46 protein-coding genes and 1 pseudogene are annotated in these 57,671 nt (G+C 73.1%); 15 read left to right on the top strand and 32 right to left on the bottom strand.

The features are described from left to right. Positions 1-274: 274 nt before the first annotated feature. On the bottom strand, positions 275-1,198 hold the full coding sequence (locus Q0817_RS10895; RefSeq protein WP_298587138.1) for a hypothetical protein: 924 nt from the start codon (positions 1,196-1,198) through the stop codon (positions 275-277). A gap of 205 nt (positions 1,199-1,403) precedes the next feature. Between Q0817_RS10895 and Q0817_RS10890 the strand changes: the two genes are divergently transcribed. Beyond that, a complete protein-coding gene (locus Q0817_RS10890) occupies positions 1,404-2,333 on the top strand; it encodes a LysR family transcriptional regulator (protein ID WP_298587135.1) in 930 nt (309 codons plus the stop codon). 171 nt (positions 2,334-2,504) lie between these two features. On the opposite strand, the gene Q0817_RS10885 is transcribed toward Q0817_RS10890, so the two are convergent. The 9 genes from Q0817_RS10885 to Q0817_RS10845 form a co-directional block, all read right to left on the bottom strand. After that, positions 2,505-3,740, bottom strand: coding sequence for an acyl-CoA dehydrogenase family protein (locus Q0817_RS10885; protein WP_298587132.1), 1,236 nt, complete (start codon positions 3,738-3,740; stop codon positions 2,505-2,507). Beyond that, on the bottom strand, positions 3,737-5,194 hold the full coding sequence (locus Q0817_RS10880; protein WP_298587128.1) for an MFS transporter: 1,458 nt from the start codon (positions 5,192-5,194) through the stop codon (positions 3,737-3,739). The genes Q0817_RS10885 and Q0817_RS10880 overlap by 4 nt, the downstream gene beginning before the upstream one ends. Further along, a complete protein-coding gene (locus Q0817_RS10875) occupies positions 5,191-5,643 on the bottom strand; it encodes a thioesterase family protein (RefSeq protein WP_298587125.1) in 453 nt (150 codons plus the stop codon). Before Q0817_RS10875 ends, Q0817_RS10880 begins: the two co-directional genes overlap by 4 nt. After that, the gene (locus tag Q0817_RS10870) at positions 5,640-6,854 is read right to left on the bottom strand and encodes a CaiB/BaiF CoA-transferase family protein (protein WP_298587122.1); all 1,215 of its coding nucleotides are present in this window, start codon (positions 6,852-6,854) and stop codon (positions 5,640-5,642) included. Before Q0817_RS10870 ends, Q0817_RS10875 begins: the two co-directional genes overlap by 4 nt. A gap of 83 nt (positions 6,855-6,937) precedes the next feature. Next, complete coding sequence (locus Q0817_RS10865) at positions 6,938-7,819, bottom strand: 3-hydroxyacyl-CoA dehydrogenase family protein (protein WP_298587119.1); 882 nt, start codon at positions 7,817-7,819, stop codon at positions 6,938-6,940. Positions 7,820-7,955: 136 nt separating this feature from the next. Continuing rightward, positions 7,956-8,804 carry an enoyl-CoA hydratase/isomerase family protein gene (locus Q0817_RS10860; protein WP_298587116.1) on the bottom strand — a complete coding sequence of 283 codons (849 nt, stop codon included), beginning with the start codon at positions 8,802-8,804 and terminating at the stop codon, positions 7,956-7,958. Between the two features lie 15 nt (positions 8,805-8,819). After that, the gene (locus Q0817_RS10855) at positions 8,820-10,838 is read right to left on the bottom strand and encodes a TRAP transporter permease (protein WP_298587113.1); all 2,019 of its coding nucleotides are present in this window, start codon (positions 10,836-10,838) and stop codon (positions 8,820-8,822) included. Then, entirely contained in the window at positions 10,828-11,991 is a 1,164-nt protein-coding gene (locus Q0817_RS10850; protein WP_298587110.1) for a TAXI family TRAP transporter solute-binding subunit, read from the bottom strand. Before Q0817_RS10850 ends, Q0817_RS10855 begins: the two co-directional genes overlap by 11 nt. 29 nt (positions 11,992-12,020) lie before the next feature. Beyond that, positions 12,021-12,824, bottom strand: coding sequence for an enoyl-CoA hydratase/isomerase family protein (locus tag Q0817_RS10845; protein ID WP_298587107.1), 804 nt, complete (start codon positions 12,822-12,824; stop codon positions 12,021-12,023). Positions 12,825-13,012: 188 nt separating this feature from the next. Between Q0817_RS10845 and Q0817_RS10840 the strand changes: the two genes are divergently transcribed. After that, a complete protein-coding gene (locus Q0817_RS10840; protein WP_298587104.1) occupies positions 13,013-14,191 on the top strand; it encodes an acyl-CoA dehydrogenase family protein in 1,179 nt (392 codons plus the stop codon). Positions 14,192-14,441: 250 nt separating this feature from the next. Next, complete coding sequence (locus Q0817_RS10835; RefSeq protein WP_298587101.1) at positions 14,442-15,659, top strand: MFS transporter; 1,218 nt, start codon at positions 14,442-14,444, stop codon at positions 15,657-15,659. A 92-nt stretch (positions 15,660-15,751) separates the two neighbouring features. Here Q0817_RS10835 and Q0817_RS10830 read toward each other — a convergent pair whose 3' ends face one another. Together Q0817_RS10830 and Q0817_RS10825 are read right to left on the bottom strand one after the other, a co-directional pair. Then, positions 15,752-17,041, bottom strand: coding sequence for a heparan-alpha-glucosaminide N-acetyltransferase domain-containing protein (locus Q0817_RS10830; RefSeq protein ID WP_298587098.1), 1,290 nt, complete (start codon positions 17,039-17,041; stop codon positions 15,752-15,754). A gap of 164 nt (positions 17,042-17,205) precedes the next feature. Beyond that, a complete protein-coding gene (locus Q0817_RS10825) occupies positions 17,206-17,376 on the bottom strand; it encodes a hypothetical protein (RefSeq protein ID WP_298587095.1) in 171 nt (56 codons plus the stop codon). A gap of 208 nt (positions 17,377-17,584) precedes the next feature. On the opposite strand from Q0817_RS10825, the gene Q0817_RS10820 reads away from it, so the two are divergent. Together Q0817_RS10820 and Q0817_RS10815 are read left to right on the top strand one after the other, a co-directional pair. Then, entirely contained in the window at positions 17,585-18,334 is a 750-nt protein-coding gene (locus Q0817_RS10820; RefSeq protein WP_298587090.1) for a response regulator transcription factor, read from the top strand. After that, the gene (locus Q0817_RS10815) at positions 18,334-19,884 is read left to right on the top strand and encodes a cell wall metabolism sensor histidine kinase WalK (protein WP_298587086.1); all 1,551 of its coding nucleotides are present in this window, start codon (positions 18,334-18,336) and stop codon (positions 19,882-19,884) included. Before Q0817_RS10820 ends, Q0817_RS10815 begins: the two co-directional genes overlap by 1 nt. An 18-nt stretch (positions 19,885-19,902) precedes the next feature. Here Q0817_RS10815 and mptB read toward each other — a convergent pair whose 3' ends face one another. Continuing rightward, the gene (gene mptB, locus Q0817_RS10810; protein WP_298587082.1) at positions 19,903-21,492 is read right to left on the bottom strand and encodes a polyprenol phosphomannose-dependent alpha 1,6 mannosyltransferase MptB; all 1,590 of its coding nucleotides are present in this window, start codon (positions 21,490-21,492) and stop codon (positions 19,903-19,905) included. Between the two features lie 259 nt (positions 21,493-21,751). On the opposite strand from mptB, the gene Q0817_RS10805 reads away from it, so the two are divergent. Next, a complete protein-coding gene (locus tag Q0817_RS10805) occupies positions 21,752-23,059 on the top strand; it encodes a glycosyltransferase family 87 protein (RefSeq protein WP_298587079.1) in 1,308 nt (435 codons plus the stop codon). Between the two features lie 64 nt (positions 23,060-23,123). Continuing rightward, entirely contained in the window at positions 23,124-24,347 is a 1,224-nt protein-coding gene (locus tag Q0817_RS10800; RefSeq protein ID WP_298587076.1) for a glycosyltransferase 87 family protein, read from the top strand. A 55-nt stretch (positions 24,348-24,402) separates the two neighbouring features. On the opposite strand, the gene Q0817_RS10795 is transcribed toward Q0817_RS10800, so the two are convergent. The 5 genes and pseudogenes from Q0817_RS10795 to Q0817_RS10775 form a co-directional block, all read right to left on the bottom strand. Further along, a complete protein-coding gene (locus Q0817_RS10795; RefSeq protein ID WP_298587073.1) occupies positions 24,403-26,484 on the bottom strand; it encodes an acyltransferase family protein in 2,082 nt (693 codons plus the stop codon). Between the two features lie 107 nt (positions 26,485-26,591). Then, a pseudogene (locus Q0817_RS10790) lies at positions 26,592-26,999 on the bottom strand (STAS domain-containing protein); the annotation flags it as partial. Between the two features lie 81 nt (positions 27,000-27,080). After that, positions 27,081-28,334: a heparan-alpha-glucosaminide N-acetyltransferase domain-containing protein gene (locus tag Q0817_RS10785; RefSeq protein ID WP_298587070.1), complete on the bottom strand. Its 1,254-nt coding sequence runs from the start codon at positions 28,332-28,334 to the stop codon at positions 27,081-27,083. Positions 28,335-28,478: 144 nt separating this feature from the next. Next, positions 28,479-29,747 (bottom strand): MFS transporter, encoded by a 1,269-nt coding sequence (locus Q0817_RS10780; protein WP_298587068.1) that lies wholly within the window; start codon positions 29,745-29,747, stop codon positions 28,479-28,481. Between the two features lie 3 nt (positions 29,748-29,750). Then, complete coding sequence (locus tag Q0817_RS10775) at positions 29,751-30,110, bottom strand: universal stress protein (protein WP_298587064.1); 360 nt, start codon at positions 30,108-30,110, stop codon at positions 29,751-29,753. A 258-nt stretch (positions 30,111-30,368) separates the two neighbouring features. On the opposite strand from Q0817_RS10775, the gene Q0817_RS10770 reads away from it, so the two are divergent. The 6 genes from Q0817_RS10770 to Q0817_RS10745 all read left to right on the top strand — a co-directional run bounded on the left by Q0817_RS10770 (position 30,369) and on the right by Q0817_RS10745 (position 36,584). Then, positions 30,369-31,382, top strand: a complete 1,014-nt coding sequence (locus Q0817_RS10770) for a tripartite tricarboxylate transporter substrate-binding protein (protein WP_366139871.1) — start codon at positions 30,369-30,371, stop codon at positions 31,380-31,382. Then, entirely contained in the window at positions 31,382-31,954 is a 573-nt protein-coding gene (locus Q0817_RS10765; RefSeq protein WP_298587061.1) for a tripartite tricarboxylate transporter TctB family protein, read from the top strand. Before Q0817_RS10770 ends, Q0817_RS10765 begins: the two co-directional genes overlap by 1 nt. A gap of 1 nt (position 31,955) precedes the next feature. Beyond that, entirely contained in the window at positions 31,956-33,461 is a 1,506-nt protein-coding gene (locus tag Q0817_RS10760) for a tripartite tricarboxylate transporter permease (protein WP_298587058.1), read from the top strand. Positions 33,462-33,635: 174 nt separating this feature from the next. Then, positions 33,636-35,198: a sodium:solute symporter family protein gene (locus tag Q0817_RS10755; RefSeq protein WP_298587055.1), complete on the top strand. Its 1,563-nt coding sequence runs from the start codon at positions 33,636-33,638 to the stop codon at positions 35,196-35,198. 139 nt (positions 35,199-35,337) lie between these two features. After that, complete coding sequence (locus tag Q0817_RS10750; RefSeq protein WP_298587053.1) at positions 35,338-35,958, top strand: RNA polymerase sigma factor; 621 nt, start codon at positions 35,338-35,340, stop codon at positions 35,956-35,958. Next, on the top strand, positions 35,955-36,584 hold the full coding sequence (locus tag Q0817_RS10745) for a methylated-DNA--[protein]-cysteine S-methyltransferase (RefSeq protein WP_298587050.1): 630 nt from the start codon (positions 35,955-35,957) through the stop codon (positions 36,582-36,584). Before Q0817_RS10750 ends, Q0817_RS10745 begins: the two co-directional genes overlap by 4 nt. A 117-nt stretch (positions 36,585-36,701) precedes the next feature. Here the strand turns inward: Q0817_RS10745 and Q0817_RS10740 are convergent, their stop codons facing one another. The 10 genes from Q0817_RS10740 to Q0817_RS10695 form a co-directional block, all read right to left on the bottom strand. Further along, entirely contained in the window at positions 36,702-38,159 is a 1,458-nt protein-coding gene (locus tag Q0817_RS10740; protein ID WP_298587047.1) for an amidase, read from the bottom strand. Then, positions 38,156-39,382, bottom strand: a complete 1,227-nt coding sequence (locus Q0817_RS10735; protein WP_298587044.1) for an amidohydrolase — start codon at positions 39,380-39,382, stop codon at positions 38,156-38,158. Before Q0817_RS10735 ends, Q0817_RS10740 begins: the two co-directional genes overlap by 4 nt. 70 nt (positions 39,383-39,452) lie before the next feature. Beyond that, positions 39,453-40,184, bottom strand: coding sequence for a hypothetical protein (locus Q0817_RS10730; RefSeq protein WP_298587041.1), 732 nt, complete (start codon positions 40,182-40,184; stop codon positions 39,453-39,455). A 26-nt stretch (positions 40,185-40,210) separates the two neighbouring features. Beyond that, the gene (locus Q0817_RS10725) at positions 40,211-40,936 is read right to left on the bottom strand and encodes a DUF5058 family protein (protein WP_298587038.1); all 726 of its coding nucleotides are present in this window, start codon (positions 40,934-40,936) and stop codon (positions 40,211-40,213) included. A 66-nt stretch (positions 40,937-41,002) separates the two neighbouring features. Next, positions 41,003-42,256, bottom strand: coding sequence for a M20 family metallo-hydrolase (locus tag Q0817_RS10720; RefSeq protein WP_298587035.1), 1,254 nt, complete (start codon positions 42,254-42,256; stop codon positions 41,003-41,005). A gap of 85 nt (positions 42,257-42,341) precedes the next feature. Further along, positions 42,342-42,893, bottom strand: a complete 552-nt coding sequence (locus tag Q0817_RS10715; protein WP_298587032.1) for a hypothetical protein — start codon at positions 42,891-42,893, stop codon at positions 42,342-42,344. Next, positions 42,883-44,223, bottom strand: a complete 1,341-nt coding sequence (atzF, locus tag Q0817_RS10710; protein ID WP_298587029.1) for an allophanate hydrolase — start codon at positions 44,221-44,223, stop codon at positions 42,883-42,885. Before atzF ends, Q0817_RS10715 begins: the two co-directional genes overlap by 11 nt. 38 nt (positions 44,224-44,261) lie before the next feature. After that, entirely contained in the window at positions 44,262-47,921 is a 3,660-nt protein-coding gene (uca, locus tag Q0817_RS10705; protein WP_298587026.1) for an urea carboxylase, read from the bottom strand. Further along, positions 47,918-48,625: an urea amidolyase associated protein UAAP2 gene (locus tag Q0817_RS10700; RefSeq protein WP_298587023.1), complete on the bottom strand. Its 708-nt coding sequence runs from the start codon at positions 48,623-48,625 to the stop codon at positions 47,918-47,920. The genes uca and Q0817_RS10700 overlap by 4 nt, the downstream gene beginning before the upstream one ends. A 67-nt stretch (positions 48,626-48,692) precedes the next feature. Then, complete coding sequence (locus Q0817_RS10695) at positions 48,693-49,544, bottom strand: urea amidolyase associated protein UAAP1 (RefSeq protein WP_298587020.1); 852 nt, start codon at positions 49,542-49,544, stop codon at positions 48,693-48,695. A gap of 143 nt (positions 49,545-49,687) precedes the next feature. Between Q0817_RS10695 and Q0817_RS10690 the strand changes: the two genes are divergently transcribed. Next, positions 49,688-50,353: a TetR/AcrR family transcriptional regulator gene (locus Q0817_RS10690; protein ID WP_298587017.1), complete on the top strand. Its 666-nt coding sequence runs from the start codon at positions 49,688-49,690 to the stop codon at positions 50,351-50,353. Positions 50,354-50,467: 114 nt separating this feature from the next. Beyond that, a complete protein-coding gene (locus Q0817_RS10685) occupies positions 50,468-52,243 on the top strand; it encodes an N-acetylglutaminylglutamine amidotransferase (protein WP_298587014.1) in 1,776 nt (591 codons plus the stop codon). A 97-nt stretch (positions 52,244-52,340) separates the two neighbouring features. On the opposite strand, the gene Q0817_RS10680 is transcribed toward Q0817_RS10685, so the two are convergent. The 4 genes from Q0817_RS10680 to Q0817_RS10665 form a co-directional block, all read right to left on the bottom strand. Continuing rightward, positions 52,341-54,899, bottom strand: coding sequence for an MMPL family transporter (locus Q0817_RS10680; RefSeq protein WP_298587011.1), 2,559 nt, complete (start codon positions 54,897-54,899; stop codon positions 52,341-52,343). A gap of 239 nt (positions 54,900-55,138) precedes the next feature. Further along, positions 55,139-55,801 carry a TetR/AcrR family transcriptional regulator gene (locus Q0817_RS10675; protein WP_298587008.1) on the bottom strand — a complete coding sequence of 221 codons (663 nt, stop codon included), beginning with the start codon at positions 55,799-55,801 and terminating at the stop codon, positions 55,139-55,141. 133 nt (positions 55,802-55,934) lie between these two features. Continuing rightward, positions 55,935-56,915 carry a helix-turn-helix domain-containing protein gene (locus tag Q0817_RS10670; protein WP_298587005.1) on the bottom strand — a complete coding sequence of 327 codons (981 nt, stop codon included), beginning with the start codon at positions 56,913-56,915 and terminating at the stop codon, positions 55,935-55,937. Positions 56,916-56,994: 79 nt separating this feature from the next. Further along, positions 56,995-57,671 (bottom strand): hypothetical protein (locus Q0817_RS10665; RefSeq protein WP_298587002.1); only part of this gene is annotated, 677 nt, incomplete at its 5' end.

The raw sequence follows: 57,671 nt of genomic DNA, 5'->3' as shown, positions 1-57,671 counted from the left end.
GTGTTTCGGGTTCGGGGTCCCCGTGTTTCCGCGCCGTGACGGCGTGCGCCGGCGCCGGGACGGGAGTTTGGACAGGTCACCGGACGCCCCGGCCGTGGTGCTACCGGCGGCGACAGCCCGACCTCGTCGTCGGGACCGCGCACGGACGTCCGCGTGACCTGCGTCACCCACAGTAGGGGGTGACCGGGGGGTCTCGCCTGCTCCATGCGAAATATGACGATTACGAATGCACATCGATCGGAACGGGTGGAAGTGCCCGTTGCGAGCGGGTCGCTCAGGCGAAATCGGCCTTGCGGATCCGGCCGTGGGCGCCCGCGGAGCTGTCCTCCAGCCGGGTGACGGCGAACTCCGCGGCGCTCGAGAGGTAGGCGTGGGCGATGGGCCGGTCCATGCCGCGGTCCCGGGCCAGGAAGTCCACCCCGGCGCTCACGGCCCGGTGCATGGCCGCGGTCAGGCAGAACGTGCGCTCGTCGACGTCCTCCGAGCCCGAACGCCCGACGACGATCCAGTGCTCGTCGGTCTCGGCGAACGGCTGCCGGTGCGCCACGGCGGGCACGCCCTCGGCGCCGGTCCGGCACACGGTCACCCGGAAGGTGCCCCACAGGGGCTGTCCGGCCGCGCCCAGGGCCCGGTGGAGCTCCCGGGGGCAGAAGACGGCGCCGTCCGCGCGGACCGGCAGATAGGCCGTGCACCCGGTCCCGAGCGGCCCGGGGGACGCCTCGGGGTCCACGACGTGGAGGACCTCGACCTTGAGCACGTCGCCGGTCCGGGCCGCGGGCAGGAGCACCGGGCCGGTGACCACGTGCGGGCCGGTGCCTTCGAGGGCGGGGACGCCGGGCGGCGGCGCGGCCGGGCCGGCATCCGGAGAGGCATCCGGAGAGGCTTCCGGGGCCGCCTCGGGGTCCTCCGCCCGGGGCGACGGGCGGTCGTCCCGGCCGGGGACCGCGGCGGGCTGCGGGCGCCGGAAACCCGGCACGCCCAGACCGGAGGAGGGGTGGGCGGCCCGCGCGGCCGCGGCGCGGGCCCGCGCGGCCTCGTCCGGATCCGGCTCGGTGGGGACTGGCTGTGCAGGGACTGGCGGGGTGGGGACCGGCTCTGTGCGGGCGGGCCGGACGGCCGTGCCGCCCACCACCCGGAGGAGCGGCCGCCGCGCGTGCGGGAGCACGGGCGCGGGTCCTGGTCCGGCGTGCTCAGTCATGGGCTGCTCCTTGGGGGCGGGGCGAGCGGTACTGCTCCGACTGTAGGAAGTCCGTGTTACTGCACCGGGCACGAAGTGTTTCCGGAGCATGACGGACCTCATCACGAGACGAAGCATGCCACGGACGGGCGAACAAGCCCCACAAATGACAATTGCGACGGAACCGCTCCCGCGCTGCCCCCTGCGCACGACCTAGTCTGGCCGGATGGAAGTCCACAAGGCCCAGGCGTTCCTCGCCGTCGCGGAGGAGCTGCACTTCGGCCGCGCGGCGAAGCGCCTGCACATGGCGCAGCCGCCACTCAGCCGCCTGATCCGGCAGCTGGAGGCCGAGCTGGGCGCCACCCTGTTCGAGCGCAACACCCGCCACGTGACCCTCACGCCGCAGGGCGAGGCGCTGCTGGAGCCGGCCCGGGAGCTCGTCATGCTCGCGCTGCGGATCAAGGACGTGGTCCGCAAGTCGCAGGAGGGCGAGATCGGGCGGGCGAGGCTCGGCTTCGCCGGGGCCTCCGTGAACCAGGCGGTGGGCGAGCTGGCGCGCCAGGTCCGGCGCCGGCGCCCCGGGATCAGCCTGGAGCTCTACAGCTCGCAGTTCTCCTACCTGGGCCTGGAGAAGGTCCTGGACGACTCCCTGGACCTCGTGATCGGCCGTTGGGACTTCCTGCCGGCGGAGATCAGCTCCCGGCTCGTCGCCCTCGAGGAGCTGCTCGTCGCCCTCCCGGAGAACCACCCGCTGGCCGACCGCGAGTCGGTCGACGCCGCGGACCTCGCCCAGGAGGCGTGGATCGTGCTGCCCGGCGGGGCGGGGGCCACGCTGCCCAACCGGCTCAACACGCTGGCCATGAACGCAGGGTTCGTCCCGCGCGTCGTCCAGGTGGCCCCGGACTCCTGGACGCTCGTGGTCCTCGTGGGCGCCGGGATGGGCATCTCCCTCATCCTCTCCAGCGTCCGGGACAACGTGCCGTCCCGCGGCGTGGTCTACAAGCCGCTCACACAGGAGCAGAAGCCGGTCGAGGTCCGCCTCATCTGGCGCCGCGGGAACGTCAACCCGGCCCTGCAGTCCGTCATCGAGATCTCCGAGACGGTGTTCCCCGAGCCGGAGGGCCCGCTGCCCGCCCCGGCCCCCCGCCTTCCGTGAACTCACCGCTCCGGCCCGAGACCCGCTGACTTGTCGGGACCCTTCGGGCCGGAGCGGTGACTTCACCGCGCCCCCGTCGCCGAACTCACCACGTCTGCCCGAGACCCGGCGGTTCGTCCTGGCGTCTCGGGCAGAGGTGGTGAGTTCGGCGCGAGGGGGAGGGCGAGGCGCTCAGCTGAAGGCCGAGATCCCGGTGATGTCCCGGCCCACGAGCAGCGCCTGGATGAAGTCGGTGCCCTCGTAGGTGGAGACGACCTCCATGTCCGTCATGTGCCGGATGACGTGGTTCTCGAGCAGCAGGCCGTTGCCCGCCAGGAGGTCGCGGGCCTCGTTGCAGATCCACTTGCCCTTCTGCGCGGTGGCCATCTTCACCATCGAGGCCTGCGCGTTGGACAGCTGGCCGCGGTCGGCGAGCTCGGCCATGCGGACGCACAGCAGCTGCATGGCCGTGAGCTCGCTGAGCATGTTCGCCAGCCGGGACTGGACGAGCTGGTAGCTGCCGATGGCGTGGCCGAACTGCCGGCGGGTCGCGGCGTAGTCGGCGGCGATCTCGAAGGCCGCCATGCCGTGGCCCACGGCCTCCCAGGCGGCCCCGCCGCGGGTGGCCTGCAGGACCCGGGAGACGTCCTTGAAGGACCGGCAGTGCTCCAGCCGGTTCTCGGCCGGGATGCGCAGGCCCTCGAGCACGATGTCGGCCTGCTGGATGGCGCGCTTGCCGACCTTGCCCGTGATCACCTCGGGGCGGTAGCCGGTCGGGTGGTTCCCGTCGTCGTCCTTCTCCACGACGAACGCGTTCACCTTTCCGTCCTCGGTGTTGCGGGCGAAGAGGACGACGACGTCGGCCGCGTCCCCATTGCCGATCCAGCGCTTGTGCCCGTCGATCACCCAGGAGTCGCCGTCGCGGCGGGCGCTGGTCTCCAGGGCCACCGAGTCGGAGCCGTGCTCGGGCTCCGTGAGCGCGAAGGCCCCGGTCTTCTCCAGCCGCGCCATGGCCGGCAGCCAGCGGTCCTTCTGCTCCTCGGACCCGAGCATGTTCAGGGCCCCCATGCACAGGTTGCCGTGCACGCCCAGGAACGTGTTGATGCTGCCGTCGGCGCGGGCCATCTCGCGGGCCACCATGCCGGCGGCCCGCCGGCTCATCCCCGGGCAGCCGTGCCCCTGGATGGTGGTGCCGATGATGCCGAGCTCGGCCAGGCCGGGCAGCAGCTCCCAGGGGAACTCCGCGCGCTCCCAGTAGTCGTTGATGACGGGGAGCACGCGCTGCTGGGCGAAGTCGCGCACCCGGTCCCGGACGGCGATCTCCTCCGGCGTCAGGTCGTCGTCCAGCCGGAAGTAGTCGGAGGTCGCGGCTCCCGCGCGGACGGCGGCCGGGGCCTCGGTCGAGGGGGCGCTCGAGGTGGTGGTCATGGTCGGTCCTTTCGTCGGCGGGTCCCAGGACCCGCGGTGGTCGGTGCGGTCGGAGGTGCCGGGCGTTCCCGGCGGGTGGCCCGCAGGGTCGCGAGCAGGCCCAGCGCGGTCAGGGCGACCGCGGGGAAGACGAGGATCGAGGCGCCGGTGGCCCACGCCAGGGAGACCCCGGAGTAGCCCACGGCCATCGAGAGGAAGCGGATCATGTTGTGGATGCCGATCGCGGTCCCCGAGCCCCCGGCGGGCGAGAGCACGAGCTCCGTGGCCGCCGCGCTCTGGGCGAAGGCGATGCCGGTCCCGGCGAGCACGAGCCCCAGGACCACCAGGGACACGATCACCCAGCGGGCCACGCCGAGCCCGGACGAGACCATGGCCAGGGTGACCACCGGGGCGGCGACCACGAGGATCAGGACGCCGCGGCTCAGCTGGATCCCGCTGCCGTGCCGGCGGCCCACCCGGGCCGCGACGGGTCCCGCCGCCGTCATGGCCAGCGCCAGGGTGAAGACCACGGCGCCGATCTGGGCGGGCCCCAGGTCCAGGTCCGAGCCGAGGAACAGGGGCATGGCCACGATGGCCACCGCCATGGAGCCCATGGCCAGTCCCGCTCCGGCCGCGGCCGTGAGATAGGCGGGGTCCCGCAGCAGGGCCGGGTCCAGCAGGGGCCGGGGCGCCGTGGCGTCCCCCGCGGCGCGCCGGAACCGCCGCCGGGAGAGGTGGGCGAACAGCCACCAGCCGAGCACCGCGCAGGCCGCGCTCGCCGCGGCCCACGACCACGGACCGGACTGCCCGGCCAGCAGCACGGCGGCGGCCGTCGACCCGCCGCCGACGACGAGCCAGGCCATCGCGGACACGTGCATGGGCGGGCGCCGCCGCCCGATCCGGGGCATGAACACCGCGAGCAGGAGCATCAGCACGAGCACCAGCCCGGCGTGCACGGCGAAGACCCAGCGCCAGCCCAGGGCCTCGGTGAGGACGCCGCCGAAGGGCGGGCCCACCGCCTGCCCCACGCCGATGGCCGAGGCCCACGCCCCCATCGTCTGCGCGGTCCGCTCCGGCCAGGTGGTGACCAGGGCCGCCTGCACGCAGGGCGGGATCGCGCTGCAGGCCGCGCCCTGCACCATCCGGGCGAGCACGAGGGACTCCATGCCCGCCGCAACGGCCGCCGTGAGCTCCGCGAGGACCATGACGCCCAGCGCCGAGATGAGGAAGGCCTTGACGCCGAGCCGGTCGCCGAGCCACCCGGCGAGCGGGACGGCCGTGGCCATGGCGACCGTGAAGGCGCTCACGGCCAGCACCGACTGCTGGGCCGTCATGCCGAGGTCCGTCTGGATGACGTACAGCGGCGCGTTGATCACGTTCGAGGACATCGTGCCCAGCGCCGTGGTGCCCAGCAGCGCCGGGTAGGCGATCCGCCGCGCCCGCAGGCCGGGCCGGCCCCTCCGGAACGCGGTCATGCACGCACGGTCACGGCGTCCGGCTCGGGCTCCGGCTCCGGCTCCGGGACGACGACGCCCTCCAGGGCGGCCCGCACCGGGTCCGGCAGCGGCGTGGAGCGGCCCGTGGCCGGGTCCGTCTGCACGAGCACCGTCCGGGCACGGGCCGCGACCTGCCCGTGCTGGACCAGCTCGTAGGCCACCGTGTAGGACGACCGGCCGACCCGGGAGACCCACACCCGGGCCGTGAGCTCGGGGCCGTGGTCGATGGAGCGCAGGTAGTCGAGCGCGAGGGACACCACCACGCGCGGATGCGCGGGGTCCGGGACACCGTCCTCCCCCAGCCAGGAGGCGATCGCCGAGAGCCGTGCCTCCTCGATCAGGGTGACCACCCGGGCGTTGTTGACGTGCCGGTTGAGGTCCTGGTCGGACCAGCGCACGGGCAGCACGGTGGTGTGGACGGCGTTCACGACGCCTGCCGGACCGCGGGCTCGCCGCGCTCGAGCCAGGCCAGGACGCGGTCCCGGTCGCCGTCGAGCCGGGGCGGGGCCTGCGTGTAGTCGACCGGGGTGCGGCTGAAGTCCACCGGGTGGCGGACCGTGGGGATCTCCCGGTCCCCCGTTCCGGCCAGGACCACCGGGTCCAGGCCGAGGCCCTCCGCGAATCGGACGCCCTCGTCCACCCCGAGGATCGGGGCGCAGGGCACCTTGACCGCCTTGAGCAGCTCGAACCAGTCCTCGGCGTCCCGGGCGGCGAGCCGTTCGATCATCAGCCGGCGCAGCTCCACCCGGTGGGCGTTGCGCGCGGAGACCGTGCTGAACCGCTCGTCCTCGGCGAGCTCGGGCGCCCCGAGGCACCGGCACAGCCGGGCGAACTGCCCGTTGTTGCCCACGGCGATGACCATGTCCTTGTCCCGGGTGGGGAAGGGCTCGTAGGGGTAGAGGCTCGGGTGCTCGTTGCCCATACGGGTGGGGACGCTGCCGCCGGCCACGTAGGCGGCGGACTGGTTGACCAGCCCGGACAGCGCCGAGGTCAGCAGGTTCAGCTCCACGTGCTGGCCCGTCCCCGAGGACTGCCGCTCGTGGAAGGCGCCCAGGATGCCGGTGGCGGCGTGCAGGCCCGTGATCACGTCGAAGAGGGCCACGCCCGCCCGGTACGGCTCGCCGTGCTGGCTCCCGGTGAGGCTCATCATCCCGGAGAGCGCCTGGGCGAGGAGGTCGTAGCCGGGCAGGTCGGCGCCGCCGGCGGTGCCGAAGCCGGTGATCGAGGCGTAGACGAGGTCCGGGCGCCAGGCGCTGACGCTCTCGTAGTCGAGGCCGTAGCGCGCCAGTCCGCCGGGCTTGAAGTTCTCCACCAGGATGTCCGCCCGGGCGATGATCCGCTCCACGACCGCGAGCTGCTCGGGGTCCGAGAAGTCCAGGGCGATCGAGTGCTTGTTGCGGTTGACCGAGAGGAAGAACGTGCTCTCGCCGTCCCGGTGGGGCGGGACCCACGCGCGGGCGTCGTCCCCCGCGGTGCTCTCGACCTTGATGACGGTCGCGCCCATGTCCGCCAGCAGCATGGTGCAGTAGGGGCCGGCGAGCACGCGGCTGAGGTCCGCCACCACCACCCCGGCGAGCGGGCCCGTGCCGGGGCGGCCGAAGATCTCCTGCAGGGCGTGCGCGTCCTCGAACTGGCTCATGGTGTCTCTCCTCGTCGTCGCTTCTCGTCCGGTGCTCGTCCCCGGTGGTCGTCCGGGGCTCGGCCCGGGAGTTCGTGCGGTGCTCAGCCGGCGTACTCGTACCAGCCGCGGCCGGTCTTGCGGCCGTACCGGCCCTGCTCGTAGAGCTTCTCCACGGAGGGGTGCGGGAGGTCGGCGGGGTCCCCGCTCTGCTCGTGCTCGGCCAGGCGGATCAGGTAGGACACGTCGATGCCGACCAGGTCCATGAGCTCGAACGGCCCCATCGGGTGGCCGAGCGCCGTCCGCGCGGCCACGTCGATGTCCTCGAAGCTCGCCACGCCGTCGGCCTCCAGGCGCAGGGCCTCGTCCCGCAGGGCTCCGAGGAGGCGGTTGGCCACGAACCCGGGGACCTCGTGGTGGAGCCGGACGGGCTGCTTGCCGAGCCGGCGGGCGAGCTCCATGGTGGTCTCCACCGTGGCCTGCGAGGTCTGCGGATTGCGCACCACCTCGACGCAGGCCATGACCAGCGCCGGGTTGAAGAAGTGCATGTTGCACACGCGGTCGGGCCGGCCGGTCGCGTCCATGAGCAGGGACGAGGGGATGGTCGAGGAGTTGGTCGCGAGGATCGCGTGCTCGGGCGCGGCCTCGTCGAGATCGGCGAACAGCCGGCGCTTGATGTCGAGGCGCTCCACGGCGGCCTCGAGCACGAAGTCGGTGGAGCGCGCCGCCTCGAGCGAGTCGGTCGTGTACGCCATCCGGGCGAGGGCGGCGTCCACCTCCTCCCGGCTCCTGCTGCCCTTCTCGGCGAGCCGGTCGAGGCGGCGGCGCACCTCGTCCCGGGACCGCTCGAGGGCGGCGGGGTCGAGGTCGCTCGTGGTGACGGTGTAGCCGGCGAGGGCGAAGACCGCCCCGATCTGGGTGCCCATGGCACCGGATCCCACGACCAGGACGTCGCGGACGGCGTCGATGCTCGGCTGGGGGTTCATGTTCTGCTCCTCGGGAAAGTGGTGCGGGACGTTGGTGGGGGGTGCGGGACGGTGGGGCGCGGGACGGTGGGGCGCGGGACGGTGGGGCCCGGAGTGGCCGCGGAAGCGGGCCGGGGACCGGCCGGCGCCCCGCGGCTCAGTCCTCGTCGCGGAAGCGGGCGGGGCGCTTCTCCAGGAAGGCGCTCGCGCCCTCGGCCTTCTCGTCGGAGGCGTAGAGCAGGGACTGGGCCAGCCGCTCGAGCAGCAGCCCGGTGCGCTGGTCCGTCTCGGCGCCGTTGCGCACCACGAGCTTGGCCAGCCGCACGGCCAGGGGCCCCTTGGCGAGGATCGTCTCCGCGGTGGCGAGCGCAGTGTCCATCAGCTCCTGCGCCGGGACCACGCTGGTCACCAGTCCGATGCGCAGCGCCTCCTCGGCGTCGATGATCCGGCCGGTGAGGATCATCTCCTGGGCCCGGCCGAGCCCCACGAGCCGGGACAGCCGCTGCGTGCCGCCGGCGCCGGGCAGGATGCCGAGGTTGGTCTCGGGCAGCCCGAACCGGGCGTTGCCCGCCGCCACGCGGATGTCGCAGGACATCGCCAGCTCGTTGCCCCCGCCCAGCGCGAACCCGTTGACCGCGGCGATCGTGGGCAGCTCGAGGTCCTGGATCCGGTCGTAGAGGCGCTGCATCCGGGCCCGCAGGCCGTCCCGCAGCGTGTAGCCGACCAGCTGGGAGATGTCCGCGCCGGCCACGAAGGACTTCTCCCCCGCGCCCGTGAAGACGACGGCGCCGATGTCCTCCCGCCGCTCGAACGCGTCGAGCGCGGCCTCGATCCCGTCCAGCACCCCGAAGTTCAGGGCGTTGCGCACCTCGGGGCGGTTCACGGTGACGACCGCGACCCTGCCGCGCAGCTCGGTCGTGACGGTGTCCGTCCCGGTGTCGACGGGACGGCCCGCGGTCGTGCCCGTCGTGGTGTCGCTGGTGGTGTCCGTGGTGGTGTCTGTCATGTCGGGTCCTTCCGGTCAGACGGTCGCGGTGGCGGGTTCGGGGGCGCGCGGGACCGTGGCGTCGTCGTCGTCCGTGGGCCCGGCCTTCACGGTCAGGAAGGTGAGCAGCACGCTCCCGGCCACGAGGGCCAAGCCGAGGACGGCGGTGAGCGGCGTGGGCAGGAAGAGCAGGAACCCGCCGACGGCGGCCGCGGCCCGGAACAGCGCGGGCATCCGGCGGTCGAAGCCGACCGTCCAGCCCTCGATGGCCGAGGCCAGGGCGTAGACCCCCACGATGCTCAGGGCGAAGGCCAGCAGGATCCGGCCGGGCGAGTCCTGGGCGACCAGGGCGGGGTTGAGGGCGAAGCCGAACGGGACGATGTACTTCACCGCGCCGAGCTTCATGGCCGCCACGCTGGTGGCCATGGCCGGGGCCTTGGCCAAGCCGGCCGCGGCGAAGGCGGCGAGGCCGACCGGCGGGGTGATGTAGGAGACGGACGCCCAGTAGATGACGAACAGGTGCGCCGCGAGCGGGTTGACCCCCAGGTCGATGACCGCCGGGACCATGACGATCGCCAGGAACACGTAGGCCGCGGAGATCGTCATGCCCATGCCGAGGATGAAGCACGTGACGGCGCCGGCGATGAGGATGAGGACCACGTTGTCGCCCACCAGGGAGACCAGTTCGCGGGCCAGGGACAGGCTCACGCCCGTGGCGGTGAGGCCGCCGACGATCAGGCCCACGCCCGCGATGATGCCGATGATGTTGCTCAGCGTCCGGCCGCACTCCACCAGGAAGTCGGTGAACTCCCGCAGCCCGAACTTCTGGCCCGGGCGCAGCACGGCCACGATCAGCAGCACCAGGATCACCCAGTACGGCACCTGGGTCTCGGAGTTCGTGAGGAACAGCAGCCCGGTCAGCAGGCCCAGGGCCATGACGTAGGGCCAGCCCCGCACGAGCGTGCCGAGGGTCCGGGGCAGCAGGTTCACGGGCACGCCCTGGAGCCCGTTGCGGGCGGAGTAGCCGTCCACCTGCAGGTAGATGCCGAGGAAGTAGAGGACCGCGGGGATGGTCGCGGCCACCAGGATCTCCGTGTAGGGCACGCCCACGAAGGAGACCATGAGGAACGCGGCGGTGCCCATGATCGGCGGGGTGATGGACCCGCCGGAGGAGGCCGTGGCCTCGATGCCGCCCGCGTAGGTGGGGCTGAACCCGGAGCGCTTCATGGCCGGGATGGTCATGGGCCCGGTGGTCAGGACGTTGGAGACCGCGCTGCCGCTCATCATGCCCATCGCGGCGCTGCTGGCCACGGACACCTTCGCCGCGCCGCCGCGGTACCGGCCGAAGATCGACATGGAGAGGTTGTGGAAGAAGTCCGCGCCGCCGGTGTGCTGCAGGGCCACCCCGAAGACCAGGAAGCCGATCAGGATGGTGGCCGCGGTCTGGATGGGCAGGCCCAGCACGCCCTCGGCCCCCATGATGTGCACCTGCGCCAGGGTGGGGAGGTCGTAGGTGACGCCCTGCAGGACGCCGATCGGCAGGTTCTCGGCGACCAGCGGGTACAGGGAGAACAGCAGCGCGATGACGGTGACCGTCAGCCCGCCGGTGCGGCGCAGGGCCTCGAGCACCACGAGCCACAGCACGAACGCGGCGACCGTGGCGGTGGTGGGCGCCATGAACTCCCAGCCGTAGTTCTTGATCCGGGTCCCGTTGAGCGCGAAGTACACGCACACCGCCGCGGAGACGGCCATGAGCAGGACGTCGAACCACTGGATCCGTCGCTCCCGGCCCGCGCCGGCCGCGGTGCTGCCGCCCCGGTCGTCCCCCTGCTGGGCCTCCACCTGCTGGGCGAGCGGGATCTTGCGCACGGGGTTGACGATGAACACCACCGGCAGGAAGACCGCCAGGATCAGGTAGAGGTAGGAGTTGGTCAGCAGGGACAGCCCGCCCACGTTCCAGAAGAACACCTGGTTCATGGCCAGCAGCACGCCCAGCACGGTCAGGACGATCACGACCGTCCGCCAGAACGGGGTCACCCGGGTCTCAGTTCTCATCGTCGTTCCCCTCGTCGTCCTGGCTGTCCAGCTCGTTCTGCTTCCATTCCGTCCAGTTCTGCTCGAGCTCCTCCTCGGAGGAGGACTCGACGACGCCGGGCCAGGCCTCCCGCATGCGCTCCCCGCGCTCGATCAGCTCGTTGTTCTTCCGCTCCAGCTCCTCGGTCCACACGCCGCGCTCCTCGAAGTAGCGGACGGTCCCCTCGTGGAACGGGACCACCAGCGGCTCCTTCAGGACGGTGTCGAAGGCGAACTGCTTGGTGTCCGGGGTGGTGCCCTCGTAGTGCTCGTAGTTCTCGACCATCGCCTTCACGAGGTGGTAGACCTCGTCCGCGTCGCGGGAGCCCATCGTGGTGAGCGGGATCGTGTACTCGAGGACACGGGCGCTCTCGCCCTCCTCCAGCCCGGCGCCCCGCGTGATCTCGCCGACCGTGACCATGGGCATGAGCTCCTCCCAGGTCTCGTAGCGGGCCGGGTCCGGGTCGTCGAAGGTCAGCCACTTCACGTCCGTGCTGGACGCCAGCTCATCGATGTTGGAGCCGACCGTGTTCTGGTACAGGGCGTCGATCTGGCCCGCCTCGAGACCGGCGATCTGCTCGCCGTAGGAGATCGGGACCTGCTCGACGTCGTCCCAGGTGAGACCGCCGTAGTTGAGGAACCCCTCCATCTTGTTGTTGATCGAGGTGTTGGCGGTCAGCCGGGGGAACCGTTTGCCCTCGAGGTCCGCGAAGGAGTCGATGCCGCTGTCCTCGCGCACCAGCAGGCCGTAGTTGCCGGGCGGCGCCCACACCATGCGCATGTCCTGCGGGCCCCACACCTCGCTGGCGTACTCGTAGTCGCCCTCGAAGGCGTAGTAGTACTCGTCCCCGGCCCGCGCGTAGTCCACAGTGCCGTTCACGAGCGGGGCCAGCCGGCCGATGCCGGTGTCGGCGGTCATCAGCCGCACCTGCACGCCCTCCTCGTTGGTGAGGGTGTTCGCGATGGCGGCGAGATCGTTGTAGGTGCCGGTGCCCACGTTGTAGGTGGACCACACCAGTTGCTGCGGCAGGCCGTTGGGGCCCACCGGCTCGTCCCCCGCGGCGCCGGCGCAGCCGGTCAGGCCCAGCACCGCGACGGCGCCCAGGGCGGCGAGCCGTGTTGTCGTTGTCGTCATGATGGCCTTTCGACGTGCGGTGGTGGCGCTCAGCGCCCGGAGAAGGAAGGGTCTCGGCGGTCGAAGAACGACTGCTTGCCCTCCCGGAAGTCGGAGGTCCCGAAGAGGACCGGCTGGTGGTGCCGCTCGAACGCCAGGGCGTCCTCGAGCGAGCCCGAGGCCTCGCGGATCCCGCGCTTCACCGCGGCGACGGCGAGCGGGGCCCGCCCGGCGAGCTCCCCGGCGCGGGCGACCGCGGTGCCGAGCACGTCCGGGTCCGGCACGAGGTGGTCGACCAGGCCGGCGTCCCGGGCGGTGCCGGCGTCCACCGGTTCGGCCTCGAGCAGGATCCGCCGGGCCCGGGCCGCACCGACGCGCTGGACCAGCGAGTGCACCAGCCCTCCGTCCGGGGCCAGGCCCAGGCGGGTGAACGGGAAGAGGAACCGGGCACTCTCGCCGGCCACCACCACGTCGCAGCAGCACACCAGGCCCACGGCCACTCCGGCCGCGGGCCCGCTCACCGCGGCCACGACCGGCTTGTCCAGCTGCGCGAGCTCCTGCACGAGCCCGGCCACCTCGGCCATCCGGCCGGCCGACTCGGCGGGGCCGGCCGGTGGCATGGCGGCGAGGTCGCCGCCGCCGCTGAAGCAGCGCCCCGCGCCGGTGAGCACCAGCGCACCGACCTCGGGGTCGGCGGCGAGCTCCGCCAGCGCGGCCCGCAGCCCGGTGCGCAGCTCGTGGCCGAGCACGTTGCGCCGGCGCTCGTCGTCGAGCGTCACCACGGCCACGGCACCGGCGCGTTCGACGCGCACCTGGGGCGGGGCGTCGACGGCGGTGGGGGACGAACGGGTCACAGGAGTCCTCCGGGGGTCAGCGAATGTCGTGCAGATCACATTTCCACGACTCACTGTGAAACTTCAAATACCTAATGTGGTGTTCAGTGATACCTATAGCTCAATTAAGCGGGGAACCGTGTTGCGTGGGTCACGAATGCGTCATCCTCGTCGAAGGCATCCGCGCACCCCGACCTCCAGGAGGACCCATGACCACCGCCGCGACCGACCTGCTCAACGTCGAAGCAGACCTCAGCGCCGAGGAGCTCGAGACCCGGGACACGGTGCGCGAGTTCGTGGACCGGAGGATCCGGCCGAACATCGCCGGGTGGTTCGCCGACGCCGTCTTCCCGCAGGAGATCGTGCCCGAGATGGCGCAGCTCGGGCTGCTCGGCATGCACATCCAGGGCTACGGGTGCGCCGGGAAGTCCGCCGTGCAGTACGGCATCGCGATGCAGGAGCTCGAGGCCGGGGACTCCGGTCTGCGCACGTTCGTCTCCGTGCAGGGCTCGCTGGCGATGTCCGCGATCGCCAAGCACGGCTCCGAGGAGCAGAAGCAGCGCTGGCTGCCCGGGATGGCCGCCGGCGAGATCATCGGCTGCTTCGGCCTCACCGAGCCCACCGCCGGCTCGGACCCGTCGACCATGGCGACCACCGCGGTGCGGGACGGCGAGGAGTGGGTCCTCAACGGCGCCAAGCGCTGGATCGGGCTCGCCTCGATCGCCCACGTGGCCGTGATCTGGGCCAAGGCCCTCGACGGGAGCGGGCAGGAGCGCGTCCGGGGCTTCCTCGTGCCCACGGACACCCCCGGGTTCACGGCCACGCCGATCGAGCCGAAGCTGTCCATGCGCGCCTCCATCCAGTGCGACATCTCCCTCGAGGACGTCCGGCTGCCGGCCGACGCGATCCTGCCGCACCACCCCGGTCTGCGGGGACCGTTCTCGTGCCTCAACGAGGCCCGCTACGGGATCGTCTGGGGCGCCCTGGGCGCCGCCCGGGACAGCTTCGACGCCGCGCTGGCCTACTCGCAGCAGCGCATCCAGTTCGACAAGCCGCTCGCGGCCTACCAGCTCTCGCAGGCGAAGCTGGTCAACATGGCCCTGGAGATCCAGAAGGGGCAGCTGCTGGCGCTGCGCATCGGGCGGCTCAAGGACGAGGGCCGCCTGGAGAACCACATGATCTCGGTGGGCAAGCTCAACAACTGCCGGATCGCGATCGACGTGTGCCGGGAGGCGCGCACGATGCTCGGCGGCAACGGGGTCACGCTCGAGCACTCGCCGCTGCGCCACGCCAACAACCTGGAGTCGGTGCGCACCTACGAGGGCACCGACGAGGTGCACACCCTCATCCTCGGCCAGCAGCTGACCGGGCACTCCGCCTTCCGCTGAGCACGAACCTGCCGCCCGTCCCGACGGGGCCCGGCCGACCACGCACCGGCGTGGCCGGCCGGGCCCCGTCGGGGTCGGGAGACCACGGCCCGGGCGGCCGGCGGCGCCGCAGGACCTGACCAAGATCACACCGGGAGGCCTGGGGGGCCGGGGCGAACGCGCGTAGCATCGAAAGTTGCCCCTTCCTCTTTGCTCGGGCTCGATGACGTGCTCGTTCCCCGTCCCTGCGCCCACACCGGAAGGACCCGCCGTGTCCGCACCCCGCACCGCCCTGCTCCAGGTGGTCGACGCCCCCGGCCCCGTCGGCACCCGCCTCGCCATCTTCGCCCTCGCCCTCGGCGGCTTCGGCGTGGGCACCACCGAGTTCGCCTCGATGGGCCTGCTGCCGTTCATCTCCGAGGACTTCGGCGCCTCGATCCCCGCCGTCGGCCAGTCCATCTCGCTCTACGCCCTCGGCGTGGTGGTCGGCGCGCCGCTCATCACGTCCCTCGCCGCCCGGATGGAGCGCAAGACCCTGCTGCTGGCCCTGATGCTCACGTTCGTGGTGGGCAACGGGCTGTCGGCGGCCGCGCCGTCCCTCGAGTGGCTGTACGCCGCCCGGTTCCTCGCCGGCCTGCCCCACGGCGCCTACTTCGGGGTCGCCGCGGTGGTGGCCTCCTCCCTGGTGGCCCGCGAGCGGCGCGGCACGGCCGTGGCCCGGGTGATGCTGGGGCTCACCATCGCCAACATCGTGGGCGTGCCGTTCGCGGCGGCCCTGGGCGGGGCCCTCGGCTGGCGCTCCGCCTACCTCCTGGTGGTGCTCCTGGGCGCCCTGACCATCGTGGCCCTGGCCCTCTGGGTGCCTCGCACCCGCAACGAGGGCATGGCCTCCGCGGCCCAGGAGGTCCGCGCCCTCGCCCGCCCGCAGGTGGCCCTGACCCTGCTGGCCGGGGCGATCGGCTTCGGCGGCATGTTCGCGGTCTACACCTACATCTCCCCGACGCTGACCGAGCTCACCGGCCTCGACATCGGCACCGTGCCGTGGGTGCTGGCCGTGTTCGGCGTGGGCATGACCCTGGGCTCGCTGCTGGCCGGCCCGCTCATCGACCGCTCGATCGAGCGCACCGCCCTCGGCGCGGGCGCCGTGTCCGGCGTGGCCCTGGCGTTCTTCGCCCTGTTCGTCCACGTCCCCGCCGCGGCCGTCCTGGGGGTGCTGTGGATCGGCATCATGGGCTCGATCTTCACGACCTCCCTCCAGGTGCGCCTGCTGCGCGAGGCCAAGGACGCCCCGTCCCTGACCGCCGCCATGAACCACGCGGCGTTCAACCTGGCCAACGCCATGGGCGCCTTCCTGGGCGGGATCGTGATCTCCGCAGGCTGGGGCTACCGCTCCCCCGCCTGGGTGGGCGTGGGCCTGGCCGTGGCCGGCCTGCTCATCCTGGGCTACGCTGCGCAGCGGCACCGGCACGCCGCCCTCGAGACGCACTAGACCCGTCCTCCGAGGGGACGGCCCCCGCCCGGCCCGGATGCTGCTCAATCGGTGCGCTGCTCAGTCGGTGCGCTGCTCAGTCCGGGCGCTGCTCAGTCCGGGCGCTGCTCGCGCGCGAGCACGCGCCGGCGGGTGGCGCGCACCAGCCCGGCCACCAGCCGCTCGAGGGGACCCTGCCCCATGGCCTGGCGCCAGAGGAGAGCGAAGGCCATGGCCACGGCCACGTGGATCACGAACCACAGCGGCTGGTCGTAGTGCACCTCGGCGGCCAGGGCCAGCAGGTGCGCGGAGTACACGGTGAGGGTCATCGAGCCCATCGCGCTCAGCGGCAGCAACCAGGTGCCGAGGCGGCGGGCCAGCAGGAGGAAGACGCCCAGGGCGGCCACCGCCGAGCCGAGGCCCAGCAGCAGGGCCGGCGGGGTGTTGGTGTACGGGCCGCTGATCGCCAGCCACCACCACGTGGTGGTCGGCAGGGTCGGCTCGGGACCCCACACGATGATGTCGGTGACGAGCTCCTCGTCCAGGCCGGGGGTGCGGGCCACCAGCTGGTCGAAGCCGCCGGCCCGGACCACGAGCGCCCAGGAGGTCAGGGAGGCCCCGGCGGCCAGCAGGACCCCACCGAGCACCAGGCCGATCTGGACCCGGAGCCGGGCCAGGTCGAGCCGGCCGATGGCCAGGCCGGTCAGCAGGTAGGCCAGGTACGGCAGCGCGGGGAAGGTCCCCGTCAGCAGCAGCCGGGCCGCGGTGGCCCCGGGGTCCCCGATGAGGTCGAGGTAGTCCGGGTTGTAGCGCTCGACGGCCGGCAGGACGTCCCGCAGCACGTGCACGAGCACGGGGCCGGCCAGGGCGAAGAACGCCGCCCAGGCGATCAGGGCCCCTGCGGACAGGCGCAGGAAGGGGATCGCCAGCAGGAAGAAGGCCCCGTAGTAGACGAGGATGTTGACGGCCGGGACCTCGTCGATCGTGCTGCCGGGCAGCACGTGGTTGATCGCCAGCCCCAGACCCGCGATCAGCAGCGCGCGGACCACCACCCCCGCCCGGTCCGCGCTCATCGACCGGCCGGTGTGCGGTGTCCGGCCACCGGTGCCGAACGCCAGTCCCACACCGGCCAGGAGGGCGAACAGCGCCGCGGAGCGTCCGGCGAAGACGGTCCACTGCGCCGTGGGCTCGAAGGTCTCCGGGTCCCACGAGGGCAGGATGTGGATCGCGATCATCCCGATCAGGGCCAGGCCGCGGGCGGCGTCCACCCCGACGAGACGGTGCCTGCCCGGCCGCTGCGCGGAGGGCAGCGCGGCGGGCTGCGCGGCGGACTGCGCGGCGGACTGCGCGGCGGACTGCGCCCACGGCACGGTCCTCGGCGGGCGGCCTGCGGGTTCGGTCATGACAGCGGCCCCCTCGGCGCGACGCGACGGCGGGCCCCGCCCGCCGGGCCGGCCCGGAGGACCGGCGTGCACTCCACTTTTGCTCGTGCACATATGTCGGGGTTTTCGGGCTGCTGTGCTTTCCCTGTGCCGCGGGACCGTGTCCGGGACCGGCGTCCGACCGTCTATCCGGCCGCGGAGCTCCGCGCCGGGCGAAGGGCGCCCAGGAGGGCGCGCACCCGGTGCGGTGCGGCCGCGGAGACCGGGGCGGTGACCGTGGCCGGCGACGACGACGGGACCGCGACGGGGCGCTGAGCCGCCGTGTGCCGGTAGGCCATGGCCCGCAGCTCCACCACCGGGTACTCGAGGCTGCGCCGGGCCGCGTCGGTGGTTCGGGTGGCTCCAGCTTCCGGCCGGAGTCTGTGCCGCAGCTGTGCCGGCGCACCCGTTCCGCCTTTGGGTGGCGGCACCACGGCACAGGCTGCGCACAGCTTCCACAGGACGTGCGCCTAATCTGGTGGGGAAGAGTGGCCACGTCACGTCCGCCCGGCACCGGGAGCTCCCATGTCCTACTCCTCCAGCTTCTCCGTCCTCACCGAGGTCCTGCCCCGCCTCACCCACCCGGACGGCTCGCCGATCCGGGTGCTGGTCGTGGACGACGAGCCGGCCCTCGCCGACCTCGTGGCCATGGGCACGGGCATGTGCGGGTGGGACGCCCGGGTCTCCCACGAGGGCTTCGACGCCGTCCAGCAGGCGCGGGACTTCGCGCCGGACGTGCTGGTCCTGGACCGGATGCTGCCCGGCCTGGACGGCCTGCAGGTCCTGGCCCGGATCCGCCAGTCCTATCCGGAGGTGCCGGTGCTGTTCCTCACGGCCAAGGACACCGTGCAGGACCGGATCGAGGGCCTGGCCTCGGGCGGGGACGACTACGTGACCAAGCCCTTCTCGATCGAGGAGGTGCTCATCCGGCTGCACCGGCTCGTCCAGCGCTCCGGGGCCGCCGCGCAGGACAGCGCCACCCTGGTGGTCGGGGACCTGGTCCTCAACGTCGACAGCCGCGAGGTCACCCGCGGCGGCGAGCCGATCGAGCTGACCACCACCCAGTTCGAGCTGCTGCGCTACCTGATGGAGAACCCGCGCCGGGTCCTGTCCAAGGCCCAGATCCTGGACAACGTGTGGCACTACGACTTCTCGGGCCAGGCCAACATCGTGGAGCTCTACATCTCCTACCTGCGCAAGCGGATCGACGCCGGCCGCGCCCCCATGATCCACACCGTGCGCGGCGCCGGGTACGTCATCAAACCCGCGTCCTGATGCCGCACGGCCCCCGGGAGCGGCAGCCGTCACGGCGGCTGCGCCTGGCCACCCGGCTCGTCGCGGGGGTGCTCACCCTGCTGTCGTTGGTCCTGCTCGTGCTGGGCGCCACGATCGTGGAGCTCACCCGCCAGGATCTCGTGGAGCGGCTCGACGGTTCGCTGCGCCAGACCACCGGGCGGGCGCTGACCTTCACCCGGGGGGACCCGGCCCTGGAGCGGGACCCGCTCGACGCACCCGGCCAGCCGGTGGGCGTCCTGGTGGCCGTGCTGCACGAGGACGAGGTGGTCACGGCGTCCTACCGCACCGAGTCCGGGGAGCCCGCGCCGCTCCCCGAGGAGGACGTCGCCGCCCTGCGGGAGGCGGGCGTCTTCGCGGCCGAGACCCCGGACGAGCGAGGCTTCGGGGACCGTCGCCGCTCCACGGGCACGGAGCAGGGCCGGCTCTCGGACGTGGTCCTGTCCGTGGGCGAGTACCGGATCGAGTCGGTGGCCCGGAACGCGCGCAACGGCAGCCAGGTGCTGGTCACCGGGCTCCCCACGGCGTCGGTCGACGACACCGTGGCGGAGCTCGTGACCACCATGACCGCGGGCAGCCTGCTCGCGCTGCTGACCACGGCGGTGGCCGGGACCGTCGTCGTGCGCCGCGCCCTGCGGCCGCTGGAACGGGTCTCGGCCGCGGCGTCCGGCGTCGCCCGGCTGCCGCTGGCCTCCGGGGAGGTCTCCCTGGCCGACCAGCACGTGCCCGCCGAGCTCGCCCGGCCCGGCACCGAGGTCGGGGAGGTCGGCCGTGCCCTGAACTCCCTGCTGGACAACGTCGACTCCGCCCTGGCCGCGCGCCAGCTCTCCGAGACCCGGTTGCGCGAGTTCGTGGCCGACGCCTCCCACGAGCTGCGCACGCCCCTGGCGGCCGTGCGCGGCTACACGGACATGCTCCTGCTCACCGAGCCGCTGACCGGCACCGGGCGGGCCTCGCTGGCCCGGGTCGAGCAGCAGACGCTGCGGATGACCGCCCTGGTCGAGGACCTGCTGCTGCTGGCCCGCCTGGACGAGGGCCGCCCCCCGGAGCTGCGCGACGCGGATCTCGGCGAGCTCGTGCTCGAGGCCCTCACCGACGCCTCGGCCGCCGGCCCCGACCACCACTGGGCCCTGGACGTGCCGGAGGACCCGGTTCCTGTGCGCGCGGACGTCGCCCAGCTCCACCAGGTGCTGGCCAACCTGCTCTCCAACGCCCGCAAGCACACCCCGCCCGGCACCGCGGTGACCGCCGCCGTGCGGGCCACCCCGGACGGCTGGGCGGAGGCCTCCGTCCTGGACGCGGGCCCGGGCATCCCGCGGGAGTTCCGGGCCAGGCTCTTCGAGCGCTTCAGCCGCCTGGACACCTCCCGGCAGACCCGGGAGGGCAGCACCGGGCTGGGCCTGTCGATCGTCCGCTCGGTGGTGCAGGCCCACGGCGGCACGGTGGACGTGGAGTCCCGTCCGGGCCGCACGCTCTTCACCGTCCGGCTCCCGCTGCGCGCCGACGGGTCAGCGCCGGACCCGCCACGGTGATCGATGCCTGCGCCCTCGTCAGGGACGACGACGGCGGCGGCCGAGCCAGCCCGTCGGGCCGCCGTCGACGAGCAGGTGGCGGGTGTGGGGGTCCAGGAGCATCAGGTAGAGCGTGAAGAGCAGGGCGGTCACGAACGCGATCGTCGCGGCGTCGACGGTCAGCTCGATGAAGGGCCACACGGAGAGCTGGTCCTGCGCACCGAAGATCACGAAGAAGGTGATCACGACGTACAGGGAGCGGAGCTGCCAGTTGTCCTTGATGCCGGTCACGGCCAGGAAGGGGAGGAACCAGAGGATGTACCAGGGCTGGATGATCGGGGAGAGCAGCACCACGGCGGCGAACGCCAGGCCGAGTCTGCGGACCACGCGACGGTCGTCGCCGCGGAACATCAGGAGCAGGACCAGGCCGATGGCCGCGTACTGCAGCACGTCCCGCAGCGCCGAGGCCACCGAGGCGCCCGGCAGACCGACCGCGTCCACGAGGTTCTGGACCTGCTGGCCCAGGAACCCCGAGGGCGAGTACCCGGTGAATCCCGGGGTGGGGTCGAGCAGCGCCCAGACCCACCCGATGCCCAGCTGATAGGGGAGGCCGCTCAGCACCAGCAGCCCGAAGCTGATGGTCGCCGTGGCCGCCCACAGGGCGAACTTCCGTCCCCAGGACGCCTTCGGCCCGGCCCACAGGAGCCCGATGAACGGCAGCAGCAGGATGGTGATGGGCTTGATGCCGATGGACGCGGTCACCAGCAGGACGCCGGTGACCGGGCGGCCCGTGGCCGCGAAGTACGTCCCCGCCACGGCCAGTCCGAGCATCAGCGCGTCGTTGTGCGCGCTGGCCACGAAGCTGATGAGGAACAGAGGGTTGGCCACCGCGATCCACAGCGCACGAGCCGGGTCGACGCCGTGCAGCCGCGCGAGCTTGGGCACGTACACGACGCAGAGGAGGACACCGGCGCAGGCCAGGATCCGGAAGAGCAGGACGGAGAGATCCGGGTGCGCGTCCGCGAGACCCACGACCGCTCGTGCCAGCCACAGGAAGTACGGTCCGTAGGGCGTCCGGGCCTCGGCCCAGGCCGGGTCCGTCCCCAGCATGAACCAGTTCTCCAGGGTGGAGATGCCGGTCGTGTACGGGTTCTGCTCGGCCAGCATCAGGCGGCCCTGCCCGATGTAGGCGTACACGTCCCGGGAGTAGATCGGGACGGCGAAGAGCAGGGGCAGCGACCAGGCGCACACGGCCAGCACGACCGAGCGCTGGGCGCCCGTCCGCCAGCCCTGGAGTCTCTGCCCGAGCCGGAGCCAGGAACGCACCAGCAGCATGGCGCCGACGGTGAGCAGCACGGTGGAGGAGTAGACGCCCCACCCCTCGACCCGCAGCGCGATCACCAGAGGATGGCGGACCATGGGTGAGCCGTTGGCGATCCACCCGGCGCCGACCGATCCGACGAGCATCATCAGGGAGCCGATGAACCCTTGCACGACGGCGATGTGCGCTCGTGGGTCCCGGTGGGTGTCGGGAAGGTCGTGGGAGACCGGGCCGGCGGTGGCGATCGGTTCCGCGGTCCGGCCACGACGGCCCCGCGGCGCCTCCGGATCCGAACCCCCTGCCGTCATGACGTGCGCTGATCCCCTACGTGTACGATTGCCGGGCGGACAGGTGTGCCGGACGCTCTCCAGAACGCCGATCCTAGCAGTCGTGCCACCTCTTCACCCTGGCAGCGAGAGGTTTCGCCACGGCCTCCCCCGGGACCGACATGGTGCCGCGGTGGCACCGCGCTCGGGCACACTGGAACTTCCGGGGAATCGGGCGTGTCGACGGCCTCCGTCGTGACCTGCGGCCCTGCATCTCTGCCCATCTGACGAGGATTGCCCCATGTCCACGGACACGACCTTCGAAATGCTCGCCCGGCTCCGTGACCGGCTGCTGCCCCGGAAGTGGCAGGCCTGGTGGGGATCCCCGCGCGGGCTGCTCACCGGTTTCGTGGGGGTGCACCTGGTGTTCCTGGTGTTCGCCCTGGTGGTGTCCCTGTCCGGCGGCGCCTTCAGCGACACCCACATCTACCGTGCGTGGGCCGAGGCCGGGTTCGACGAGCAGAACCTGGACGGGGAGCCCACCCCCTGGGTCTATCCGGTGCTGGCGCTGGTGCCCGTCGCACTGGCCGGGCTGGCCGGTCCGGGACCGTTCTTCTTCCTGTGGGTGCTGATGATCACCGTGCTCAACGGCTGGGCCGTGGGGAGGCTGACGACCTGGGGACGTGACCGGCACGCCTACCCGGCCGCGTGGTGGTGGCTGGGCTTCGTCTTCCTGATGGGGTGGCTAGGCTTCGCCCGCGTGGACGGGCTCACGGCCCCGCTGGTGCTCGTCGCCCTGGTCCACGGCGCGGCGCACCCGTTCATCGCCTCGGTCCTGCTCAGCGCCGCCACCTGGATGAAGGTCTGGCCGGCCGCCGTCGTGCTCACCCTCCTCACCGTGGCGCGGCGGAGGGTGCGGGTCCTCCTCGCGGGCCTGCTGGTCAGCGCGGCCGCGGCCGGGGTCGCCGCGGCCATGGGCGCGCTGCCGCGGCTCTTCGACTTCCTCGTCCAGCAGGGGGACCGCGGCATGCAGCTGGAGGCCACGTTCACCACCCCGTGGCTGTGGCTGTCCGTCCTGGGCGTGGGCGCGTCCCGGATGTACATGAACACGGAGATCAACTCCATGCAGGTCGACGGTCCGGGCACGGAGACGATGGCGGTGCTGATGCAGCCCCTGCTGCTGCTGGCCGCCGCCGTGGTGACCCTCCTCATCGTCCGGGGCCTCCGCAACGGCGAGCGCTCCGGCGGCGCCGACCGCACCGAGCTGCTGCTGGCCGGCTCCCTGACCATGGTCACCGCCTTCATCGTCTTCAACAAGGTCGGCTCCCCGCAGTTCATGGTGTGGCTGGCTCCGGCCGTGGCCGTGGGACTGACCCACAACTGGAAGGCGTGGCGGGTGCCGGCGGCCATGCTGATCGCCGTGGCCGTGGCCACGTTCCTGGTCTACCCGTTGTTCTACTACGAGCTGAGCCACAACAACCCGGTGATGGCTCTGGTGCTGACCCTGCGCAACGCCCTGCTGGTGCTGCTGCTGTGGTGGTCGGCGCGCCGGCTGTACGGGCTGGGCACCCGGCGTCCGGCCACCGCGCTCGCCGCGAAGGAGAACTGAGATCTCCGCCGCCTTCCTCGACCGGCTGACCGGCGTCCGCGACGCCGTCCTGCCCGCCCGCGCCGTGGCGTGGTTCGCCCGCCCGGCCGGCGTGTGGTGGGGCTTCGCCGTCGTCCACCTCTACTTCCTGGGCTGGATGATGTCCTTCGTCATCCACGGCGAGGCCTTCAGCGACACCGAGCAGTACCGTGAGTGGGCCATGGCCGGGTACGATCCGGCCGATGCCGGGGACGGGATCAGCCCGTGGGTGTACCCGGTGCTGGCGCAGATCCCGATCCATCTGGCCGGGATCGCCGGCCACGACCTCTACCTGCTGGTGTGGACACTGATCATCACGGTGCTCAACGCCGTCGGCCTGGTCTGCCTCACCCGTGGCCGGCGGGCCCGGCAGGGCGTCGCCCCGGCCTGGTGGTGGCTGTTCTTCACCGTGTTCCTGGGCTACCTGAGCTTCGCCCGGGTGGAGGGCATCGCCGCCCCGATCGTGCTCGTCGGCCTGCTGTACGCGGCCGAGCGTCCGGTGCTCGGCTCCGTGCTGCTGAGCGTCGCCACGTGGATCAAGGTGTGGCCGGCGGCCGTCCTGCTCGCCCTGGTCATCGCCTGCCGGCAGCGCGTCCAGGTGGTGGCCGCGGGGGTGGGGGTCACCGCCGCGGTGGTCCTGGGCACCTACCTCTCGGGCGGTCTCCGGCACATCGCGGACTTCCTGGTCAACCAGGGAGAGCGCGGCATGCAGCTGGAGGCCACGTTCTCCACGCCGTGGGTGTGGTTGAGCGTCTTCGACGTGGCCGGGGCGAGGATGGCCGACAACGTGGCCATCAACTCCACGGAGGTCTACGGCCCCGGCACCGAGGTCGTCGCGTTCCTGATGCAGCCGCTGCTCGTGCTCGCCGTTCTCGCGGGGTCGGTCCTGCTGGTCCGTGCGCTCAGGCGCGGCGCCGAGCGGGAGGAGCTCTTCTACGAGGGGGCGCTGATGATGACCACGATCTTCATCGTGTTCAACAAGGTGGGGTCCCCGCAGTTCATGATCTGGCTCGCCCCGGTCGTCGTGGCCGGGCTGGTGCACGACTGGCAGCGGTGGCGGACGCCGGCGGCGCTGCTGATGGGCATCGCCGTCACCACGTTCGTGATCTATCCGCTGTTCTACACCCCGCTCATCCACGCCCACCCGGTGATGGCGGCCGTCCTGACCACGCGCAACGTGCTCCTCGTCGTCCTGCTGTGCTGGTCCGTGCGGCGCGTCGTCCGCCTGCACCGCGTGCCTCCTCGCCTCGCGCAGCCGGCCACCTCCTGATCCCGTGGTGCCCTCGCGTCGGGCGCGGCGCGCGCGGAGCGTCTGTCCCCGTCGGTCAGCCGCTCCAGCCGAGGGCGTCGAGCATCCGCGCCTCGACATCAGGGACCAGGGTCTCGCCGTAGGTGGAGGTCACGTGGTCGAGGTCCATGTAGACCTGGATGTTGCCGATCACCCCCGGGCAGGTGGTCTCGGTGCACAGGCGGTCGGTGAGGTCGATGCTGTGCAGGTCCTCGTACCGGGCGGCGACCTCCTCCAGCGGGTTGACCGGCAGCAGGGACTGGGAGCGGGCCGGGTTGCAGCGGTCGTGGTCGGGTCCGTAGGTCTCCACGCAGGCGAACATGCTGAAGGGGAAGCGCGGGTTGTCGCGGAAGCCGAGCACCGGGATCCCGGCGTCCAGGAAGGGCCGGACGCCGTCCTCGTAGCCGTCCACGAGCTTCTCGTGCGGGGCCTCCGCCAGGCTGAGGGTGCCGATGGTGACGACCGCGTCCGGTTCCAGCTCCAGCGCCGCGGTGCGGGCGGCGACGTTGAACTCGCGGCACTCCTCGTCCCGGTTCCCCGCCTCGCTCGTGTAGCGGCAGGCCATGCGCAGGTAGGAGACCACCCGCCAGTTGTTGGCGTCGGCGACCCGGTGGATCGGGGTGAGCAGCTGCTGGGCGTGGGAGTCGCCGATCACCACCAGCGTCCGGTCCGGGGTGCTGCCGTCCTCGGGCTCGATGACCCAGCAGTTGCCCAGGTCACCGATGCCGGCGGGGACCTCCCCGCCCTCGCACCGCGCGCCGGTGTCGCCCCACTCGTGCTCGCGTTCGGCGCCGGTGGGGATGATCGGCACGTCCGGGACCTCGCTCACCTCACCGCGCAGCACCGCGGCCCCGGGATAGTTCGCCGCGGTGCGCTCCACCCCGGCGGAGGGGTCGCGCAGGGTGGTGTAGGAGTGGGCGCCGGTCAGCGGGACCGCCACCAGCAGGGCGGTGGCGATCAGCCGCACCCCGCTGCCGGCCCGGACCCCGGGCAACGCCCGCCAGCCGGTCAGCAACAACGCGGTGACCCGGGTCAGCACCACCGAGGCAGCCAGGATCCCCAGCCCGGCCGGCACCGGGACGGTGTCGCGGGCCGTGAGCAGCAGGTAGGTGATCAGCAGCGGCCAGTGCCACAGGTAGATCCCGTAGGCGCGGTCCCCGAGCCACTGCAACGGAGGCAGTGCCAGGACCCGGCCGACGCCGGCTCGCGCGTCCGGGGCCAGTGCCCCACCGGCCAGCACCGCGGCCGCTCCCAGGGTCGGGGCCAGGGCGATGGTACCGGGGAAGCGGGTCCCGGCCTCGATGAGGAACGGGGTGGCGAGGATCGCGGTCAGCCCCGCCCACCCCAGGAGCACACCGAGCAGCCGGGTGGCGGCGGGGGCCCGCCGGGGGGTGCTCTTCGCCCGGCTGGAGGTGGTGAGGGCCAGGGCGGTGAGCGAGCCCAGGGCGAACTCCCACAGGCGGGTGAGGGTGCTGAAGTAGGCGGCCTCGGGCCCGGCCGCCGTGGCGACCACCGACCAGGCCAGGGAGCCGGCGAACACCCCGGCGAACAGCGCCCAGGCCACCGACCGGAACCGGATCCCCGTCCATCGGGCCGCGGCGGCGGCCCCGGCCAGCAGCAGCGGCCACACCAGGAACACCTGGCCCTGCACCGACAGCGACCACATGTGCTGCAGCGGGGTGGTGGCCGCGGAATTGCCGGCGTAGTAGTCCACGGCCTGATCGGCCAGCACCCAGTTCACCGTGTAGAACAGCGCCCCCCAGGCCTGGCTCAGCAGCTCTGCCCACCGGCTGGGCGGGAACCAGGTGAGCATCGCGGCGAGCACTGCCAGCAGCATCACCGCCACGGGCCCCAGCAGCCGGGCGAAGGTCCGGGCCCAGTAGGCGGGGATCCCCAGGGCCCGCCCGTGCTCGATCCGGCGCACGAAGGAGCCGGTGAGCAGGAACGCCGAGAGCACGAAGAAGACGTCCACCCCACCCGAGACCCGGTCGGTCCACACGTGGAAGACCACCACCAGCAGCACGGCCACCCCGCGCAGACCCTGCAGATCCGGGCGGTGCCGGGTCCGCGGGACGGGAGCGGTCGGTGTCGGGGTGGCGGTCGGTGCCGGGTGCGTCATGGGGGACGGTGCCTGTCCGGGTCGGTGGCGGGTGGAGGGCTGGGAACCGGTGCTGGGCCACGCCTGAAGGGGGTCCGGCACCGGCTCCGGTGCTCCTGGTGCCCGCCGTTGCTGAGCATCCCGCCCAGGCGCACGCGCATCCGGCGGCCGGCCTGGTCCAGCCCGACGATCTCCACGTCCTTGCCGTAGTGGGCGTACTGGTCGGTCACGGAGTCCAGGGCCGCCACCGTGGAGGCGTCCCAGAGGTGGGAGTCGTAGAAGTCGATGACCACGTGCTGCGGGTCTCCGGCGTCGTCGAACATCGTGCAGAGGTCGTTGGAGGAGGCGAAGAACAGCTCACCGCTGATGGTGTACTTGGCGATCCGCTCCCCGAGGTGCTCCTCCACGGTACGCTCCACGGTCACCATGTGGGCGACCCGGCGGGCGAAGGCGATCATCGCGACCAGCACACCGACGATCACGCCGATGGCGAGGTTGTGGGTCCACACGGCCACGACCACGGTGGAGAGCATGACCATGACGATGGCCATCAGCGGGGCGATGACCAGCGCGGTGGCCGCGGTGGCCCGGGGCCTTCTGGACCTCCTCCGCCGGACTCATGACGGGAAGCGGCCCGCCTCGGTGTGCGGGCCGGCACGCAGCACCGGCCCGCGGCCGGCACCGGCGGCCCGGGCCATGACCCGCTCCAGCGGGCCCCGCCCGAAGGAGCGGTGCCAGGCCACCGCGAACAGCGCCGCGACCGCCACGTGGATGAGGAACCACAGCATCGGCACCTCGTAGTGCAGCATGGCGGCCAGGGCCAGCAGGTGCGCCGAGTAGAGCGTCAGGGTCATCGACCCCATCGCGCTCAGCGGCAGCAGCCAGGAACCGGCCCGGCGCGCCACGAGGAGGAAGAGGCCCAGCACGGCGGCGCCGGAACCGAGGTCCTGGAGGATCGCCACGGGGGTGTTGGTGTGCGGGCCGGGGACCAGCAGCCACCACCAGGAGGTGTCGGGCAGCACCGGGTCCGGCCCCCAGACGATGATCTCGTCGATCCCGTCCTCGCCCAGCCACGGGGTGGAACTCATGAGCTGGTCGTAGCCCCCGGACTGGAGGATCAGCACCCAGTACACCAGCCACGCGCCCACGGCCACGACGAGCCCCGCCCCCAGCAGCCGGCCCTGGACCCGCACGGCCCGCAGGTTCAGCCGCCCGATCGCCAGCCCGGCGAGCAGGTAGGCCAGGTACGGGACCGCCGGGTAGGTGCCGGTGAACAGCACCTGGGCCAGGATGGTCCCCGGCTCGGCGAGCACGTCGGCGAAGGTCGGGTTGTACACCTCGAACGCGGGCAGCACGCCGCGGAGCACCTGCATCAGCACGGGCCCCACCACGGCGGCCGCGGCGGCGAGGGCGAACAGCGCCCGCACCGACAGGTGCAGGAAGGGGATCGCCAGCAGGAAGAACATGCCGTAGTAGAGGAGGATGTCGTACGCGGGCGGGTCCCCCGGCATGACCTGGTTGATCAGCAGCCCCAGCACGGTGATCAGCACCGCCCGGACCAGCAGTCCCACCCGGTCGGCGGTCATCGTCCGGCCCCGGTGCGGGGTGCGCCCGCCGGAGGAGAGGGCCAGGCCCACCCCGGCCAGGAGCGCGAACAGGGCCGCGGCGCGGCCCGCGAACAGCTCCCACTGGAGCGTGGGTCCGTAGGTCTCAGGATCCCAGGCGGGGAGGATGTGGATCGACATCATCCCGACCAGGGCGAGACCCCGGGCGGCGTCGACCCCCACCAGCCGGCGCCTCCGGACGAGCGGCAGCGCCGGGGCCTCCTCTGCCGAGCGTGCACCGGGTGCGGGGTGGTGGACGTTGACCATGGCGGCGCGTTCCTTCTGTCGGACGTACCGACGAGCTCCCGCCCGCCGGTCCGGACCCATCGGTCCTTCTCGTCCTCCAGCTGACCAGGCCGGATTGTGCCGCCCTTGTGGCGCTCCTGTGCCGGGACTGTCGAAGCCGCCCGGCTAACGCCGCACGGTCTTCTCCAGACCGCTGACCAGCAGCACCGCGCACGTGAACCAGATCGCCCCGGCCGGACCGAGCGGTGCGGCCACCAGGCCGGCGAGCAGGGGCATGGCCACCTGGCCAGCCCGATTGCCGACGAGCCGCACGGCGAGCGCCGAACCCCGCCACGTGGAGGGCACCGCGGTGGACACCAGCGTCATGGTGATCGGCTGGCCCAGGCCCAGGCAGAAGCCCCCCACGAAGAGGAGCAGGGCGGCGAGCCACGGCACCCCGATGACGGCCGGCGGAACGGCCAGGGCGCACCCGGCGCCGTAGAGGCTGACCAGCAGCAGGGCGCGCCGGGACATCCGGTGGGCCAGCCACGGCAGCAGGACGCGGGAGAGGATCGACGCGCCGCCGCGCACGGCCAGCAGGACGCCGATCCACGCCGGGGAGACCCCGGCCCGCTCCCCCACGAGCGGCAGGAAGGCGGTGAGGATGTCGAGCATCGCGAGCAGGGCCAGGGACGCCAGCATGTGTGAGGGGACGCCGGGGACCCTGAGGATCCGCGCCATGGACGCGCGCGGAGCCGCCCCCGGGACCGCCTCGAGCTCACCGGTGGCGGGAGCGGCCCGCTCCGCGGCAGCGGCGTCGTCGTCGTTCCGGGCGGGCTTCCCGGCGGACCCGGCCGCGTGCGGGCGCAGGAGCATGACGGGCGCCACGAGGAGCGAGAGCCCGGCCCCGATCCACAGGGAGAGGGTGATGTCGGCGACCCGCTCCGGCGAGGCGACGTCGCTGCCCGTGCCCAGCAGCAGGCCCACCAGCAGCGGGCCCAGCAGCTGCCCGGCGGAGAAGGCGGCGGTGAACCAGCCGAAGCCCTTGTCCAGCTGGTCCGGCGGGGAGAAGCGGGCGACCGCCGACTGACCGGCGATGGTGAACACCAGGTGCCCCATCCCGAGCAGGGCGCTCGCTACGGCCACGAGCGCCACGCTCGGCGCGATGGCCAGCGCCACCGCGCCGAGGGCCAGGATCAGGGCGCCGGCGACCACCATCGTCCGCAGGTCCCGCACCCGGTCGGTCATCCGGCCCAGCCACATGGCCGTGACGAGCGGGACCACGGCGTAGGCGGCCGTGACCAGGCCGACCGTCACGGAGTCGGCGTCCAGGGACAGCAGCTTGTAGGTGGTGACCGGGCGCACCAGGTTCAGAGCGGTCTGGGTGAGCAGCGCCCCGGCCACGAGGAACCACAGCCAGGCTCCGGACCGGGCCTCCGGAGCGGTCGAGGCCATGCCTCAGGAACGCCGGGGCTTGACCGCGATCACGGGGGCGTTGGCCTCGAGGAGGATCTGCTGGGCGGCGCTGCCCAGCAGCAGCTTGCCCACGGGGCTGCGGTGCTTCACGCCGATCACCACGGCGGAGGCGTTCACCTGCTCCGCGACGTCGAGGAGCTCGCCCACGGCGTCCCGGTTGCGGGCGTCGGGGGTGCGGAAGGTGACGGGCACGCCGTTCAGCTCACCGGTCTCGGGGTCGAGCTGGGCGCCCCCCAGGTTGAAGACCAGCAGGTCCTCCTGGCGGCGTCCGGCCTCCTCGACCGAGGCCGCGAGCGCGGCCTCGCCCTCGGGGGTGCTGGTTCGGGCAACGACGACGGTCATGGGAGCCTCCGCGGCGGGGTGGGGAATCCGGGTGGGAATTCCGGTGGGGAAACGGGGAACAAAACGAGGTCCACCCTACGGCCGAACGTGTGAGGAGCGTCTCTTCCGGCGTGAGCAGAATGCGCAGAACCAGCACAACGATCACTACGCACGAAAGCCCGATCAACGGCCGGCGCGTGATGCGGGTCACTTATCGTCGGATGAGCGGCTCGGACGGAGCCATGCACCGCACCCTACGACCCAGGAAAGTGGATCCCCGTGAGTTCACCACCAGATCAGGCCCAGCCGGGCACCCGGCGCCGGCACCCGGTCGCCATGACGGTCTACGGCGTCGTCGCCGCCGCCGTCATCGGCGTGGCCGCCTTCTTCTCCTTCCAGTCGGCCACGGCCGGCTCGGACATCCGCGCGAACCTCACCCTGATCGCCCCGGCCGGCGCCGGCGGCGGATGGGACACGTTCATGCGGGAGCAGCAGCAGGCCATGCGGGCCAACAGCCTGGTCAACAACTCCCAGGTGGTGAACATCCCCGGCGCGGCCGGCACCATCGGGCTCGGCCAGCTCTCCACCATGGAGGGCCAGGCCAACACCCTGATGGTCACCGGCGCGGGCCTGGTCGCCGGCGTCGCGCAGCTCGACTCGGCCGTCACGCACGACGACGTGCGCCCGATCGCCCGGGTGGTCGAGGAGTACGACGTCGTGGTGGTCCCCGCCGACTCCCCGTACGAGACCATCGACGAGCTCGTCGCGGACTGGCGCGCGAACCCGGCCGAGGTCGCCTGGACCGGCGGCGGCACCTTCGACCAGCTCGTGATGACCGAGCTCGCTCTCGAGGCCGGCATCGAGCCCTCGAAGACCACCTACATCCCGAAGTCCGGCGGCGGCGAGGCCACCCAGGCCCTGATCACGGGCACCGCGGACGCGGCCACCTCCGGGTACATGGACGTGGCCGACCAGATCGAAGCCGGCCGGCTGAAGGCCCTGGGCATGGCCGCCCCGCAGCGGCTGGAGGGCGTGGAGATCCCGACCCTCACCGAGCAGGGCTTCGCGGTCGACCTGGCCAACTGGCGGGCCGTCCTGGCCCCGCCCGGGATCACCGACGAGGAGTTCGCCGAGCTGCGGACCCTGCTCGAGGAGTCCGTCGCCACCCCGGAGTGGCAGAAGGCCGTCGAGCGCAACAAGTGGACCGAGGTGTACCTCGCGGGCGACGAGTTCGACGCGTTCATGGCCTCGGAGCAGGAGCGCATCGCCCAGCTGGTGGAGGAGATTTCCTGATGAGCACACCCACGTCCTCGCACACCGGCACCGCCGGGGAGCACCGGACCGACACCCAGCCCCCGTGGGAGCAGCCGGAGACTCCGGCGACCTGGTGGAGCGGCCGCAGCGGCCTCGTGGTGCCGGCGGTGGTGGCCGCCTTCAGCACCTACCTGCTGATCGGCGCCCTGACCATGGAGATCCCGGAGGGCACCGACTTCCCCGGCCCCACGTTCTACCCGCTGATCCTGACCGTGGCCGGCTACGTGCTGGCCGCCCTGCTGGTGCTCCACTACCTGCGCACCCCCGAGCACCCCGAGGAGCTCTCGGCGCGCACCTGGCGGACGCACTCGGACTGGACCGCGGTGCTCTGGTCCGCGGGCGGGTTCCTGGCGTTCGCGCTGACGCTCGAGGTGCTGGGCTGGATCCTGGCCGCCGCCCTGCTGTTCTGGGCCGTGGCGCGCGGCTTCGGCAGCCGCCGGCCCCTGTTCGACATCTCGCTCGCCCTGCTCGTGAGCAGCGCGATCTACCTGGCATTCACCGTCGGCCTGGGGCTCAACCTCCCCTCCGGCATCCTGGGAGGCGGTTTCTGACATGGACGCACTCAATCTCTTGATGGACGGGTTCGCCGGCGCGCTGACCCCGATGAACCTGCTGTGGGTCGTGGTGGGCTGCCTCCTCGGCACCGCGGTGGGCGTACTGCCCGGCCTCGGCTCCTCCATGGCCGTGGCCCTGCTCCTGCCCATGACCTTCGCGCTGGACCCCACCGCGGCGTTCATCCTCTTCGCCGGCGTGTACTTCGGCGGCCTGTTCGGCGACTCGACGATGGCCATCCTGATGAACACCCCGGGGCAGGGCTCGGCGATCGCCTCCACGTTCGAGGGCCACAAGATGGCCAAGGACGGCCGGGCCCCCCAGGCCCTGGCCACCGCCGCCATCGGCGCGTTCATCGGCGGCATGGTCGCCTCCGTGGTCGTGGTCTTCCTGGCGCCCCGGCTGGCCGACTTCTCCGCGAACTTCGGCCCGGCCGAGTACTTCGCCCTGGCGCTGTTCGCCTTCGTCGCCACGTCCTCGGTGGTCTCCGACTCCGCGGTCAAGGGCCTGGCCTCCCTGGTCCTGGGCCTGGGCATCGCCACCGTGGGCATCGACGCGATCTCCGGTTCGGAGCGCTTCACCTACGGCTCCGCCAACCTGTTCGACGGGATCTCCCTGGTCACCGTCTCCGTCGCGGTCCTGGCCCTGGGCGAGGTCCTGCACGTGGCCTCCCGGATCCGCCGCAACCCGGCCGCCCACCAGATGAAGGTCACCGGGCGCCCGTTCCTCTCCCGGGCGGAGCTCAAGGAGGCCGCTCCGGCGTGGGCGCGCGGCACCGCGATCGGCCTGCCCTTCGGGGTGATCCCGGTGGGCGGCGCCGAGGTGCCGACGTTCATGTCCTACGACCTCGAGCGCCGCATCGACCGCCGCCGCCCGAACCCGATGTTCGGCAAGGGCGCGATCCGCGGCCTGGCCGCTCCCGAGGCGGCCGGCAACGCCACCACCGGCACCGCGATGGGTGCGCTGCTGGCCCTGGGCCTGCCGGTCTCGGCGACCGCGGCGATCATGCTCGCCGCCTTCCAGCAGTACGGCCTGCAGCCGGGCCCGCTGCTGTTCGACCGGGCGCCGGAGCTCGTGTGGGCGCTGCTGGCCAGCTTCTTCATCGCCATGGTCGTGCTGCTGGTCATCAACCTGCCCTTCGCCCAGCTGTGGGCGAAGCTCCTGCTGATCCCCAGCCAGTACCTCTACGCGGGGATCACGGTGTTCTGCGGACTCGGCATCTACGCGACCTCCGGGGCGGTCTTCGACCTGCTGCTGCTGCTCGGTCTGGGCGTGCTGGGCTTCATCATGCGCCGCCACGGCGTGCCGGTGGCCCCGCTGCTGATCGGGATGGTGCTGGGCCCGCTGGCCGAGACCAGCCTGCGCGACGGTCTGCTGTCCTCCAACGGCGACTACTCGATCTTCGTGACCGGGCCCATCCCGCTGGTGCTCTACGGTCTGCTGTTCATCGTGCTGGCGCTGACCGTCCGGTCCAAGATCGTCAACCGCGCCCGCCGGGACGTGTAGTCCCCGGCGCCACCGCGTGCCGCAGCACCCCGCCCCGGGAGTCCCCGGGGCGGGGTACAGCGGTTAAACACAGACGTTACGGAGGAGAAACCACCGCGCCGCACCCCCCGGACATGCTTTACCTGTCAGATGACAGGAACTCCGCTCGGGCGGAGCCCAGGCGGGGAGAAGCACATGATCATTCTCGGGGTCGGCATCACCGTGCTGGCGGTGCTCATCATCGGCGTGCTCGTGGCGCGCAAGGTGGACGGCGACAGCACCAACTATCTCGTGGCGGGCCGGCAGCTGGGGATGCCGCTGGTCGCGGTGTCCCTCACCGCGGCCGCCGTGGACTCGAACGCCACCGTGGGCAACACGGACCTCACCTCCGGCTACGGCTTCTGGGCCGGCGCCTCCCTGGCCCTCGGCCTGGCGGTGTGCCTCCTGCTCGCCGGGCTGTTCCTGGCCAAGCCCATGAACCGCTTGCGCCTGTTCACCCTCGGCGACTTCTTCCGGATCCGCTACGGCCGCACCACCGAGACGCTCGCCTCGGTGATCATGATCTTCGCCTTCACGTTCCTGCTGGCCGGCAATCTCGTGGCCTGCGGGTTCCTGCTCGAGTACTTCGCGAACGTCCCGTACTCGATCGGCGTGGTCGTGGCCAGCGCCCTGGTGCTCAGCTACACCCTGGCCGGCGGGCTGTTCTCAGACGCCTACACGGCGGTCCTGCAGACCGTGATCACCGTGGTGGCCGCCGTGGCGCTGATCGTGTGGGTCGCCCTGACGTACGGCATCGTGATCCCGGAGGGCATGGGCCCGTTCGACCTCGAGCAGCTCACCACCTCGGAGGCCGGCGCCCCGATCAACTGGGCCACGCTCATCGCCCTCGGCATCGGCGACCTCGTGGCGATCGACTTCATGCAGCGGATCTTCGGTGCGAAGAGCCCGAAGGTGGCCCAGCGCTCGTGCTTCGTGGCCGCCGGCACCACCGCGGTCATCGGCACGATCTTCGCCCTCGTGGCCCTCACCGCCTCCTCCGTGCTGGGGCTCTCCGCGGAGAACGGCCCGATCCTCTACACGCTGCTGGGCGAGTACGCTCCCCCGCTGCTGGCCGTCCTGGTCCTCTCCGGGATCGTGGCCGCGTCCTTCTCCACGGCCTCCGGGGCCATCCTCGCCACCTCCGCGGTGACCGTGCGCAACGTCTTCAACGTCCGCCGCACCGAGATCACCGGAGCCCACGACCCCCTGCTGCGCTGGACGCGCCTGGCCATGCTGCCGGTGGTGGTCATCGGGATCCTGCTCGCCGTGCGGGTCAGCCAGACCGGGATCCTGCTCACCCTGGCCTTCGACCTCATGCTCGCGAGCCTGTCCGCCTCGTTCATCCTCGGCACCTTCTGGCGGCGCCCGGGCGCCCGGGCCGCCCTGGCCGCGGCGGTGGTGGGCCTGACCAGCCGCCTGGTGTTCCTCGTGCTGACGCCCACGATCTACGGCGCCCCCAACGACCTCCTCCACGTCGAGAACACCGTCGTCACCAGTGCCTTCGACGGCTGGGCCACTCTCGTGGCCGGCGCCCTGGGCTGGCTCACCTACGTCCTGGTCGGCCTCACGGCGACCCGCCCGCAGGTCGAGACGGACACGCAGCGGCTCGAGCTGTACCGCCTCTACCGCGAGCAGACCCCCTCCGGGTTCACCCCCCGGGTCCGCACGGCACCGGCCCCCTCCCAGCGTGCCGACCCGCCGGTCCCGGCCGGGGTCTGAGGACTCCGCCCGACCGTCCCCGCCCGGTGCGGCAGCGGGCGCGGGTGGGGGTGGGTGCGTCAGGATGGAGGAGATGTCCCCGCACCGACCTCACGTTTCCGCCGGCCCCTCCGTCTACCGGGTGATGGAGACGATGGTGATGGAGACGAAAGAGCCATTCGAGACGCTGGTGACCCGCCACGGCCCCGTGGTGTGGCGGGTCTGCCGGGCCGTGCTGCGCACCTCCGCGGACGCCGAGGACGCGTGGTCGGAGACGTTCCTGGCCGCCCTGCGGGCGTACCCGGACCTGCCGGTCACGGCCAACGTCCAGGCGTGGCTCGTGACGATCGCCCACCGCAAGGCGGTCGACGTCGTCCGGGCACGGTCCCGGAGCGCGGTGCCCGTGGCCTCGCCCCCGGAACCGCCCGCGCACCGGGACACGCCGCACGAGCACGACTCCCCGCTGTGGGCGGCGGTGGCCGCCCTGCCGCCCCGGCAGCGCCACGCCGTGGCCTATCGCTATCTCGGCGGCCTGCCCTACCGGCAGATCGCCGAGCTGCTGGGCGGCACCCCGGAGGCCGCCCGCCGGGCCGCCTCCGACGGCGTGGCGTCCCTCCGCAGGACCCTCACCACGACCATGCCCACGGACCGCGCCGAGACCCTCCCGGCGACCCGCGCGGCGACCGCCACGGCGACCGCCACGGCGACCGCCACAGAGACCGCCACAGAGACCGCCGCAGGGACCCTCACGGAGCCGGACCGGACAGGAGAGGACCGATGACCACCAACTCCCTCAGCTCACCCCTGCACTCCCCGCTGCGGAGCCTCCGCGCCGACCCCGTGCCGGAGACCGTACTGCGGGGCCTGCACCGGCGCCTGGAGGACGAGGCGGCCGGGACCGGTCTCCTCGACGTCGCGTACACGACGGTCGGCACCCCGGTGGGAGTGCTGCTGCTGGCCGCCACGGAGCAGGGCCTGGTCCGGGTGGCCTACGCCCGCGAGGACCACGAGGCGGTCCTGGCCGACCTGGCCCGCCGGATCAGCCCACGGGTGCTGCGTGCCCCGGCCCGTCTGGCGCCGGCCGTGCGGCAGCTCGAGGAGTACTTCGCCGGGACCCGCAGGCGCTTCGACCTCCCCCTGGACCGCTCGCTCTCGCACGGGTTCCGGCGCCAGGTCCAGGAGCACCTGCCCGGGATCGACTACGGCAGCACGCAGAGCTACGGCGCGGTGGCCCGGTCGGTCGGGCGTCCGCAGGCCGTGCGGGCGGTGGGCACGGCCTGTGCCACGAACCCGCTGCCGGTGGTCGTCCCGTGCCACCGGGTGCTGCGCGGCGACGGCGGCCTGGGCGGGTACGTCGGCGGACTGGAGGCCAAGACCGCGCTGCTGGAGCTGGAGGCGGCGGCCTGAGCACGCCGGGCCGCGCGGCGCGACCGGGCCTCCCCGCCCGGAGCTCTGCCATCTGCCCCTCGTCCGGAGCATCACGCCTCGATGCCATGACCCGACGTGCCGGCTCCGCGCCGCGCCTCACAGGCGCGGCGCGACGTCCGCGTGCCGGGTGGCGTGGTCGTAGGCGCGGGCGGTCCGCAGCAGCCCGACGTCGTGCCCGTGCGCGGCGACGAGCTGCAGCCCCACGGGCAGGCCGCCGGGGCTGAAGCCGCCCGGCACGGAGACGGCCGGGCACCCGGTGGCCGAGATGAGGCTCGCCGAGCGCATCCACTCGACATATGTCTGCATCGGCATACCGGCGACCGAGTGCGGCCAGCGCTCCTCGGACGGGAACGGCAGCACCTGGGACGTGGGCGTCAGCAGCACGTCCCACCGGTCGAAGAACACCCGGACCGCCTCGTACAGGCGGGTGCGCGCCAGGGCGGCGTCCATGAGCTGCTCGGCGGTCAGCGCCAGCCCCTTCTCGACGTTCCACACGATCTCCGGCTTCACGAGCTCCCGGTGCTCGGCGACCACCGTGCGCAGGTTCACGGCCATGTCGAAGGCCCGCGTCACGTCGAACACCTCGTCGGCGTCGCGCAGGTCCGGGACGGCCTCCTCGACCACGGCCCCGAGCTCCTCGAAGACCTGTGCCTGAGTCCTCAGGAGCTCGGCGACCTCCGGCTCCACCGGGACGCCGAGGCCGAAGTCCGTGCTCAGCCCGATCCGGACGCCGGCGAGGGGGCGGGAGCCGGGATCGGGCGGGTCCTCGGCCGCGAGCGCCCGGAACCCCGACCGCGGCGCCGGGCAGTCCAGCGGGATCCGCGGGTCGGGGCCGGCCAGCACGGACATGGCGAGGGCGAGGTCGTCCACGCTGCGGGCGAGCGGACCGGAGCGGCCCAGCCACGCCCAGGCGTTGCCGGTGGGGGCCGAGGGCACGACCCCGGCGGAGGGCCGGAAGCCGGCGATGTTGCAGAACGCCGCAGGGTTGCGCAGGGACCCGCCCATGTCGGAGCCGTCCCCCAGGGGCTGGATCCGGGACGCGATCGCCGCGGCGGCCCCACCGCTGGACCCGCCTGCGCTGCGGTCCAGCGCCCAGGGGTTGTGCGTGGTGCCGAAGAGCTCGTTGAAGCTGTGGGAGCCCGCGGCGAACTCGGGCACGTTGTTCTTCCCGGTGCTGATCACCCCGGCCGCCGTGAACCGCGCGACGACCAGGTCGTCGTGCTCGGGGACGTGCTCCGCGAACACCGGGGAGCCGGAGGTCGTGCGGATCCCGGCGGTGGCGTGGGTGTCCTTGTGCGTCATCGGCACCCCGTGCAGCGGCGGCAGCTCGTCGGCGGGCGTGCCGGCGGTGAGCTCGTCGGCGCGGGCGGCGGCCTCGTACGCCCGCTCGCGGACCTGCGTGACCACGGCGTTCACGGCGGGGTTCACGGCGTCGATCCGGGCGAAGTGGGCGTCGAGCACCTCCCGTGCGGAGACCGTGCGGGTGCGCACGGCCGCCGCGAGGTCCCGGGCGGAGAGCTCGAGCAGGTCGGCGCCCGCCGGAGCCGCCGTCACCGGTTCCCCACGCGGGAGAGGATCGCGCTGACCGCGGCCGTCACCCCGGTGCTCAGCGTGGGCTCCAGGACCGGGGCGAAGAAGGGCGAGTGGTTGGTCGGCACCGGGGCCTCGCCGTCGACCGCCTCGTCGGACATGCCGCCGAAGAACCAGTACACGCCCGGCACCCCGATGGCGTCGGGCAGGTGCCCGAAGTCCTCGCTGCCCATCTGGGCGGGCCGGTCGAGCACGTTCTCCTCGCCGAGGGCGGCGCCGAGCACGCCCCGCAGGGCCTCCGTCTCGGCCGGGTCGTTGACGAGCAGGGGGAAGGTGTAGATCTCGTCGATCCGGGGCTCCGGCGCGCCCGAGGCCAGGGCCTCCGCCCCGATGACCCGGCGGAGCGCGGCCAGCACCTGCTCGCGGACGTCGGTGTCCAGGTTGCGGACGTTGACGGTGAACTCTGCGACCGCCGGGATGATGTTCTCCTTGAGCCCCGCGTGGAAGCTGGCGATGGTGATCACCGCCGCCTGCTGGGCGGGGATCTCCCGGGAGACGATGCTCTGGATCCGCACCACCATGTGGGCGGCGAGCACCACCGGATCGATCGTGTCCTCGGGGCGGGAGCCGTGGCCGCCGCGGCCGCGGACCGTGACCTTCCAGCCGTCGGCCATGGCCATCGCCGGACCGCTGGTGATCTCGACCTGTCCGGCTCGCCCGGGCCAGACGTGCTGGCCGTAGACGATCTCGGGCCGGGGCGCCCGGTCCCAGAGCCCGTCCCGCAGCATGGCCAGGGCCCCCTCGGCGGTCTCCTCGCCCGGCTGGAACAGGAAGACGACGGTCCCGGCCCACGCCTCGCGGTCGCCGGCCAGCAGGGTGGCCGCCCCGATGGCGCTGGTGATGTGGGTGTCGTGGCCGCACGCGTGCATGACGGGCACCTCGGTGCCGTCGGGCAGCACCCCCCGGGCGGTCGAGGCGTAGTCGAGGCCGGTGTCCTCCGCCACGGGCAGGGCGTCGGTGTCCGCGCGGAAGCCGACCACCGGGCCCTCGCCGTTGCGCATCACGGCCACCACCCCGGTGCCGCCGCAGACGAACGTCTCGCAGCCCAGGGCTTCCATCCTGGCGCGGATCAGCTCGGCGGTCGCGTGCTCCTGCATGGACAGCTCGGGGGCCCCGTGCAGGTGGCGGTACAGGGAGTGCAGGTCCTCGCGCAGCTCGGCGGGGATCTCGGGCAGGGTCGTGGTCATGACGTCCTCTCATGGGCTGAGTGCGGAGCGGGGTGCGGGGCAGGGATCTCGGGGAAGGCGGCCCGTGCGGTCACGGCAGGCTCTCGTCCCCGGGCGCGGCGTGCTCGGCCTTCCGGTCGCGGAGCACCCACGCCAGGACCATGGTGGCCAGGACCACCACCGCCGTGGCGAAGTTCCGGAACGTGGTGCCCAGGACGGGCACCAGCAGCAGCTGGACGACCGCTCCCACGGCCAGGGCGATGAGGAGGATCCGCGGCTGCTTCACGTAGGCGGCGAGCTGCACGATCACCGCGCCGATGATGGCCGGGAAGATGTAGAGCCGCGCCACCTCGACGACGGGCTCCGGCACCACGCTCACCAGCCAGGTGCCGAGGATCCCGACGAAGAGCAGCAGGGAGAAGATGTGCACCACGGCCGCGCCGCAGATGGCCATGACGGCCGCCAGCTCCGCCCGCCGGGTCCCGGGCTTGGCGCCGATGGCGGCCTGGGCCACGATCGCGGAGGGCAGCAGCTTGTTCGCGATGTTCCCGATCATGAAGGCCTGGTACATCGCGGCCGGTCCCAGCACGGGGTAGTAGGTGATGGGCTCGACGACGGCGAGGATCGCGAAGACCGCCGCGACCGCCAGGAAGGCGGTCAGCATGTCGGACAGGGGGATCTCCAGTCCGGAGAAGAGCACCAGGTACACCGGGCCGGCGTAGGAGAACAGCAGGCCCAGGAGCATGGTGAGCCGTCCCCAGCGGGACGTGGTGCGGTCGTAGACGGCGTAGGCGGTGGCTGACGTGTCGGTCGGTGAGGCCATGACGACTCCTTCGGGTTCTCGGGGGGTCAGGCCGTGGCGCCCATGCCGGCGCCGTGGGCGAAGTAGGCGACGACGAGGCCGATGATGATCGAGAAACCGAGCCCCCACTCCCGCAGCCACGGCGCGCCGAGGGCCCGCGCGAGCAGCAGGCACACCGCCATCACGATGGCGGAGACCACGACCGTCAGGATGTGCACGGAGCTCTTGGGCAGCTCGGCGATGCCCAGGGAGGCGAAGGCGGCCAGCAGGGCGGCCGAGGGGACGATGGCCATCAGCGCGGGGTTCACGGACCGCAGCTTGACGTCCCCTCTCTTGAGCAGGGGCGTCAGGATCAGCGTCGCCAGCATCCACAGACCGCCGGAGAGGCTCATGGCCAGGAAGGCCACAGTGAAGACGTCCGGCGTCCAGCCCGCCCCGCCCAGTTCGGCGTCCAGGGTCCCGGCGGCGAGGTTGGCCGAGGAGGTCTCGGTCGCGGCCGAGCCGACCAGTCCGATGCGCACCAGCACGGCCGGGGCCCCGAACAGCGGGAGCAGGGCGACCGCGACGACGACCACGGCGAGGGAGGGGCCGATCGCGGCGACGCCGCCCGAGCGGAAGGACTGGCGCAGGTCCTGGCGGGTGAACCCCACGTCGGGGCCCACGAGCCGGGCGGCGCGCACGTAGATGACGGTCTGCAGGATGATCACGGCGAAGACCGCCAGGGCGCAGAACCACAGGAAGGGCATGTTGACGTAGTCGGACAGCGTGTTCATGCGGAGCCTCCGTTCGAGGGTGTCGTGCTCGGGTCGTGGCCGTCCGGACGTCCCGGCGGCCGGAGGTCACAGCGGCGCGGTGTCGAGGGCCCGGAGGGTCTCGCCGAGGACGTGGACGCCGCGGCCGATCTCGAGGGGCTCGGTCCACTCCTCGGGGCAGTGGCTGCGGCCGTCGCGGGAGGGCACGAAGATCATCGCCATCGGCGCCAGGGCCGCCATGTGCACGGCGTCGTGCGTGGCGCCGCTGGGGATCGGCCGCCAGGAGTACCCGAGCCGGTCCGCCGTCGCGGCGACGACGTCGTGGGCGCGCGGATGGGCGTCGACGACCTCGTTGTCCGTGGTCCAGTCGAACTCGACGTCGACGCCGTAGCCGCGGGCCGCGGCGAGCACGGTCTCTCCCAGCCTCCGGCGGGCCCCGGACAGCCACGTCCGGTCGATGCTGCGCAGCTCGCCCCGCAGGTCGACCGCGCTGGGGACCACGTTGGGGGACGGCGAGCGGTTGCTGACGTGCGTGGCGGTCGCGACTCCGTTGCCGGGCGCCCCGCAGCCCTCGTGGCGCACGGCCAGGACGGCCTCGGCGGCCGCGACCATGGCGTCCTGCCGGTCCTCCACGAGCCGGGTGCCGGCGTGGTCGTCCCGGCCGGCGAAGTGGGCCACGAAGCGTTCGATGCCGCAGACGGAGGTCACGACGCCGATCTGTTCGCCGCCCCGCTCCAGCGCCGGCCCCTGCTCGATGTGCAGCTCCACGAAGGCGTGCAGGGGCCCCGGGCCGGGACGGGACGGTCGCAGCACGGCGGACGGGTCGAGGCCGAAGTCCTCGTAGGCCGTGGCCAGGGTCCGCCCGTCCTCGTCCCGGCGGGCGAGGTCGGCGGCCGTCAGCTCCCGGGCCAGGGACCGGCTGCCCAGGCAGCTGAGGCCGAAGTCGTTGGGCTCCTCGCCGAGGAAGTCGACGACCAGGAGGTCCCGGGACAGCGGGGAGCCCGAGGCCCGGATGCTCCGGGCGACCTCGATCGCGGCCAGCACGCCGACGACGCCGTCGAAGCGTCCGCCGCCGTCGACGGTGTCCGTGTGGGACCCGGTCATCAGCGCGGGCGCGGAGGGCCGGGCACCGGCGAGCCGGCCGACCAGGTTCCCGGCGGCGTCCCGCCGCACCTCGAGACCGGCCTCCCGCATCCGTGCGGCGACCCACTCGCGGGACTCCCGGTAGGGGTCGCTGAAGACCTGGCGCGTCCACCCCCGGCGGTCGTCGCGGCGCAGCCGGGACAGCTGACCGACCTGCTCCTCGACCCGCTGGGTCGTCTCCTCCAGATCGAACGGCATCGAGCACATCCTTCCTGCGGAGCGGGCGGGCTTCGTGCAGCTCGCCCGATCGGGGATCGGGACCGGGGAGCTCCGGACGGCCCGGTCAGGTATGCCGCACGTTACCCACTCCGGAGCCGTCCGACCAGGGCACGTCCTCCTGCGCCGGGCGGGCCGCGGCCTCCCGGTAGGCGGCCCAGCCGCCGTGGACCGTGATGTCCTCGGCGCCCTCGAGCGCGAAGGGCTCCACCAGGAACCCGGGCAGCTCCCGGCCGTCGGCGAGCTCGACCCTGCCGATGGCCATGGGCGCGGGCAGCCCGGCGACGAACGTGCCGAACGCGGCGGCGCCCAGCGCCCAGACCTCCACGGCCAGGGCCGCCCCGCGTTCCGGCACGCGCACCACGCCCGGCTTGGCGGGCACGGTGTCCAGGGCGACCATCCGGTACGCGGCGGCCGTGCTGGTGGCCTCCGCGAAGCGGGCGCCCAGCGCGAGCAGCTGCGGGTTCAGCGGCTGCCCGCGCAGGTGCGCCCCCGCGACCACGAGCAGGACCTCGGGGGCGCCGGGCGCGGAGCCCGAGGACACGCCGGAGCCCGAGGACACGGCGGAAGCCGGGGACACAGCGGAAACCGGGGTCGGGGAGCGGGGGTCAGCGGCCATCGAAGCCACCCTCCCGGGCCACGTCCACGAGCCGGTCGTCCTGGAAGGTGTCCCCCACGAGCTGCACGCCGAAGGGCAGCCCGTCCACCCGGCCCGCCGGGACGGCGAGCGCGGAGAGGTCGAGCAGGTTCACGAAGTTGGTGAAGCGGCCCATGCGGCTGTTGGCGCCCACGGGATCGGCCGCGACCTCCGCGAGGGTCGGGTGGGACGTGGTGGTGGGCAGCACGAGGGCGTCGAGGGCGCCGAACACCTGCCGGGCCAGGCGGGCGCAGCCGTCGAGGAACTCCTGGTCGGCGAAGACCCGGTGGGCGGGGATCTCCTCCGCGGCGCGGACGATGCGCCCGACCGTGGGGTCCACGTCCTGCGGGTGGGCGTCGACGAACGCACCCACGGCCGTCCAGCGCTCGGCGACGAACGCGCCGTCGTAGAGCAGGGTCGCGGCCGAGAGGAACGGCTCGATGTCCACCGGCACGGCCCGGAAGCCCCGCTCCTCGAGCTGCCGGACGGCGGCGGTGTAGGCCTCGGCCCAGCCTGGGGCGAGCTCGCCGAGCTGCTCGGGCACGGCGCGGCCGACGACGCGGTCCAGCCGGGAGGGCCGTGGCGCGGCGGGAGGGCGGGAGCGGGCGTCGCCGTCGTCGACCCCGGCCATGACGTCCGCGGCGAGGCGGGCGAGGCGGAGCTCCCGGGCCATCGTGGTCACCACGTCCTGGCTGCGGCAGGCGGGCACGACCCCGGTGGAGGGCACGAGACCCTTGGTGGGCTTGACCCCGTACAGCCCGTGCAGGGCGGCGGGCACCCGCCCGGAGCCGGCGGTGTCGGTGCCCAGGGCGAAGTCCGCGAAGCCGAGGGCCACGGCCACCCCGGAGCCGCTGGAGGACCCGCCGGAGATCCGGGCGGGGTCCTCCGCGTGCCGGACCGCGCCGTACGGGCTGCGGGTGCCGACCAGCCCGGTGGCGAACTGGTCGAGGTTGGTGCTGCCCAGCACCACCGCGCCCGCCTCCTTCAGCCGGCGGACGACGACGGCGTCGCGCTCCGGCTCGTAGCCGAAGGCCGGGCACGCCGCCGTGGTCGGCAGGCCGGCCACGTCGATGTTGTTCTTCACCGCGAAGAGGGTCCCGGCCAGCGGCAGGTGCTCGCCGGCGGCCCGGGCGGCCAGCGCCCGGGCGACGTCCTCGGCCACGTCCCGCTGCGGGCGCAGGCCGATCCACACCTCCGGCCGGTCCGCCTCCTCGATCAGGCGGTAGCGCCGCGCCACGAGCTCGTGGGCGGCGCGCTCGGCCGCGGTCGGGGAACCGGCCGGGGGCGCTGCGGTCTCTGCTGTCGTCGTCATGCGTGCTCTCCTCGTGCTGGTGGGGTGGGGGCCGCTGCTCAGACCGTCTCGGCGGCCGGTGCAGGACCTGTTGGGGCAGAGCCGGCCGGGGCAGGGCCGGCCGCTGCCGGGACGGCCGTGCGGACCACGGCCAGGACGGCGCCCGGGCCCACGTGCGCCCCGGGCTCGACGACGACGCTGTGCACCACGCCGTCCGCGGGGGCCGTCACGGGGGCCTCCATCTTCATGGCCTCGACCGCCATCAGGATCTGCCCCTCCCGCACCGTCTCGCCCGCCCGGACGTCCACGCGGAAGACGTTGGCGGCGAACTGCGCCTCGACGCCCTCGCACCCGTCGGGGATCTCCACGGCGGCGGCCTCCTGCGGGGTGACCTCTGCGAGGGCGGCCACCCGCTCGAACGCGCCGGCCTCCTCCCACGCCTGGCGCTCGTCGTCGAAGGCCGCCGTCCGGCGGGCCTCGAAGGCGTCGATGCCCTCCCGGTGCTCGGCGAGGAAGGCCTCGTACTCGGCCATGGAGAACTCGCCCTCCTCGATCCGCAGGGGGAGCCGGCCCACGGCCATGTCCGCGCGCATCTCCGCCAGCTCCTCGGAGGAGACGGGGAACCACTTGATCCGGTCGAAGAACCGGAGCAGCCACGGGGTGCCCTCCTCGTAGGGGCCGCGCTGCCGGTGCGTGGACCACACCTGGGTGGTCCGGCCCACGAACTGGTAGCCGCCGGGGCCCTCCATGCCGTAGACGCACAGGTACGCTCCGCCGATGCCCACGGCGTTCTGCGGGGTCCAGGTCCGGGCCGGGTTGTACTTCGTGGTGACCAGCCGGTGCCGGGGGTCCACCGGGGTGGCCACCGGCGCGCCCAGGTAGACGTCGCCCAGGCCCAGGACCAGGTACTCGGCGTCGAAGAGCACCGAGCGGACGTCCTCGACCGAGTCCAGGCCGTTGATCCGGCGGATGAACTCGATGTTCCAGGGGCACCACGGGGCGTCGTCGCGCACGCCCTTCTCGTAGCGGCGGATGGCCTCCCGGGTGGCGGGGTCGTCCCAGGACATCGGCAGGTGCACGGTGCGGCTGGGCAGCCGCAGGTCGTGCGTCGGCGGCAGCCCGGCGTCGAGGACCAGCACGCGCTCGAGCACCTCGTCCAGGCCGAGCCGGTCCGGGTCGAGGTGGACCTGCAGGGACCGGATGCCCGGGGTCAGCTCGAGCACGCCGGTCAGCGCCCCGTCGTCGACCTGCTGCTGGAGGGCCCGGCGCAGCGCCTCGATCCGCATCCGGGAGGCGATGTCCAGGGTCATCTCGCCGTACTCGACGAGCACGTTGGAGTCGCCGCTGCGCCGCACGGTCAGGGAGGGACGGTCCTCGGTCGCGGGCACGGCGGTGACCACGCCGCCGTCCACCACGGCGTCCCGGCCCGGGACCACCCGGGCCCGCGGATCGCGGCGCAGCTCCGCGGCCTGGGCCTGGGTGATGGGCACGAAGCGCACCCGGTCCCCGGCGCGCAGCTGGCCCAGCTTCCACTTCTGGCCCTCGGCCACCGTGGCCGGGCACGTGAACCCGCCCAGGCTGGGACCGTCGGGACCCAGCAGGATGGGCATGTCTCCGGTGTAGTCCACCGCGCCCACGGCGTACGGGGTGTCGTGGATGTTGGAGGGGTGCAGGCCGGCCTCGCCGCCGTCGCGGCGGGCCCACCGGGGCTTGGGGCCCACCAGGCGCACGCCGGTGCGGTCGGAGTTGAAGTGGACCTCCCAGTCCGCGGTGTAGAACTCCTCCATGTCGGCCACGGTGAAGAACTCGGGGGCCGCGTGGGGGCCCTCCAGGACGCCGACCTCCCAGTAGGCGCCCACCTGCGGGCGCTCGGCCAGCGGGACGTCGGCGACCTCGTGCGCCACGGACGGGGTGTTGATCCCGAGGACGTCGCCGGGGGCCAGGGCGCGGCCGGCGGCGCCGCCGATCTCGCCCTGCACGAAGGTCGCGGCGGAGCCCAGCACCAGCGGGACGTCCAGGCCGCCCTCCACGAGGAGGTAGGCGCGCATGCCCTGCTCGGCGCGGCCGATCGCCAGGACGTCCCCCGCGGCCAGCTCGAGCACAGTCCACTGCGCCGCGGGCTCCCGGTTGACCAGGACCTCGACGGGGGCGCCGGTCACCATGACCCGGACGGGCGTGTGGAAGCGCAGGGTCGGCCCGGCCGCCGTCACCTCGAGACCGGCGGCGCGCTCGGGGTTGCCCAGTGCGTCGTTGCCCAGCCGGAAGGACAGCTCGTCCATGGGGCCCGAGGGCGGGATGCCCACGGGCCAGTACCCGATCCGGCCGGGACGGTCCTGGACGGTGGTGAGCAGCCCGGACCTCAGCACCTCGAGGCGGGGCTGGGTGCTGCGCACGCCCTCCAGCGTGGCGGTGGAGTGCTGCACGTCCCGCACCGCGGGCAGCTGCGGGATCGCCCGCAGCACGCCCAGGTTGGTGGCCACCCCGTGGACGCGGGCCTGCTCGAGGGCCGCGGCGAGGTGCTCCCACGCCTGCTCCCGGTCCTCGCCGTGGGCGACGAACTTGCTCAGCAGGGGGTCGTAGAAGGCGCTGACCTCGGTGCCGACCTCGATCCAGGAGTCCACCCGGATGTCCTCCGGGACCACGAGGCCGGTGACGGTGCCCGCGCTGGGCAGGTTGTCCAGGTCGGTGTTCTCCGCGTACACCCGGGCCTCCACGGCGGCGCCGCGGGCGGTGAGCTCGGTGCCCATCATGGTGCGCTCGCCGCCGGCCAGGCGGAGCATCCACGCCACGAGGTCCACGCCGTAGACGGCCTCGGTGACGGGGTGCTCGACCTGCAGGCGGGTGTTGACCTCCAGGAAGGCGGCCTCCTGGCGCACGGGGTCGTAGATGAACTCGACCGTCCCGGCGGAGCGGTAGGCGACGGACGCGCACAGCCGCCGGGCGGCGTCGTGGATCGTGGCCCGCACGGGACCGGGCAGATCGGGGGCGGGGGCCTCCTCGACCACCTTCTGGTGGCGGCGCTGGAGGGTGCAGTCGCGGTCCCCGACCACGAGGACGTCCCCGTGGCCGTCGCCGAAGACCTGCACCTCCACGTGCCGGGCCCGGTCCACGAGCCGTTCCAGGAAGACCCCGGCGGAGGAGAAGTTCGCCCCGGCCACGCGCCGGACGCTCTCCCACGCCCCGCGCAGGTCCTCGGGCCCGCGGCACTCCTGCATGCCGATCCCGCCGCCGCCGGCGGTGGCCTTGAGCATCACGGGCCAGCCGATCTCCTCGGCGCGGTCCAGGGCGTCCTCGAGCGAGTCGAGCAGCCCGGTGCCGGCGAGCAGGGGCACCTCGGCGGCCACGGCGGCGTCGCGCGCGGTGTGCTTGGACCCGAAGATCCGCAGCTGGTCACCGGTGGGGCCGACGAAGGCGATCCCGGCCGCCTCGCACGCCTCGGCGAACCCGGTGTTCTCGGAGAGGAAGCCGTAGCCGGGGTGGATCGCCCCGGCCCCGGTGCGCCGGGCCGCGGCGATGATCCTCCCGATGTCCAGATAGCTCTCGGCGGCGGGCGAGGCCCCGAGGTGGACGGCCTCGTCGGCGGCGGCGACGTGCAGGGAGCCGCGGTCGGCGTCCGAGTACACGGCCACGGCCCGCAGCCCGAGGGCCTGGACGGAGCGGATGATCCGGACGGCGATCTCGCCGCGGTTGGCCACGAGGACGGTGTCGAAGGCGCTCATGCCCGGGCCTCCTGCCCGGCCGTGGCGACGGCCGTGCCGGCGGAGACGATCATCTCGGCGCGGGACGGGTCGAAGCCGTTGCACGGGTTGTTGATCTGCGGGCAGTTGGAGACGACGACGAGCACGTCGCGCTCCGCCCGCAGGCTCACCGACAGCCCCGGCGCGGAGATGCCGTCCACGATGCCGAGCGCGCCGTCGGGGTCCACCGGGACGTTCATGAACCAGTTGACGTTGGAGACCTGGTCCCGCTTGCCCAGGCCGTACTTCGAGAGCTCGGTGAGGAAGTTGTCGGCGCACCCGTGCTGGGACCAGGTGTGGTGGCCGTAGCGCAGGGTGTTGGACTCCTTGGAGCAGGCACCGCCGAGGGTGTCGTGGCGCTCCACGTCCGTGCCGACGACGGTCAGCAGCGGGTCGTGCTCGTTGCTGCGCAGCACCGACCCGGCGGTCAGGTAGACGCTGTCCTGGCCCTGCAGGGTGGCCTGCGCGCTGTAGGCCCGGGCGGTGTCCACGGCGTCGTAGACCAGGAAGTCGACGGCCTGGTTGCCGTCCACGTCCACGATGGTCAGCACCTGGCCGGCCGTCAGGACGGCGGACCAGGGGGCGAGGGGTGCCACGGTCTCGCGGCGGAGCTCGGGGCCGAACCGGGACGTGAGGGTCCCGGCGGCCGGGGCCGTGGTGCGGGCGGAGGTGGTGGGGGCAGTCATGGCGGGGTTCCTCGTTCTCGTCGCAGTTCGCATCGCTGTTCTCGTCGCTGTTCTCTGCACCCGGGGCTCAGGCCAGGCCGCGGGCGCGGAGGTACTCGGCGGTGTTCTGGTAGGCGCGGCGGCGCTCGGGGGCCGAGTTCCAGGCGGGGGCCTCGGGCGAGGTGGCCCTGGCCCGCCAGGCGACGACGTCGAGCGGGGTGCTCACGTACTCCTCGCGCGGGTCCAGCGGGTGGGCGGCGTTGGCGACCAGCAGCACGCACGGCATCTCGGTGACGAGGGTCAGGGACGCGCCCGCCCCGGCGGAGCCCGTGAACACCGGGTGCCCGGAGGGGGCGATCTCGACGCCCTGGAAGAAGGAGACGCAGGGCGGGACGTCCCGCCGGGAGAGCCCGTGCTTGGCGCCCGCGAGGACCAGCAGCTCGCGGCCGGCGGGGCTGGGGCCGTGCGGCTGGCCGTCCCCGTAGCGCTCCTCGTTGCGGGCGCGGGAGCTGGCGCCGTAGAGGGCGTCGTGGCGGCCCGAGCTGTCCTCGACCACCGTGGCCATCGCGCGGCCCTGGTCGGAGAGCAGGACCTGGCCCGCGCCGGAGTAGACCTGCCACTGGATCTTCACGGTGTCGGCCACGTTGAGCCGCTCGAAGGGCTCGAAGGCGTTGTAGAGCAGGACCGAGGCGCAGGCGTCGCCCACCACGTCGGTGAGCCGCACGGCGGTCCCGCGGTCCAGGACCTTGTGCGTGTAGTTGCCGCCGGCCACGCGCTCGGCCCACACGAGGTCCTGCGGGGCCACCCGGGCCGGGGCCTCGGTGCAGGTGGTGGACGGGACGGTGGGGCGGCACTCGACCGCGGTGCCCTCCTGGGCGCGGGCGTGGGCCCGGGCTCCGGCCGTGGTCCCCGTCGAGGACGTGGTCTGGGTGTCGGTCATGGCCGGCTCCTTCTGACGAGAGGATTTTCTGTCGATTGACAGATATGGAACCAGCCCCGGATTTCCCCCCGGTTCGGCGCCCGTTTCGGCTGTGTAACTCCGCACCCGCCGCCGCGCTCCCCGGGATTGGTAGGTTCGGTGCCGTGACGAAGAGCCGAGGACGCCCGCGCAAGAGCACCACCTCCCCCACCGGGCGCGGCGCCGAGCAGGACATCCTCCACGCCGCCGGAGACCTCTTCGTCCGCCACGGCTTCGGCCGCACGAGCACCCGGGCGGTCGCCGAGGCGGCCGGCCTGCAGCAGGCGAGCGTCTACCACTGGTTCCGCTCCAAGGAGGACGTCCTGCTGCGCCTCGTGCTCGGCACCGTGCTGCCCTCCCGCCGGCTCGCCGAGCGGCTGCTCACGGCGGACGCCCCCGGGCACGTGACGCTCTGGGCCCTGTGCTTCGCGGACACCCGCCTGCTCCTGGAGGATCCCCAGAACCTCGGGGCCCTCTACTTCTCCCCCGAGCTGCGGGGCGAGGGGTTCGAGGAGTTCCACGAGAACCGGGACGCGCTCGAGCGGATCTACGGGACGCTGCTGGAGCGCACGATCGGGCACCCCTCCGCGCCCTTCGACGCCGCCGTGGTCATGGGCCTCGTGGAGAACGTCATCCTCCAGCGGCAGCGGACGGACCCCCGGCTGCCCGAGGACGCGGCGGCCCGGATCGCGGACGCGGCGCTGCGGCTGGCGGGAGTGCCCGAGCGGGTTACGGAGCAGACCCGGAGCCGGGCCCTGGAGCTGCTGGAGCGCCTCGACCGCACGGACTGACGTCCCCTCCGTGACCGGCCGTGCGGGTCCGAAGCCGTAGCATGGGGGGATGCTCTCGCGCCACGGAACTCCGGTCCCGACCAGCCCTGCGACCCGGAGCGGAGGTGAGCGCTGATGTGCGGCATCGCCGGTGAGGTCCGGTTCGACGGCGCCGCCGCGGACCCGGACACGATCCACCGCATGACGTGCGCCCAGGCCGGCCGCGGCCCGGACGGGCAGGGCGCCTGGGCCCAGGGGCCGGTGGCCATGGGCCACTGCCGGCTCAAGATCGTCGACCTGAGCCCCTCGGGCGGGCAGCCGATGGTCGACTCCCGGCTGGGGCTGTCGATCGTGTTCAACGGGATGATCTACAACTACCGGCAGCTGCGCGAGGAGCTGCGCGGGATGGGCTACGAGTTCTTCTCCACCTCGGACACCGAGGTGGCCCTGAAGGCCTACCACCGCTGGGGCCGGGAGTGCGTCTACCACTTCCACGGGATGTTCGCCTTCGCGATCACCGAGCACACGAGCGGGCGCACGGTCCTGGCCCGGGACCGACTGGGCATCAAGCCGCTCTACGTCGACCACACGGGGCCGCGGCTGCGGTTCGCGTCCACGGTGCAGGCGCTGCTGGCGGCCGGGGACGTCGACACCTCGATCGACCGCACGGCCCTGTCCTACTACCTCACCTTCCACTCGGTGGTCCCGGCCCCGCGCACGATCCTCAAGGGCGTGCGGAAGCTGCCGCCGGCGACCGTGCGCACGGTCGAGCCCGACGGCTCGGCCTCGGACCACGAGTACTGGAACCCCCAGTTCACCCGCGACGAGGACCGCTCGGGCTGGTCCGAGCAGGACGGGCTCGTCGAGAAGCTGCGCACCGCGGTGAAGCGGCGCATGGTGGCGGACGTGCCGGTGGGCGTGCTGCTGTCCGGCGGCATCGACTCGAGCCTCGTCGTCGCCCTGCTCGCGGAGAGCGGGCAGGAGGACCTGCAGACGTTCAGCATCGGCTTCGAGTCCCGGGGCGAGGAGTCCGGGGACGAGTTCGAGTTCTCGTCCCTCGTGGCGCGCCGCTTCGGCACCGACCACCACCAGATCGCGATCGACGACGCCCGCCTGGTCCCGGCGATCGACCGGACCGTCGCCGCGATGAGCGAGCCCATGATCAGCCACGACTGCGTGGCCTTCTACCTGCTCAGCGAGGAGGTCTCGAAGCACGTCAAGGTGGTGCAGTCCGGGCAGGGCGCCGACGAGGTGCTCGGCGGCTACCACTGGTACCCGCCGCTGGCCGACGTCGCGCGCGACGACGCCCGGAAGACCTACTCCGAGTCGTTCTTCGACCGGCCGTGGTCCCGGCTCGCGAAGGTCCTCTCCCCCGAGTGGATGGCGACCCATGACGCGCCGACGGCGTTCATCGAACGCCACTTCGGCCGCCCCGGCGCGGAGACGGCCGTGGACGCCGCCCTGCGCACCGACTCCACGGTGATGCTCGTGGACGACCCCGTGAAGCGCGTCGACAACATGACCATGTCCTGGGGCCTCGAGGCGCGGGTGCCGTTCCTCGACCACGAGCTCGTGGAGTTCGCCGGGCGCATCCCCCCGGAGCTCAAGCTCGCCGACGGCGGCAAGGGCGTGCTCAAGCGCGCGGCGCGCGGCATCGTCCCGGACGAGGTGATCGACCGGAAGAAGGGCTACTTCCCCGTCCCGGCGATCCGCACCCTCGAGGGCGGGACCCTGGACCGGGTCGAGGCCGCCCTGACCGACCCGGCGGCGGTGCGGCGCGGGCTGTACAACTCGGAGGTCGTGGAGTCCCTGCTGGCCGACCCGAACCAGCACCACACGCCGCTGCGTTCCAACGTGCTGTGGCAGCTGGGCCTGCTGGAGATGTGGCTGCAGGAGAACGGCATCTCCTGACGGCCCGGCCCGGGGTCCACGACGACGGCGCGCCCCGCCACCCGCTGCGGGTGGCGGGGCGCGCCGCTGCCGCCGGGTCCTCCCGGGAGGACCCGCGTCAGTCGCGCCGGGCCGCCCCGACCAGCTCGCGCTCGGCGTCCGAGCCCGGTTCGGCCTCTCCCCAGCCGCTCGGACCGGCCGCGGCGGCCGGATCCGCGGGGGCGGGGGTGCGGTCGCGGCGCAGGGAGTCGCCCTCCACGTCCACGTCGGGCAGGATCCGGTCGAGCCAGCGGGGCAGCCACCAGGCCTTGTCGCCGAGCAGGTGCATGACCGCGGGGATCAGCGTCATGCGCACCACGAAGGCGTCGACGAGCACGCCGAAGGCGAGCCCGAAGCCCAGGGGCCGGATCATCGCCATGTGGGAGAACACGAAGCCGGCGAACACGGAGATCATGATGATCGCGGCGGCGGTGACCACGGCCCGGCCGGCCCGGAGCCCCTCCTGCACGGCGGCCCGTGCCGAGCGGCCGTGCACGAACGCCTCGCGCATCCCGGAGACCAGGAACAGCTGGTAGTCCATGGCCAGGCCGAACAGCACGCCCACGAGGATGGTGGGGAGGAAGCTGAGCACCGGGCCGGGGGCGTGCACGCCGAGGAGGCCGCCCAGCCAGCCCCACTGGTAGATCGCCACCACGGCGCCGAAGGCCGCGAAGAGGGAGAGCATGAACCCGGCGGTCGCGACGACCGGCACGAGGATCGAGCGGAAGACGAGCACCAGCAGCAGCAGGGACAGCCCGATCACCACGGTGAGGTACAGCGGCAGGGCGTCGGCCAGCAGCTGGGAGACGTCGATGTTGCCGCCGGTCTGGCCGGTGACGCCGATGGCCACCCCGAGCTCGTCCTCCAGGGCGGGGGACAGGGAGCGCAGGTCGTCGACGAGCTCCTCGGTGGACTCGGCGGCCGGGCCGTCCACGGGCACGACCTGGAACGCGGCGGTCCGGCGGTCCTCGGAGAGCCCCGCCGGGACCACGGAGACGACGTCGTCGTTCGCCATGAGCTCCTCGCCCACGGCGAGCTGCAGCTCGGCGGCCTCGGACGCGTCCGTGCCCTCCGGCAGGTCGGCGACCACGAGCAGCGGGCCGTTGGCGCCGGCGCCGAACTTCTCGTCGAGGACCTGGTAGGTGCGGTACTGGGTGGAGTCCTCGGGCTCGGAGGAGGCGTCCGGCAGGCCCAGGCGCATCGAGGCCGCGGGGAGCGCGACGACGACGAGCGCGAGCACGCCGGCCACGAGGGTCAGCACGGGGTGGCGGGTGGCCACTCCGGGGCGGGGCTCTCCGAGGTGGGCGGGCCGGCGGTCCGCGCGGGTCCGGGCGCGGGCGGAGAGCAGCCGCTCCCCCACCAGGGACAGCAGCGCCGGGGTGAGGGTCACGGCGATCAGCACGGCCACGGCCACGCAGACCGCCGCCGCGGTGCCCATGACACCCAGGAACGGGATGCCGGTGACGTTGAGCGCGGCCAGGGCGATGATGACGGTCAGGCCGGCGAAGACCACCGCGTTGCCGGAGGTCCCGGTGGCGAGGCCGATGGACTCGTGCAGCTCCGTGCCGGCCAGCAGCTGCTGGCGGTGCCGGTTGAGGATGAACAGCGAGTAGTCGATGCCCACGGCCAGTCCGAGCATGACGCCCAGCATCGGGGTCACCGACATCATGTCCACGGCCCCGGAGAAGGACAGCACACCCAGGGCGCCGACGGACACGCCGGTGAGCGCCATCAGGATGGGCAGGCCGGCGGCCACGAGGGTGCCGAGCATGACCAGCAGCACGATCCCGGCGATGACCACGCCGATCACCTCGGCGGGGCCGACGAGCTGGGAGATGTCCTGGACGATCTCCAGGGAGTAGTCGACCTGCACGTCCTTGATCTCCGTGCCGTCCACGGCGGCCTGCAGGGCCTCCTTCTCCTCGGCGGTGACCGCCTGCTGCTCGGCGGTGAAGGTCACCACGGCCATCGCGGTGGTCCCGTCCGCGGAGACCGTGCGGGTCTCCTCGGCCAGGGCCATCATCCGCTCGCCGCGGTCGAGCTCGGGCAGACCGTCCGCGAGCTGCTCCCGGTTGCGCTCGAGCTCCGCGCGGCCGTCGTCGAGGGCCTCCTGGCGGTCGTCGAGCTCGTCCAGGACCCGGTCGGGGGCATCGGCCCGCTCGGCCTGCTCCCGGGCGTCGTCGAGCTTCTCCTGGTTCTCGTCGAGCGTGTCCTCGGCGGCGTCGAGCTGCGCGCGGCCGGCGGCCGCCTGCTCGCGGCCGTCCGCGAGCTGCTGCTCCTGCTCCTCGCGCTCGTCCTGCGCGGCGAACGGGTCCAGGACGCCGTCGACGCCCGGGGACGCCTGCGCGGCGGCGAGCGCCTCGCCGATCTGCTCGCGCTGGTCCGCGCTGAACGGGTCGCCGCCCTCCGTCTGGAACACGATCCGGCCGGTGCCGTGGCCGGCGTCGGGCAGCTCCGCCTGGAGGCGGTCGGCGAGGCGCTGGGTCTCGGTGCCGGGGACGGTGATCGCGTTGGTCAGCTGCCCGCCGAAGGCGGCGAAGGCGCCGCCGGCGAGGAGCAGGACCACCGTCCAGGCCGCGACCACGGCCCAGGCGCGGCGGGCGGCGAAGCGCCCGAGTCGGTACAGCAGATGTGCCATGTCTCTTCTCTGTCGGTCGTGTGCTGTGGATCCTGTGCTGTGGATCCTGTGCTGTGGAGCGAGTTCTGTCGGTCCTGCCAGGAACGTGGTGCCAGGGATGTCGCCCCAGCGGCGCGGGTCAGGATCGGTGCGGATCAGGATCGGTGCGAGTCAAGATCGATGCGAGTCAGGATCGATGCGGGTCAGGAGCCGTGCGGGCCTCGATCGTCGTCGCGGATGCCCGGGCCGGCACGGGCGGGTCAGTCGGCGAAGCCGTGGCGCAGGCGGTCCACGGCGGTGCGCAGCAGCCGGTGCCACGTCATGCGGCTGTCGGGGGTGTCCACCGCCCCGGTCTCCTCGGCCCACCGCTCGAAGGTGACGGCCAGGGCGTGGAGCAGCAGGCTGGCGAGCAGGTCCACGGTGAAGGAGGGCGCGCCGGGGACCCGATCGGTGATCTCGGCGGCCAGCCGGGCGGTGAGGGTCTGGAACACCTCGTGCGCCCACATCGCGGTGATGGGGCTGTCCTCGCTCGCGCCCATGAGGTGGGCGATGTGGCACATGGCCGGGACGAGCTCGGTGCGCTCGATGACGTCGGCCAGCTGCTCGAGGACGGCCCCGGGGCTCGGGTTCACGGGCGGCGGAGTGGCCTCCACGACGCGCGCGAAGTTGTCGACGAACACTCCCAGCAGCTCGCTGAAGCGTGCGTAGACGGCGTCGTCCGCGGAGGCGAAGTGGTTGAAGATCGTGCGCCGGGAGACACCGGCCCGCTCGGCGAGGTCGTTGACGGTGAAGCGGCCCAGTCCCCGCTCCGCGGCCAGGTCCGCGGCGGCGTCGATGATGGCGCGGCGGTTGTGGTACTTCACCGCTTCCCGCCGGTCCTCCGGGGGGCGGTCCTGGGTCGGCTCGGCGGGCAGATTCGTCACGGGAGACGACACTACGGTCAACCATGCACTCAGTGCAACGTTGCACCTAGTGCAATGGCTCACCTCAGGAGGAGGCCGGCCGGTCCTCCTTGTCGGGCCCGGCGAGCCGCCGGGATCACCCGGGGCCCGGGGATCAGGCGGGCGGCCCGGCCAGGGCCCGGGTGCGGGCGGCGGACGGCGAGACGCCGTAGGCGGCCTTGAACACGCGGGAGAAGTGGGCGGCGTCGGGGAACCCCCACCGGGCGGCGATGCGCGCCACGGGCACCCCGGCGCTCATGGGGTCCTCGAGCGCGCGCCGGCACCGCTCGAGCCGGCGGGTGCGGATCCAGGTCGAGACGGTGGTGCCCTCGTCCTGGAAGACCTGGTGCAGCCGCCGCACGGAGATGTAGTGCGCCCGGGCGATCATGGTGGGGTCGAGGTCCGGCCGGGCGAGATGGGCCTCGACGTAGTCGTGCACGCGGGCCCGCAGCCGGTCCTTTTCATGGGAGGAGGCCGCCACCTGGTGGTCGAGCTCGAGGTTGAAGGAGGTGGTGAGCAGGTCGAGGGCGGAGTTGCCGAGCCGCTGGCCGTTCATCCCGGTGAGGGCGTCCATGTGGTCGGCCATCGACGCGAGGAAGGACGCCACCATGTCGTGGACGGCACCCTCGGGCCCGAGCCGGCAGGCCCGCAGCTGTGCGACGGCCGCCGGCGGGAGGTCGAGGACGCGGTGGTCGAACATCAGCACCAGCAGCCGGGACTCCTCGGGGAACTCCAGGCGGTAGGGCGCGGAGGTGTCGTAGAGGGTGAGGTCGCCGGGGTTCAGCACGCTGCGCCGGCCGTCCTGCTCGACGACGCAGCGCCCCTCGAGCTGCAGGTTCACCTTGAAGCGCCCGCCGCCGGTGTCCGCCGGGCCGGCAGGAGCGCGCTCGACCGCGTGCGGCGAGAACCGCAGGTGCGAGACGTGCAGGTTCCCCGCGTCCCGGCCCACGAGTCCCGCCCGGAAGGTCCGGGAGGCCGTGGTCGTGCAGCTCAGGGGCACGAACGAGCGCGAGGTCAGGCGCGACCAGTCCCGGATGGACTCCACGAGCTCAGGGCTCGCCGCGGTCCGTCCCGGTCCGGTCGACATCGGCGCCATCGAACGATCCCTCCCTGTCCGGCACGGTGCGGACCACCGGGGCCCGCACCGTGTCTGGCATCACATCTGGATCGCCATATTAGACCGGTTGGTAGGTAATTCGCTGATTGTGTCGTCGCGTCCACCCGACGGCGAGGGCCGCCACGACGAGCTCGACCCCCACCACGAGGAGCATGCCGCCGTGGCCCGCCCCGGAGGCGGCGCCCGCCGCGGAGGCTCCCCCGTGGTGGACGTGGGCGCCGTGCGCCCCGGAGCCTCCGGCCAGCAGCGGGAGGAGCAGCACGTGGCCGAGCGCCATCGCGAGGGCCATGCCCATGGTCATCCGCACCGTGCCGGTGGGGTCGCCGGCCCGGACGAGCCCGGCCAGGCAGGACAGGCACAGCAGCGCCATGACGCCCATGAGCACCGACCAGCCGGGCCCGTGGGCGCCGGCGAGGGCCATCCGCGCGTGCAGGACGACGGAGGCGGCCACGCCCAGCACGAGCAGCACCCGGAGGAGTTCGGCCCTGCGGAGCACCTGCAGGCGAGGAGGGGCCTGTCGGCGAGGCAACCGGAGGGCATCGGCCGGGCGGCGCCGCAATCCCGGCGGACCCTCGGGCCGTCCGGGGGCCCGGAGGGGATCGGACGGTCGGCGCCGCGATCCCGGCGGGCCCTCGCGCCGGCGCGGGGCCCTGAGGGGATCGGCCGGGCGGCGCACCGCCCGGCACGCCCCCAGCGCCTCGCCCGCCGGCTCCAGGGCGGTCACCGCACGTCCCC

This window comes from uncultured Kocuria sp., assembly GCF_947500125.1.
Lineage (GTDB): Bacteria > Actinomycetota > Actinomycetes > Actinomycetales > Micrococcaceae > Kocuria.
The sequence above is the reverse complement of the archived record's forward strand: the minus strand, read 5'-3'. Positions and strand labels throughout refer to the sequence as shown.

Bases quoted from the DNA above. Each gene is read 5' to 3' on its own strand.
- Q0817_RS10895 (WP_298587138.1), bottom strand. From the start codon at position 1,198: ATGACTGAGCACGCCGGACCAGGACCCGCGCCCGTGCTCCCGCACGCG.
- Q0817_RS10890 (WP_298587135.1), top strand. From the start codon at position 1,404: ATGGAAGTCCACAAGGCCCAGGCGTTCCTCGCCGTCGCGGAGGAGCTG.
- Q0817_RS10720 (WP_298587035.1), bottom strand. From the start codon at position 42,256: ATGCCGTTCGATCTGGAGGAGACGACCCAGCGGGTCGAGGAGCAGGTC.
- Q0817_RS10885 (WP_298587132.1), bottom strand. From the start codon at position 3,740: ATGACCACCACCTCGAGCGCCCCCTCGACCGAGGCCCCGGCCGCCGTC.
- Q0817_RS10860 (WP_298587116.1), bottom strand. From the start codon at position 8,804: ATGACAGACACCACCACGGACACCACCAGCGACACCACGACGGGCACG.
- Q0817_RS10695 (WP_298587020.1), bottom strand. From the start codon at position 49,544: ATGACCGACACCCAGACCACGTCCTCGACGGGGACCACGGCCGGAGCC.
- mptB (WP_298587082.1), bottom strand. From the start codon at position 21,492: ATGACGGCAGGGGGTTCGGATCCGGAGGCGCCGCGGGGCCGTCGTGGC.
- Q0817_RS10865 (WP_298587119.1), bottom strand. From the start codon at position 7,819: ATGAACCCCCAGCCGAGCATCGACGCCGTCCGCGACGTCCTGGTCGTG.
- Q0817_RS10870 (WP_298587122.1), bottom strand. From the start codon at position 6,854: ATGAGCCAGTTCGAGGACGCGCACGCCCTGCAGGAGATCTTCGGCCGC.
- Q0817_RS10755 (WP_298587055.1), top strand. From the start codon at position 33,636: ATGATCATTCTCGGGGTCGGCATCACCGTGCTGGCGGTGCTCATCATC.
- Q0817_RS10780 (WP_298587068.1), bottom strand. From the start codon at position 29,747: ATGGCCTCGACCGCTCCGGAGGCCCGGTCCGGAGCCTGGCTGTGGTTC.
- Q0817_RS10805 (WP_298587079.1), top strand. From the start codon at position 21,752: ATGTCCACGGACACGACCTTCGAAATGCTCGCCCGGCTCCGTGACCGG.
- Q0817_RS10750 (WP_298587053.1), top strand. From the start codon at position 35,338: ATGGAGACGAAAGAGCCATTCGAGACGCTGGTGACCCGCCACGGCCCC.
- Q0817_RS10815 (WP_298587086.1), top strand. From the start codon at position 18,334: ATGCCGCACGGCCCCCGGGAGCGGCAGCCGTCACGGCGGCTGCGCCTG.
- Q0817_RS10685 (WP_298587014.1), top strand. From the start codon at position 50,468: ATGTGCGGCATCGCCGGTGAGGTCCGGTTCGACGGCGCCGCCGCGGAC.
- Q0817_RS10745 (WP_298587050.1), top strand. From the start codon at position 35,955: ATGACCACCAACTCCCTCAGCTCACCCCTGCACTCCCCGCTGCGGAGC.
- Q0817_RS10775 (WP_298587064.1), bottom strand. From the start codon at position 30,110: ATGACCGTCGTCGTTGCCCGAACCAGCACCCCCGAGGGCGAGGCCGCG.
- Q0817_RS10670 (WP_298587005.1), bottom strand. From the start codon at position 56,915: ATGGCGCCGATGTCGACCGGACCGGGACGGACCGCGGCGAGCCCTGAG.
- Q0817_RS10735 (WP_298587044.1), bottom strand. From the start codon at position 39,382: ATGACCACGACCCTGCCCGAGATCCCCGCCGAGCTGCGCGAGGACCTG.
- Q0817_RS10880 (WP_298587128.1), bottom strand. From the start codon at position 5,194: ATGACCGCGTTCCGGAGGGGCCGGCCCGGCCTGCGGGCGCGGCGGATC.
- Q0817_RS10850 (WP_298587110.1), bottom strand. From the start codon at position 11,991: ATGACGACAACGACAACACGGCTCGCCGCCCTGGGCGCCGTCGCGGTG.
- Q0817_RS10760 (WP_298587058.1), top strand. From the start codon at position 31,956: ATGGACGCACTCAATCTCTTGATGGACGGGTTCGCCGGCGCGCTGACC.
- Q0817_RS10830 (WP_298587098.1), bottom strand. From the start codon at position 17,041: ATGACCGAACCCGCAGGCCGCCCGCCGAGGACCGTGCCGTGGGCGCAG.
- Q0817_RS10730 (WP_298587041.1), bottom strand. From the start codon at position 40,184: ATGGCCTCACCGACCGACACGTCAGCCACCGCCTACGCCGTCTACGAC.
- Q0817_RS10795 (WP_298587073.1), bottom strand. From the start codon at position 26,484: ATGACGCACCCGGCACCGACCGCCACCCCGACACCGACCGCTCCCGTC.
- Q0817_RS10840 (WP_298587104.1), top strand. From the start codon at position 13,013: ATGACCACCGCCGCGACCGACCTGCTCAACGTCGAAGCAGACCTCAGC.
- Q0817_RS10855 (WP_298587113.1), bottom strand. From the start codon at position 10,838: ATGAGAACTGAGACCCGGGTGACCCCGTTCTGGCGGACGGTCGTGATC.
- uca (WP_298587026.1), bottom strand. From the start codon at position 47,921: ATGAGCGCCTTCGACACCGTCCTCGTGGCCAACCGCGGCGAGATCGCC.
- Q0817_RS10715 (WP_298587032.1), bottom strand. From the start codon at position 42,893: ATGGCCGCTGACCCCCGCTCCCCGACCCCGGTTTCCGCTGTGTCCCCG.
- Q0817_RS10700 (WP_298587023.1), bottom strand. From the start codon at position 48,625: ATGACTGCCCCCACCACCTCCGCCCGCACCACGGCCCCGGCCGCCGGG.
- Q0817_RS10680 (WP_298587011.1), bottom strand. From the start codon at position 54,899: ATGGCACATCTGCTGTACCGACTCGGGCGCTTCGCCGCCCGCCGCGCC.
- Q0817_RS10785 (WP_298587070.1), bottom strand. From the start codon at position 28,334: ATGGTCAACGTCCACCACCCCGCACCCGGTGCACGCTCGGCAGAGGAG.
- atzF (WP_298587029.1), bottom strand. From the start codon at position 44,223: ATGACGACGACAGCAGAGACCGCAGCGCCCCCGGCCGGTTCCCCGACC.
- Q0817_RS10725 (WP_298587038.1), bottom strand. From the start codon at position 40,936: ATGAACACGCTGTCCGACTACGTCAACATGCCCTTCCTGTGGTTCTGC.
- Q0817_RS10820 (WP_298587090.1), top strand. From the start codon at position 17,585: ATGTCCTACTCCTCCAGCTTCTCCGTCCTCACCGAGGTCCTGCCCCGC.
- Q0817_RS10765 (WP_298587061.1), top strand. From the start codon at position 31,382: ATGAGCACACCCACGTCCTCGCACACCGGCACCGCCGGGGAGCACCGG.